This is a genomic window from Bacillus sp. RC252, assembly GCF_044909215.1.
GTDB classification, from domain to species: Bacteria; Bacillota; Bacilli; order Bacillales; family Bacillaceae_G; genus Bacillus_A; species Bacillus_A mycoides.
Genome location: NZ_JBIYDV010000017.1, coordinates 1 through 57671 on the forward strand (window position 1 = coordinate 1; position 57671 = coordinate 57671).

Annotated in this window: 66 protein-coding genes, 3 pseudogenes and 1 riboswitch (1 of these 70 running past the window's edge); of the genes and pseudogenes, 24 read left to right on the plus strand and 45 right to left on the minus strand. The window is 34.4% G+C overall.

Annotation, left to right across the window (positions count from 1 at the left end; translation table 11 throughout):
• Positions 1–893: collagen-like protein (locus ABH960_RS29565; RefSeq protein WP_483862330.1), on the plus strand; the 893-nt coding region annotated here is incomplete at its 5' end.
• A 146-nt stretch (positions 894–1039) separates the two neighbouring features.
• Here the strand turns inward: ABH960_RS29565 and ABH960_RS21520 are convergent.
• Positions 1040–2257, minus strand: a complete 1218-nt coding sequence (locus tag ABH960_RS21520; RefSeq protein ID WP_404448353.1) for an ATP-binding protein — start codon at positions 2255–2257, stop codon at positions 1040–1042.
• Between the two features lie 25 nt (positions 2258–2282).
• Positions 2283–3512 (minus strand): ATP-binding protein, encoded by a 1230-nt coding sequence (locus ABH960_RS21525; RefSeq protein WP_404448355.1) that lies wholly within the window; start codon positions 3510–3512, stop codon positions 2283–2285.
• A gap of 172 nt (positions 3513–3684) precedes the next feature.
• On the opposite strand from ABH960_RS21525, the gene ABH960_RS21530 reads away from it, so the two are divergent.
• Positions 3685–5712 carry a catalase gene (locus tag ABH960_RS21530; RefSeq protein WP_404448357.1) on the plus strand — a complete coding sequence of 676 codons (2028 nt, stop codon included), beginning with the start codon at positions 3685–3687 and terminating at the stop codon, positions 5710–5712.
• A gap of 21 nt (positions 5713–5733) precedes the next feature.
• Positions 5734–6543, plus strand: coding sequence for an alpha/beta fold hydrolase (locus ABH960_RS21535; RefSeq protein WP_404448359.1), 810 nt, complete (start codon positions 5734–5736; stop codon positions 6541–6543).
• 49 nt (positions 6544–6592) lie between these two features.
• Here the strand turns inward: ABH960_RS21535 and ABH960_RS21540 are convergent, their stop codons facing one another.
• The 5 genes from ABH960_RS21540 to ABH960_RS21560 form a co-directional block, all read right to left on the minus strand.
• A complete protein-coding gene (locus ABH960_RS21540) occupies positions 6593–6877 on the minus strand; it encodes an ABC transporter permease subunit (RefSeq protein ID WP_313897559.1) in 285 nt (94 codons plus the stop codon).
• Between the two features lie 152 nt (positions 6878–7029).
• Complete coding sequence (locus tag ABH960_RS21545) at positions 7030–9096, minus strand: LTA synthase family protein (RefSeq protein WP_404448361.1); 2067 nt, start codon at positions 9094–9096, stop codon at positions 7030–7032.
• Between the two features lie 184 nt (positions 9097–9280).
• Positions 9281–9805, minus strand: coding sequence for a YwbE family protein (locus ABH960_RS21550; RefSeq protein ID WP_404448363.1), 525 nt, complete (start codon positions 9803–9805; stop codon positions 9281–9283).
• A gap of 193 nt (positions 9806–9998) precedes the next feature.
• Positions 9999–10229, minus strand: coding sequence for a hypothetical protein (locus ABH960_RS21555; protein ID WP_404448365.1), 231 nt, complete (start codon positions 10227–10229; stop codon positions 9999–10001).
• Between the two features lie 11 nt (positions 10230–10240).
• Complete coding sequence (locus ABH960_RS21560; RefSeq protein WP_002034469.1) at positions 10241–10537, minus strand: DUF3986 family protein; 297 nt, start codon at positions 10535–10537, stop codon at positions 10241–10243.
• A 120-nt stretch (positions 10538–10657) separates the two neighbouring features.
• Between ABH960_RS21560 and ABH960_RS21565 the strand changes: the two genes are divergently transcribed.
• Genes ABH960_RS21565 through ABH960_RS21575 form a run of 3 tightly spaced genes read left to right on the plus strand, consistent with a single transcriptional unit; the run spans position 10658 to position 13240 of the window.
• Positions 10658–11665, plus strand: a complete 1008-nt coding sequence (locus tag ABH960_RS21565) for an ABC transporter substrate-binding protein (protein ID WP_002089139.1) — start codon at positions 10658–10660, stop codon at positions 11663–11665.
• A gap of 11 nt (positions 11666–11676) precedes the next feature.
• Positions 11677–12441: an ABC transporter ATP-binding protein gene (locus ABH960_RS21570; RefSeq protein WP_002034467.1), complete on the plus strand. Its 765-nt coding sequence runs from the start codon at positions 11677–11679 to the stop codon at positions 12439–12441.
• Positions 12434–13240 (plus strand): ABC transporter permease, encoded by an 807-nt coding sequence (locus tag ABH960_RS21575; RefSeq protein WP_002089141.1) that lies wholly within the window; start codon positions 12434–12436, stop codon positions 13238–13240. Before ABH960_RS21570 ends, ABH960_RS21575 begins: the two co-directional genes overlap by 8 nt.
• A 34-nt stretch (positions 13241–13274) precedes the next feature.
• Here the strand turns inward: ABH960_RS21575 and ABH960_RS21580 are convergent, their stop codons facing one another.
• Both ABH960_RS21580 and ABH960_RS21585 read right to left on the minus strand, forming a co-directional pair.
• Positions 13275–13502: a hypothetical protein gene (locus ABH960_RS21580; protein WP_002089142.1), complete on the minus strand. Its 228-nt coding sequence runs from the start codon at positions 13500–13502 to the stop codon at positions 13275–13277.
• A 225-nt stretch (positions 13503–13727) separates the two neighbouring features.
• On the minus strand, positions 13728–14846 hold the full coding sequence (locus ABH960_RS21585; protein ID WP_404448368.1) for a recombinase family protein: 1119 nt from the start codon (positions 14844–14846) through the stop codon (positions 13728–13730).
• A gap of 93 nt (positions 14847–14939) precedes the next feature.
• Between ABH960_RS21585 and ABH960_RS21590 the strand changes: the two genes are divergently transcribed.
• Positions 14940–15614, plus strand: a complete 675-nt coding sequence (locus ABH960_RS21590; protein ID WP_404448370.1) for an HAD family hydrolase — start codon at positions 14940–14942, stop codon at positions 15612–15614.
• A 107-nt stretch (positions 15615–15721) separates the two neighbouring features.
• Here ABH960_RS21590 and ABH960_RS21595 read toward each other — a convergent pair whose 3' ends face one another.
• The 3 genes from ABH960_RS21595 to ABH960_RS21605 form a co-directional block, all read right to left on the minus strand.
• The gene (locus ABH960_RS21595; protein WP_113938165.1) at positions 15722–16258 is read right to left on the minus strand and encodes a DUF3267 domain-containing protein; all 537 of its coding nucleotides are present in this window, start codon (positions 16256–16258) and stop codon (positions 15722–15724) included.
• Between the two features lie 113 nt (positions 16259–16371).
• Complete coding sequence (gene mutTA / locus ABH960_RS21600; RefSeq protein WP_002015736.1) at positions 16372–16851, minus strand: antimutator 8-oxo-(dGTP/GTP)ase; 480 nt, start codon at positions 16849–16851, stop codon at positions 16372–16374.
• Positions 16852–16935: 84 nt separating this feature from the next.
• Positions 16936–17253 (minus strand): hypothetical protein, encoded by a 318-nt coding sequence (locus tag ABH960_RS21605; protein WP_002089150.1) that lies wholly within the window; start codon positions 17251–17253, stop codon positions 16936–16938.
• An 83-nt stretch (positions 17254–17336) separates the two neighbouring features.
• Here ABH960_RS21605 and ytzI point away from each other — a divergent pair, with 83 nt between their 5' ends.
• The 6 genes and pseudogenes from ytzI to ABH960_RS21635 all read left to right on the plus strand — a co-directional run bounded on the left by ytzI (position 17337) and on the right by ABH960_RS21635 (position 19021).
• The gene (ytzI, locus tag ABH960_RS21610; RefSeq protein ID WP_404448373.1) at positions 17337–17486 is read left to right on the plus strand and encodes a YtzI protein; all 150 of its coding nucleotides are present in this window, start codon (positions 17337–17339) and stop codon (positions 17484–17486) included.
• Positions 17479–17709 (plus strand): DUF3953 domain-containing protein, encoded by a 231-nt coding sequence (locus tag ABH960_RS21615; protein ID WP_404448453.1) that lies wholly within the window; start codon positions 17479–17481, stop codon positions 17707–17709. Before ytzI ends, ABH960_RS21615 begins: the two co-directional genes overlap by 8 nt.
• A gap of 13 nt (positions 17710–17722) precedes the next feature.
• Positions 17723–17953: a DUF3953 domain-containing protein gene (locus tag ABH960_RS21620; protein WP_002089156.1), complete on the plus strand. Its 231-nt coding sequence runs from the start codon at positions 17723–17725 to the stop codon at positions 17951–17953.
• 340 nt (positions 17954–18293) lie between these two features.
• Positions 18294–18527, plus strand: a complete 234-nt coding sequence (locus ABH960_RS21625; protein ID WP_404448375.1) for a hypothetical protein — start codon at positions 18294–18296, stop codon at positions 18525–18527.
• 29 nt (positions 18528–18556) lie between these two features.
• Positions 18557–18779: pseudogene (locus tag ABH960_RS21630) on the plus strand (hypothetical protein).
• An 11-nt stretch (positions 18780–18790) separates the two neighbouring features.
• Positions 18791–19021 (plus strand): YczI family protein, encoded by a 231-nt coding sequence (locus ABH960_RS21635; RefSeq protein WP_404448377.1) that lies wholly within the window; start codon positions 18791–18793, stop codon positions 19019–19021.
• A 64-nt stretch (positions 19022–19085) separates the two neighbouring features.
• Here ABH960_RS21635 and luxS read toward each other — a convergent pair whose 3' ends face one another.
• Positions 19086–19559 carry an S-ribosylhomocysteine lyase LuxS gene (gene luxS / locus ABH960_RS21640; RefSeq protein WP_001141371.1) on the minus strand — a complete coding sequence of 158 codons (474 nt, stop codon included), beginning with the start codon at positions 19557–19559 and terminating at the stop codon, positions 19086–19088.
• 128 nt (positions 19560–19687) lie between these two features.
• Between luxS and yidD the strand changes: the two genes are divergently transcribed.
• Positions 19688–19924 carry a membrane protein insertion efficiency factor YidD gene (gene yidD / locus ABH960_RS21645; RefSeq protein ID WP_002112460.1) on the plus strand — a complete coding sequence of 79 codons (237 nt, stop codon included), beginning with the start codon at positions 19688–19690 and terminating at the stop codon, positions 19922–19924.
• Here yidD and ABH960_RS21650 read toward each other — a convergent pair.
• Entirely contained in the window at positions 19921–20484 is a 564-nt protein-coding gene (locus tag ABH960_RS21650) for a beta-class carbonic anhydrase (protein WP_002089163.1), read from the minus strand. The two genes, yidD and ABH960_RS21650, sit on opposite strands and share 4 nt — an antisense overlap.
• Positions 20485–20708: 224 nt before the next feature.
• On the opposite strand from ABH960_RS21650, the gene cydA reads away from it, so the two are divergent.
• Both cydA and cydB read left to right on the plus strand, forming a co-directional pair.
• Positions 20709–22058 (plus strand): cytochrome ubiquinol oxidase subunit I, encoded by a 1350-nt coding sequence (gene cydA / locus ABH960_RS21655; protein ID WP_404448381.1) that lies wholly within the window; start codon positions 20709–20711, stop codon positions 22056–22058.
• Positions 22048–23076, plus strand: coding sequence for a cytochrome d ubiquinol oxidase subunit II (cydB, locus tag ABH960_RS21660; RefSeq protein WP_404448383.1), 1029 nt, complete (start codon positions 22048–22050; stop codon positions 23074–23076). The genes cydA and cydB overlap by 11 nt, the downstream gene beginning before the upstream one ends.
• Before the next feature lie 169 nt (positions 23077–23245).
• Here cydB and ABH960_RS21665 read toward each other — a convergent pair whose 3' ends face one another.
• Together ABH960_RS21665 and ABH960_RS21670 are read right to left on the minus strand one after the other, a co-directional pair.
• Positions 23246–23479 carry a spore germination protein gene (locus ABH960_RS21665; protein WP_088040298.1) on the minus strand — a complete coding sequence of 78 codons (234 nt, stop codon included), beginning with the start codon at positions 23477–23479 and terminating at the stop codon, positions 23246–23248.
• An 84-nt stretch (positions 23480–23563) separates the two neighbouring features.
• Complete coding sequence (locus ABH960_RS21670) at positions 23564–24376, minus strand: S-layer homology domain-containing protein (protein WP_003192053.1); 813 nt, start codon at positions 24374–24376, stop codon at positions 23564–23566.
• A 745-nt stretch (positions 24377–25121) separates the two neighbouring features.
• Between ABH960_RS21670 and ABH960_RS21675 the strand changes: the two genes are divergently transcribed.
• Both ABH960_RS21675 and ABH960_RS21680 read left to right on the plus strand, forming a co-directional pair.
• The gene (locus tag ABH960_RS21675) at positions 25122–26156 is read left to right on the plus strand and encodes a YdcF family protein (RefSeq protein ID WP_404448385.1); all 1035 of its coding nucleotides are present in this window, start codon (positions 25122–25124) and stop codon (positions 26154–26156) included.
• A gap of 202 nt (positions 26157–26358) precedes the next feature.
• Positions 26359–27231, plus strand: a complete 873-nt coding sequence (locus tag ABH960_RS21680; protein ID WP_000738210.1) for a YitT family protein — start codon at positions 26359–26361, stop codon at positions 27229–27231.
• Positions 27232–27369: 138 nt separating this feature from the next.
• Here ABH960_RS21680 and ABH960_RS21685 read toward each other — a convergent pair whose 3' ends face one another.
• From ABH960_RS21685 to ABH960_RS21705, 5 genes are all read right to left on the minus strand, one after another.
• Positions 27370–27588 carry a hypothetical protein gene (locus ABH960_RS21685; protein WP_002167505.1) on the minus strand — a complete coding sequence of 73 codons (219 nt, stop codon included), beginning with the start codon at positions 27586–27588 and terminating at the stop codon, positions 27370–27372.
• 97 nt (positions 27589–27685) lie between these two features.
• On the minus strand, positions 27686–28504 hold the full coding sequence (locus ABH960_RS21690; RefSeq protein WP_002129590.1) for a DUF4247 domain-containing protein: 819 nt from the start codon (positions 28502–28504) through the stop codon (positions 27686–27688).
• Between the two features lie 13 nt (positions 28505–28517).
• Positions 28518–29024: a DUF4178 domain-containing protein gene (locus ABH960_RS21695; RefSeq protein ID WP_113938174.1), complete on the minus strand. Its 507-nt coding sequence runs from the start codon at positions 29022–29024 to the stop codon at positions 28518–28520.
• 21 nt (positions 29025–29045) lie between these two features.
• Positions 29046–29450 carry a DUF350 domain-containing protein gene (locus ABH960_RS21700; RefSeq protein ID WP_002089172.1) on the minus strand — a complete coding sequence of 135 codons (405 nt, stop codon included), beginning with the start codon at positions 29448–29450 and terminating at the stop codon, positions 29046–29048.
• 80 nt (positions 29451–29530) lie between these two features.
• Positions 29531–30196, minus strand: a complete 666-nt coding sequence (locus ABH960_RS21705; RefSeq protein WP_002015754.1) for a PspA/IM30 family protein — start codon at positions 30194–30196, stop codon at positions 29531–29533.
• Positions 30197–30599: 403 nt separating this feature from the next.
• Here ABH960_RS21705 and ABH960_RS21710 point away from each other — a divergent pair, with 403 nt between their 5' ends.
• The gene (locus tag ABH960_RS21710) at positions 30600–31178 is read left to right on the plus strand and encodes a lipoprotein BA_5634 family protein (protein WP_002129594.1); all 579 of its coding nucleotides are present in this window, start codon (positions 30600–30602) and stop codon (positions 31176–31178) included.
• A 35-nt stretch (positions 31179–31213) separates the two neighbouring features.
• Here ABH960_RS21710 and ABH960_RS21715 read toward each other — a convergent pair whose 3' ends face one another.
• The 3 genes from ABH960_RS21715 to ABH960_RS21725 are packed head-to-tail and all read right to left on the minus strand — an operon-like array spanning position 31214 to position 33610.
• Positions 31214–31381: a FeoB-associated Cys-rich membrane protein gene (locus ABH960_RS21715; protein ID WP_000989601.1), complete on the minus strand. Its 168-nt coding sequence runs from the start codon at positions 31379–31381 to the stop codon at positions 31214–31216.
• 16 nt (positions 31382–31397) lie between these two features.
• A complete protein-coding gene (gene feoB / locus ABH960_RS21720; RefSeq protein ID WP_404448390.1) occupies positions 31398–33386 on the minus strand; it encodes a ferrous iron transport protein B in 1989 nt (662 codons plus the stop codon).
• Positions 33383–33610, minus strand: coding sequence for a FeoA family protein (locus tag ABH960_RS21725; protein ID WP_000060512.1), 228 nt, complete (start codon positions 33608–33610; stop codon positions 33383–33385). The genes feoB and ABH960_RS21725 overlap by 4 nt, the downstream gene beginning before the upstream one ends.
• Positions 33611–33801: 191 nt before the next feature.
• Positions 33802–33903, plus strand: a riboswitch (TPP riboswitch).
• Positions 33904–33989: 86 nt separating this feature from the next.
• Here ABH960_RS21725 and thiT point away from each other — a divergent pair.
• Positions 33990–34649 (plus strand): energy-coupled thiamine transporter ThiT, encoded by a 660-nt coding sequence (gene thiT / locus ABH960_RS21730; protein WP_044443876.1) that lies wholly within the window; start codon positions 33990–33992, stop codon positions 34647–34649.
• 219 nt (positions 34650–34868) lie between these two features.
• On the opposite strand, the gene ABH960_RS21735 is transcribed toward thiT, so the two are convergent.
• From ABH960_RS21735 to ABH960_RS21765, 7 genes are all read right to left on the minus strand, one after another.
• A complete protein-coding gene (locus ABH960_RS21735) occupies positions 34869–36722 on the minus strand; it encodes a sensor histidine kinase (RefSeq protein ID WP_113938176.1) in 1854 nt (617 codons plus the stop codon).
• A complete protein-coding gene (locus tag ABH960_RS21740; RefSeq protein WP_113938177.1) occupies positions 36719–37408 on the minus strand; it encodes a response regulator transcription factor in 690 nt (229 codons plus the stop codon). Before ABH960_RS21740 ends, ABH960_RS21735 begins: the two co-directional genes overlap by 4 nt.
• A gap of 54 nt (positions 37409–37462) precedes the next feature.
• Positions 37463–38083, minus strand: a complete 621-nt coding sequence (locus ABH960_RS21745) for a class D sortase (RefSeq protein ID WP_404448394.1) — start codon at positions 38081–38083, stop codon at positions 37463–37465.
• An 89-nt stretch (positions 38084–38172) separates the two neighbouring features.
• Positions 38173–38667, minus strand: a complete 495-nt coding sequence (locus ABH960_RS21750) for an LPXTG cell wall anchor domain-containing protein (RefSeq protein ID WP_404448396.1) — start codon at positions 38665–38667, stop codon at positions 38173–38175.
• Between the two features lie 172 nt (positions 38668–38839).
• Positions 38840–41581: an S-layer homology domain-containing protein gene (locus ABH960_RS21755; protein WP_404448455.1), complete on the minus strand. Its 2742-nt coding sequence runs from the start codon at positions 41579–41581 to the stop codon at positions 38840–38842.
• 160 nt (positions 41582–41741) lie between these two features.
• Positions 41742–42074 carry a hypothetical protein gene (locus ABH960_RS21760; RefSeq protein WP_000410947.1) on the minus strand — a complete coding sequence of 111 codons (333 nt, stop codon included), beginning with the start codon at positions 42072–42074 and terminating at the stop codon, positions 41742–41744.
• A 184-nt stretch (positions 42075–42258) separates the two neighbouring features.
• Positions 42259–42474, minus strand: coding sequence for a hypothetical protein (locus ABH960_RS21765; RefSeq protein WP_002034478.1), 216 nt, complete (start codon positions 42472–42474; stop codon positions 42259–42261).
• A gap of 161 nt (positions 42475–42635) precedes the next feature.
• Here ABH960_RS21765 and hpt point away from each other — a divergent pair, with 161 nt between their 5' ends.
• Both hpt and ABH960_RS21775 read left to right on the plus strand, forming a co-directional pair.
• Complete coding sequence (gene hpt, locus ABH960_RS21770) at positions 42636–43163, plus strand: hypoxanthine phosphoribosyltransferase (protein WP_000687586.1); 528 nt, start codon at positions 42636–42638, stop codon at positions 43161–43163.
• A 150-nt stretch (positions 43164–43313) separates the two neighbouring features.
• Entirely contained in the window at positions 43314–44216 is a 903-nt protein-coding gene (locus ABH960_RS21775; protein WP_404448399.1) for a diacylglycerol/lipid kinase family protein, read from the plus strand.
• A 79-nt stretch (positions 44217–44295) separates the two neighbouring features.
• Here the strand turns inward: ABH960_RS21775 and ABH960_RS21780 are convergent, their stop codons facing one another.
• Positions 44296–44985 carry a DUF7003 family protein gene (locus ABH960_RS21780; protein WP_404448401.1) on the minus strand — a complete coding sequence of 230 codons (690 nt, stop codon included), beginning with the start codon at positions 44983–44985 and terminating at the stop codon, positions 44296–44298.
• 66 nt (positions 44986–45051) lie between these two features.
• Between ABH960_RS21780 and ABH960_RS21785 the strand changes: the two genes are divergently transcribed.
• Positions 45052–45975, plus strand: a complete 924-nt coding sequence (locus ABH960_RS21785) for an Rpn family recombination-promoting nuclease/putative transposase (protein ID WP_404448403.1) — start codon at positions 45052–45054, stop codon at positions 45973–45975.
• A 39-nt stretch (positions 45976–46014) separates the two neighbouring features.
• Here the strand turns inward: ABH960_RS21785 and ABH960_RS21790 are convergent, their stop codons facing one another.
• The 3 genes and pseudogenes from ABH960_RS21790 to ABH960_RS21800 all read right to left on the minus strand — a co-directional run.
• Entirely contained in the window at positions 46015–46779 is a 765-nt protein-coding gene (locus ABH960_RS21790) for a hypothetical protein (RefSeq protein ID WP_113938183.1), read from the minus strand.
• A 52-nt stretch (positions 46780–46831) separates the two neighbouring features.
• Positions 46832–47086 carry a hypothetical protein gene (locus tag ABH960_RS21795; protein WP_002164894.1) on the minus strand — a complete coding sequence of 85 codons (255 nt, stop codon included), beginning with the start codon at positions 47084–47086 and terminating at the stop codon, positions 46832–46834.
• Between the two features lie 121 nt (positions 47087–47207).
• Positions 47208–47378, minus strand: a pseudogene (locus tag ABH960_RS21800) (FtsX-like permease family protein); the annotation flags it as partial.
• A 373-nt stretch (positions 47379–47751) separates the two neighbouring features.
• On the opposite strand from ABH960_RS21800, the gene ABH960_RS21805 reads away from it, so the two are divergent.
• Entirely contained in the window at positions 47752–47931 is a 180-nt protein-coding gene (locus ABH960_RS21805; protein ID WP_002015777.1) for a cold-inducible protein YdjO-related protein, read from the plus strand.
• A gap of 217 nt (positions 47932–48148) precedes the next feature.
• On the opposite strand, the gene ABH960_RS21810 is transcribed toward ABH960_RS21805, so the two are convergent.
• The 10 genes and pseudogenes from ABH960_RS21810 to ABH960_RS21855 form a co-directional block, all read right to left on the minus strand.
• Positions 48149–49996, minus strand: a complete 1848-nt coding sequence (locus ABH960_RS21810) for an FtsX-like permease family protein (RefSeq protein ID WP_404448406.1) — start codon at positions 49994–49996, stop codon at positions 48149–48151.
• A gap of 15 nt (positions 49997–50011) precedes the next feature.
• A complete protein-coding gene (locus ABH960_RS21815; protein WP_003192015.1) occupies positions 50012–50773 on the minus strand; it encodes an ABC transporter ATP-binding protein in 762 nt (253 codons plus the stop codon).
• A 210-nt stretch (positions 50774–50983) separates the two neighbouring features.
• A complete protein-coding gene (locus tag ABH960_RS21820) occupies positions 50984–51643 on the minus strand; it encodes a YkyA family protein (RefSeq protein WP_404448457.1) in 660 nt (219 codons plus the stop codon).
• 14 nt (positions 51644–51657) lie between these two features.
• Positions 51658–52479 carry a peptidoglycan-N-acetylglucosamine deacetylase gene (locus tag ABH960_RS21825; protein WP_002143531.1) on the minus strand — a complete coding sequence of 274 codons (822 nt, stop codon included), beginning with the start codon at positions 52477–52479 and terminating at the stop codon, positions 51658–51660.
• Positions 52480–52556: 77 nt separating this feature from the next.
• Positions 52557–53369, minus strand: a pseudogene (locus ABH960_RS21830) (ABC transporter permease); the annotation flags it as partial.
• Between the two features lie 517 nt (positions 53370–53886).
• A complete protein-coding gene (gene mreC / locus ABH960_RS21835) occupies positions 53887–54648 on the minus strand; it encodes a rod shape-determining protein MreC (RefSeq protein ID WP_003192006.1) in 762 nt (253 codons plus the stop codon).
• Between the two features lie 200 nt (positions 54649–54848).
• Entirely contained in the window at positions 54849–55214 is a 366-nt protein-coding gene (locus tag ABH960_RS21840) for a YxeA family protein (protein ID WP_003192005.1), read from the minus strand.
• A 112-nt stretch (positions 55215–55326) separates the two neighbouring features.
• Entirely contained in the window at positions 55327–56835 is a 1509-nt protein-coding gene (locus ABH960_RS21845; protein WP_404448409.1) for a sensor histidine kinase, read from the minus strand.
• Positions 56819–57520: a response regulator transcription factor gene (locus ABH960_RS21850; protein WP_000033680.1), complete on the minus strand. Its 702-nt coding sequence runs from the start codon at positions 57518–57520 to the stop codon at positions 56819–56821. Before ABH960_RS21850 ends, ABH960_RS21845 begins: the two co-directional genes overlap by 17 nt.
• A gap of 28 nt (positions 57521–57548) precedes the next feature.
• On the minus strand, positions 57549–57671 hold the 3' end of the coding sequence (locus tag ABH960_RS21855) for a DedA family protein (RefSeq protein WP_000418950.1). 492 nt of this gene lie beyond the right edge of the window; the window shows 123 of its 615 coding nt (coding positions 493–615); its start codon lies beyond the right edge, outside the window; it ends in the stop codon at positions 57549–57551.

Below are 57671 nucleotides of genomic sequence, written 5' to 3' on the forward strand. Positions count from 1 at the left end.
CTGGTTCTACTGGTTCTACTGGTTCTACTGGTTCTACTGGTTCTACTGGTTCTACTGGTTCTACTGGTTCTACTGGTTCTACTGGTTCTACTGGTTCTACTGGTTCTACTGGTTCTACTGGTTCTACTGGTTCTACTGGTTCTACTGGTTCTACTGGTTCTACTGGTTCTACTGGTTCTACTGGTTCTACTGGTTCTACTGGTTCTACTGGTTCTACTGGTTCTACTGGTCCTACTGGTTCTACCGGAAACACCGGTTCTACCGGAGCTACTGGTTCTACCGGAGCTACTGGTCCTACTGGTTCTATCGGAAACACTGGTTCTACTGGTTCCATCGGAAACACCGGTCCTACTGGCAGCATTGGACCGACTGGTATTACTGGACCTACCGGAATCACTGGGCACACCGGTAGCAGTTCAGCAAAAAGCATCCTTTTCCAAGGAACTAACGCTGAGTTTCAACGTATAGCAGGTGCTCCAGCAGTTGATTCCAATATTATTCCTTATGTAATTGCTGGATCTGGAAATATAGCTGGTTTTTCTGCATCTATAAATGTAAATAATTTGCCTATAGAAGTTTATACAATTCAAATCTGCACTAATATCCCAACAAACCTTTCCGCCCCTACCTCTAATCACGTTATATCTACTATTACTTTTACCACTACGGCTAAAATCACTGGAACAATCACATTTACTATTACTCCTTCAGACGTTGGATCACAGCTAGTTCAAGTGTATGACCCTACCCCTTTACCAGGACCTGCCACTGTTATTTGGACTAGTACAACAACTGGAAATCCAGTTTCAAGAGGAGACGCATTATGCCTTTATATTAGCCCTGGGATTACTGACAGTGCTATATACTCTATTTTTCTAATTACCTCTATTTAAACTGTACTCTATAGAAAAAGCTTTAATCAGTAGGGGATCCCTTCCCTACTGATTATTGGTTGAACCAATTGGATCTTAACGCAAGATAAATTAAAAAACATCACTTTTGATTAAGTGATGTTTTCTATTTATCTCTTACACTATCATTAAATCGGCAACATAATCTCAACAGTCGTTCCAACTCCAACTTCACTTTCAAAGTTCAATTTACCGTGGTGATCTTTAATAATTTTTTCCGTAACTACTAATCCTAAGCCTGTTCCAGTTTCTTTCGTTGTGTAAAAGGCTTCATTTAGCTTCGGAATTTTATCTTTCGGAATGCCGCATCCCTCATCTATAATTTGAACAATGATCACATCTTCCACTATAACTTTTACAGTAATAGTTCCGCCAACTGACATTGCTTCAATCGCATTTTTTATTAAATTAAAAAATACTTGTTTCAATCGTTTTTCATCACATGTAATTGAAGGTATATCTTTACTATAAATAGCATGCATTTTTATCCCTTGTTCTAAAGCTGGCTTTTCCATAACCCTGATAACATAAGAGATGATTTCTTTAATATTATGCGTTTCAGATTCTACCGATTTAGATTTCTCAAACCCATTTAGTTCTGTAGCAATTGTATGAATTCGCTCTACTTCCTGTCTCATAATTTCACTATAAATTTTATCTTCTGGATATTTTTTCGCTTGCTTATTCACAAGTTTTTTCAATTTTTCTAACGGTCTTCTAATCTTATCGCCAATTACTGTCGCCATTTTCCCAACCATTGCTAATTTTTCTACATTTCGTATTTCTTTATCCATCATTTCAAGTGTACGAACGTAAGATTGGAATCTTAAAAATATAATCCAACATATAATAACAAACACGCTATATAATGCTATGGGGATAAGAACAATAAAGGATTGAACAACGAATCCCATAAGTGCATATTTTCCAACAATAGTTCCGGCAACTAACCAAAAGTACCTCTTATTCACAAATATCGGTGCAAATAAAATAAAGAATCCTTCTACTATATTCCCGCCATCAAATTCCGCATCACCTCCATAATAAATAATGAAGTTATTAATAAAATCCAATATATTATAGCCAATTAAAATAATATACTTCACAATATACGGCTTTTTCCATTTCATAAAATAAAGTCCTATAAAGAATAATCCAACCATCAAACTATATAGCCATAAACCTAATCCTTCTCCAAAAGCATCTGCTAGTTTTTGATTTTTATCTGATAAAAGGACAATAGCTTTTTCAGCAAAATCATACGCAAAAAATATAACGAAGAATAAGCTTAAAAATATTATTAATGCCTTTATCTCTTCTTTTTCAAATATATTGCCTTTTTCCATATGATAACTCCTTTAACAACACCTCTTAATCTTGTGTCACATTGCGCTCACATTTTTTCGGGAGCAGTATTTCTACTCTCGTTCCTTTCTTTACTTCACTAGAAATGTGTAATTCTCCAAGATGCTCTGTCACAATTCGCTCTGCTACCGTAAGACCTAATCCAATTCTATCTTGCTTCGTTGTATAAAAAGCATCCTTAACTCGTCCTAAATTATCCTTTTTTATCCCAAAACCACTATCTACTATACTTACTATTACATAATCTCTTTTTTTATTTTCAACTTGTATTTTTAATATTCCGCCATGTTCCATTGCCTCTAAAGCATTTTTAATAACATACAAAAATACTCCTTTTAATTTGCGTTTATCACATTCAATTTCACTTCTATTTTGCTCTTCATTAAAGGTGTAATTTATATTTAACTCGTTCATTTTTCCGCGCATGTTTTCTACCGCTTGTACTAAAACATCACTTACAATGTGTTTTTCATAAACAGAAGGTTTACATGTAGCAACCTCCATTAATTCACTAATCATATTATTCATATTTTCGATTTCGAGAATCATTTGTTCATATGTTGCATCTTTTTCGTGTTTCTCTTTTTGTAATTGTGTAAACCCTTTTAATGAAGCAAGTGGGTTTTTAATTTCATGTCCGACTGTCGCTGCCATTTTTCCGATAACCGCCAATTTTTGTGACTGACTTGCCTCTGCAATACGTCCCTTTACTGCTGAAAGATATTGTAAAAATCGATTTAAAATAATAAATGACACGAAAAGTAACACCATATTTATAACAAGAGACATAAACAGGTTAAGTTCTCCAAATACAAATAGGTATATCATATATTTCCCTATAAGGAATGGCGCTAGGACAAATAAATATCTTTTACTCAAAAAGATCGGCACGAAGAAAATGAAAATATATTCAATTACATTCCCTTCATCAAATGCTATTGTATTATGAAAAGCATACCATCCAATATTAAAAGTCTCTGCGATCATGTATGCAAATAAATATGTATATTTAACTAAATATGCTTTTTCTCTCTCAAATAAGTAAACACTAATACCTAATATAGCCATAATATATGCAAGCTTCCATATCCCTTTATGCCAATTTCCTAAAGGCATTGTATCTTCTAATATAATCGCGTATGCAACCTCGTATACAATTAAAATAACATGTATTACCCATAAGAAAATCTTAGCGTTTTTCTTTTCTTCTTTAGCTGATAGAAAACTCTCTTCCACTTCAACACCCCTTCAAAAGAATACCATTTATTATAATAAATGATTTCCATAGACAAACAAAGATAAATTGAACAAATGAGGAAAATAAATCCATAGATAATATACTTCCCCACACCATATGTAAGCATAAAAACCATGAACAATAATACGTATAATATGGGAGGTGCTTTATATGGACGGTCGTGAAAATAAGAAGATAGAACAGTTACAATCCTTTACGAAAAACAATGAAGGAAAAGAGATGACAACGAATACGGGTGTCAAAATTTCAAATGATGAAAACTCTTTAACCGCCGGCGATCGTGGTCCTACACTTTTAGAAGATTTCCTGATGCGAGAAAAGCTCGCTCATTTTGACCGTGAACGAATTCCTGAAAGAGTCGTTCATGCCCGCGGTTACGGAGCACATGGTGTTTTTGAGCTATATGATTCTTTAGAAGACTTAACAATGGCTCATTTTTTACAAGACCCATCTAAAAAGACACCTATTTTTATTCGTTTTTCTGAAGTTGCTGGATCAAAAGGTGCAAATGAAACGAACCGAGATGTACGAGGATTCGCTGTTAAGTTTTATACAGAGGAAGGAAATTTCGATTTAGTGGGTAATAACATTCCGATTTTCTTCATTCAAGATGGTATTAAATTTCCGGATCTTATTCATGCCCTTAAACCAGAGCCACATAATGAGATTCCCCAAGGACAAACAGCACACGATACTTTTTGGGACTTTATCGCCAATAATCAAGAATCAGCTGCGATGATGATGTGGATTATGTCGGATCGCGCAATTCCGAGAAGTTTTCGAATGATGCAAGGGTTCGGCGTTCATACATTTCGTTTAGTTAATAAACATGGAAAGTCACGATTCGTAAAATTCCACTGGAAGCCAAAGCTTGGCGTTCACTCGTTAATTTGGGATGAAGCTCAAAAACTAGGCGGCGCTGATCCAGATTATCATCGCCGTGATTTATGGGAAAATATTAATGCTGGAAACTACCCTGAGTACGAACTTGGCGTGCAAATTTTAGAAGAAGAGGACGAATTTAAATACGATTTCGATATATTAGATGCAACGAAAATTTGGCCGGAAGAAGACTTCCCTGTTAAAATCATCGGAAAAATGACGTTAAATCGGAACGTTGATAACGTATTTGCGGAAACAGAACAAGTCGCACTGCACCCTGGAAGCATCGTCCGCGGTATCGATTTTACAAATGATCCTCTCTTACAAGGTAGACTATTTTCTTATACAGATACACAATTAGCACGCGTCGGTACAAACTATCAAGAGTTACCGATTAATCGTCCAGTATGTCCTTTTCATAACAATCAAAGAGATGGTGCGTCTAAATATATAATTGATAAAGGAAAAGTCGCTTACCATAATAACTCTTTAGCTAATAACTCTCCCTTTACTGTACCTGGTACGAAAGGCGGTTTCGTTACATATCCTTCTACTGTTTCTGGACATAAAACAAGAGAAACAGCCGCTAGTTTTAAAGACCATTTCTCACAAGCCCGTTTATTTTGGAATAGTATGAGCCACGTCGAAAAAATCCATATTATGCAGGCCTTTTCCTTTGAATTAGGAAAAGTAAAAAGTAAATCAGTTCGCCAACAAGTCGTAGGTATGATTGGTCATATAAGTACAGAATTAGCTACTTTAGTAGCTGAAGCAGTCGGGGCAACAGTGCCAAATGTTCAAGAATCAAATGTTACAAAATCCTCACCAGCACTAAGTATGGAACATACAACATTCAGCCCAAATACATTACGAGTAGGCGTCATTGTCGCAAACGGATATGACGGTCAAAACGCACAATATATTATAAATCAATTCAAACAAGCCGGTCTTCAGCCCGTTATTATTTCCGAACAATTAGGTTTTGTGCAAGGCTCTCAAAATGGACAGTGGGAAGTGAATGATACTTTCTTAACAGGGTCACCACTTCTTTATGATGGGCTACTTCTTATTGGCGGAAATATTAATGATCATTTTCTTAACAAGGCAAGTTCATTCGTCGTAGAATCGTATAATCACTTTAAGCCAATTGGCGCTTTCCAAAATGGAACTACTATTGTTCAATCTTTAAACATCGAAGGAAAACCTGGCGTTATAACAGAACAAAACCCTACCTTACTTGCAAATGAATTTATTCAGGCAATGACAAAACAGCGATTTTGGGAAAGAGCCTATTAAAATGCATGAGGAGGATACATCATGTTCGTTACAGTTGAAAAAGATGTACACATTTTTGTTGAGGATATTAACCCAGGCCCTGGAAGTAAACCTGTCTTCTTCATTCATGGCTGGCCTTTAAATCATCAAATGTACCAATATCAATTTAATATCTTACCACAACATGGTTTCCGCTGCATCGCCATGGATATACGAGGAAACGGACAGTCTGATAAACCATGGACTGGTTACACTTATGATCGTTTAGCTGATGATATCGCAATTGTATTAGAAGCACTTCAAATAGAAAATGCTACGTTAGTCGGCTTCTCAGTCGGTGGCGCTCTCTCTATTCGGTATATGTCACGATATGATGGGCGTCGTATTTCCAAACTTGCATTAGTGGATGCTGTCTCTCCTTCTTTCGTGAAAAACCAAGAATCCCCTTACGGCGTACCGAAAGAACAAGCAGATGCTCTTATTAATCAAATGTATGTAAATTTACCTAAGTTTCTAAGTGATGTATCTTTATCATTTTTTAATAGAAACTTAGGAGCGGCTACACTAGAATGGTTTTCTTATCTCGGTATGCAATCCGCTTCATACGCTCTCATCAAAATTTTGCAAGCAGCCGCGAACGAAGACGTAACGAAAGATTTAAGTAAAATTAACGTTCCAACAAAAATATTCCACGGCGTGCACGACCAACTCATCCCTTATAAAAGTGCTGAGCTAACAAAAGAGCGAATTAAAAATTCTGAACTATATCCTCTTACAAATAGTGGCCACGGCTCTCCAATCGATCAAGCGGATGAATTAAATAAGGAACTGATAAAATTTTTAAATTCATAGTTCCTTTACAGTAAAAAAAGAATTTGCCCTTACGGCAAATTCTTTTTTCTTAACTACCTTTTGCACGAGCAAATTCCACATATGGCTTATTCTTCTCTTCCATTAAAAATAAAACGATAATGCGGAAAAAATGAAGAGTTGGAACAATCGTCATACAAAGAATCGGTAAGACATATGCACGTTCATCATTAAACGCATAAATAGTAACGAAGCGATATCCTGTCTGTTTATAAATCCATACAACAAATAATTGCAAACTAAAAATTAATAACAAATCTGGAACTGATTCTATTAAAATTAAACAAATTGTCCAATTATATACTAGATGAAAAATTCACACACTTCTCACAAATCAATTATTAAAACGACTCTATTTTAATTTATACTAAATGTACAAGTAATACTCCCTAAACCTAGCTTGTCTGGTTATCCCGTTAAATACTATGAAAAAAGAACTTGTATCGTATACAAGTTCTTTTTTGTCGCCTATTTAAATAATATATCCTTACTATATTGCTTTCCGATGAGTAAGTCATATTGAATAAACTCATATTGCTTTAACATTTCTTTTTGTTTTTCTGTTAAACTTTTTATTGCTTCTCCGTCTTTTCCTATCTTCAATTCATCACGAAGTACGGGAATTTCTCCATATAACTTCGATAAAAATTGATAGAACGGTACCTTATTTAATCCAGCATAATCAAAGACAAGATTTGAAAAATAGATTGGACTTACTAAACCTAAATTGTCATTTGGCATATCAAAATTTGCATACATTAATAACGGCGTTTGCGCCATCGCTAATCGTTCACTTGGCGTTTTTTCATTCGTTATATAACCAGTCTCTTTATAAAGAGATTTATTTGTTCCTAGTGATGGGAGATGGTCCCCAAAGAATACTAATAATGTAGGTCTATCTAAATTATCTAGCTCCTCTATTAAATATTGAAGAGCTTCATCTGAACGTCTTAAACCTTCTGTATAAGTCTCTAATTCAGCCTTCGATTCTTCATTCTCTAAACCACTAATCTCTATTTGATTTTCGCCAAATCTTCCTTCTGTAAATGGAAAATGATTTTGCATTGTAACCGCATGAATAAAAGTAGGTTTCTTTTGCTTCTCTAATTCAGCTATTATCTCTTTACTCATAGATAAATCGCTAATATAATCTCCATCAACTTCTACATTTTCCATCGTATCTTGTGCATTAAACTTATCAAACCCTAACACTTTATATACGTCATCCCGTTTAAAGAATGAGCGACCGAACGAATGAATTGCACTTGTATAATACCCTTCTTTTTTCAAAGCTCGAGGAATTGATGGAATTTCTTTCTTATTTGTAACAACTTGCTGATACGGTATAGATCCTGGTTTTAACAAACTCATTGAATAACTCGTTAATACCTCAAATTCAACGTTTGCAGTATTTCCTCCAAATGCAGGAGAAATAGTTTGTCCACCCGGAAAACTTTCTATATAATGATGTAAATTCGGTAAAGGATCTTCACTAAAGGACAGGTTCGTTAACTTCGTTGGATCCCAAAACGATTCACTCATTACAAAAATAATATTCGGTTTCTCTTTTTGCTTCTGCGTCCCTATATTGCTACTATATTGTTTCTTTATATCGTTTGCTATTTGAAGCATACTTTCTTTTGAATACTCTTTCGGCTTTTCAATAACTGTTGTATCTAGATTACTTATAAAGCCTAACACAAAACCGTTCGAAGCATAATTTTCATTTTGATTCCACAAAACGAACTCTATACCTGACTTTTGAAACCATTTATTCATAAACGTATTCGTAAAATTACCATACACATATAAAATAAAAACGGATCCTATTATAAATAGTACTCGTACGCCTGCATGAACTTTTACATTTTGAATATACTTCCTCACATACATACCCGCCAAAATACAGACAACAACACTTACAATAACGAGAAGAATATAACCCCAACTAAAATAATCCATCACCATTGGTATAACAGATTGCATATGTCCAATCTGTGTAAAATCAGAAGGATATAGTGGGTCTCCCCTAAAAACAATTTTGAAGTGATTTACAATAGCCAAAATGATTAGCAAAATGCTTGTCAAAATAGTACTCAAAAAAACTTTCCCAAGTACGTTATACACCAAAACATATATCGCATAAATTACAATTAAACTAAATATAAACTGTGCGTTATAATTGTAAATCCAATTCAGTGTATTTACGAGATTCATATTATTTTGCATAAAAATAAAAAGCAAAGTAACCACATGCGCTACTAAAAACATTCTAATATAAATCCTAATAATCCGTTTAAATTTATTAACAATATCTTTATTCAAATGCGCAACATACAATAGTACAATCCACATCAAAATTGTCATTATACTTAAGACAATTTTTTGATTTAACATATCTTTCATCGTATCTAAACTAAAATATTTTAAAATCAAGAAAAGTGTGGGTATTACATATAGGGTTACTAGGCCACTTAACATCGCTGAAATTAATATACTTCTTCTTGGCTGATGAAATGAAAAATTACACCTCAATTCATTCCCTCTTTTCTGTTTATTAATTTCACCCCGCACCGTAATAAAATATTACTTATATAAACATAACATATTATGTACACAACGTCTTCTCATGTACACCCTCCGTATAATGTCATCTGTTACCTCTTGTACATACCGAATAGAAAAAAGAGATTTCCTAAGAAAGGAAATCTCTTTTTCACTACCCAACACTTTGAACACGGCCAATTTGTCCATCTTGTAATCGAACTTTAATTCCGTACGTGTGTGTTTCTGTGTTTGTTAAAATATCTTTCACAACACCACTCACTGTTTTACTATAATCTTTATCCAATTGAATAACTACATGTGAACCAACCGAAATTTGTGATCTTGTCGGTTTCCCACCTGTTGCTTGTGTTGTTTTTTCTTGTTTTGCAGACTGTTGTTGCTGTGCTTTCTGTTGCTCTTGTATCTTTCTTTGTTCCTCTTGCTTATGCTTCTCTTCTTCTATTCTTTGTTGCTCTTCTTGCTTACGTTTTTCTTCCTCTACTTTTTGCTGCTCTTCTTGCTTACGTTTTTCTTCCTCTGCTTTTTGCTGCTCTTCTATCTTCTTACCTTCTTCAACTTTCTTCTCATCTATTTTCTGTTCTTCCGCTGCTTTCAGCTTTTCCTCTTCATCTTTACAAGCTGTTAAAACAACTACACATAAGCCCGTAAGTAAAAATAATAATAATTTTTTTAACATTAAAAAATCCTCCTATATATACATTACAAATAATGACCTTTAATAGAATAACAAATGTGTATGAATCCCCTTGTCGTAATTTGTCGTATACATTGGATTTTCCATGTAACACTACATGCTCCAAATAGAGAAGAACCTGTCATGTGACAGGTTCTTCTCGTTATTTATTAGGATACGATGATTAGCATGTTTACTATACAAGAGGAAGCATCCATAGTTTCCATATGATACACACGATTACTATAAAGATAAAATCAAAAAAATCTAATCTCGGACCCTTTTTCATAGTCATATCTAACCACATATGAACCAATTTCAATCTTTTGTATTTATGAATATTTTTCTTTGCAAATCGGTAAATGAGCACTTGCATAATAAGAGATCCGACTACAAAAATAAACAATAAGATGAGAAATTCAACCACGAAATTCTTCCCTATTTTTGAAGCGTTCTTTCTACTATATGGTTCTTCAAAACCCACTCTTCAAACTGAGCACTTCCAAATTCCCAGCTCAAATCACGAGCATGTACAGAAAAAACGTAATAACCAGCATATTCGTCCATAAACCGACCTGTCTCTATCTCCTCTTTCTGAAGACCGTATACTCCAAAATTAAAATACACATCCCACACGTCTTCATGCTTCCTCTTATAAGCAATCGATTCCATATCACATTCAGTTCCGAAATAATCAAGATGTAAATGTACGCTATCATCGTATTCGTAATCCATTTTATCACCCCTTATATTTGTACTTCTTTACTACCCAAAAAATTCCTGCTATATATACTCACATATGGGCACTTACCTACATATTATGCTTGTAGATTGACTTCTAGGAGGTGTCATATAGTGAAAAAATTAATAACCGTTTTTTGCATCATGTTACTAGCTGTTTTCACATTCGCTGCTTGTAGTAGTACAAAGGAAAGTACGAAAGAACAAGCTCAAAAAATTCGCGTTGGCGAAGTTACACACTCTCTTTTCTACGCACCATTATATGTTGGAATTGAAAAAGGATTTTTTAAAGATGAAGGCTTAAATATTGACTTACAAACAACAGCTGGCGGAGATAAAACGATGACCACCCTTTTATCTGGTGGAATTGATATTGCTCTCGTTGGTTCAGAAACGTCTATTTATGTTCATCAACAAGGAGCAAAAGATCCTGTCATTAATTTTGCGCAGCTTACACAAACAGATGGCACATTTTTAGTTTCCCGTAAAAAATTAGACTCTTTTAATTGGAACGACGTAAAAGGCGTTACGTTTTTAGGACAGCGTAAAGGCGGCATGCCGCAAATGGTTGGTGAATACGTTTTAAAGAAAAATGGCATTGACCCTCGCAAAGATACGAACTTAATTCAAAATATCGAGTTTGCTAATATTGCAAATGCCTTTGCATCTGGTACGGGAGAATTTGTACAGCTCTTTGAACCGACTGCAAGTATACTTGAAAAGGAAGGAAAAGGTTATATCGTCGCGTCTTTCGGAGCTGAATCTGGTACTGTTCCTTATACAACGTTTATGGCAAAAGAAAGTTTCTTAAAGAAAGATAAAGCTGCTGCAGAAAAATTCACGCGCGCACTATATAAAGCGCAGCAATGGGTTGATACACATAGTCCAGAAGAGATTGCCGATGCCGTTTCACCACTATTTAAAGACACTTCAAAAGACATTTCAGTAAAAGTAATTGAGCGCTACAAAAAACAACATTCTTATGCGACAAATCCATTATTAGATGATGCAGAATGGAAACAACTCCAAACGATTATGAAAGAATCTGGTGAATTACAAAAAGAAGTTCCACATGAAGCGCTCGTCAATACAAAAATTGCCGAAAGCGTTATTAAGAAATAGAGGCGAAGTGTATGAGCTTTTTACAAATACGTAACGTTTCTCACTGCTTTTTTGCAAAAGAAAATGCCAAACTTATTCTTGAAGATATGAGTTTGCAAGTAGAAGAAGGCGAATTTATTTCAATCCTTGGTCCAAGTGGTTGCGGAAAAACAACGCTCCTCTCCATCATCGCAGGTCTACTCGATCCAATTGAAGGTATCGTATTTTTAGATGGTGAACCGATTACAACTAAGACCCCCTCTATGGGCTATATGCTCCAGCAAGATTACTTGTTTCCGTGGAAAACAATTGAAGAAAATATTATGCTCGGACTTCATATTCGGAAGGTTTATGATGAAAATACGAAAGAACATACATTAAAGCTTTTAAAACAAGTCGGCCTATATGATATAGAACAGCAATACCCTCGTGAACTATCCGGTGGTATGCGCCAACGTGCTGCACTCGTTCGAACATTAGCGACCGACCCAAAAATTTTATTGTTAGATGAACCATTTTCCGCTCTTGATTATCAAACAAAATTAAAACTAGAAGATCTCGTCTTCACATTACTACGTAACTATAAGAAAACATCCCTACTTGTGACACATGATATTGAAGAAGCAATTGCGATGAGTGATCGTATTTATTTGCTGCAGGCGAACCCTGGAAAAATTGCAAAAACATTCATCGTCCCAGAAAGTATCCGTTCCTTATCGCCGTTAGAAGCACGCCACCACCATGACTTCCCATCCCTCTTCCAAGAAATATGGAAGGAGCTGGAACGACTTGGATAATATAAAACAACTACATGAACAGTTTCGAAAAAAAGAAAGACAACATGCATGGTTAGCTCGCTCTTTACAACTTGTACTTCTTGTTCTTTTCTTTGCACTATGGGAAATAGCTAGTAAAAAAGAATGGATTGATCCTTTACTCTTTAGCTCTCCTTCAAGTATTTGGGATCTCTTTTTAACGAAATGGATTGACGGTTCACTTTGGGTCCACATATGGACGACATTACTTGAAACAGGAGTAGGCTTCATTCTCGGAACTATACTCGGAGCTATTATTGCTACTCTCCTTTGGTGGATGCCACTTTTGGCCCGCGTACTTGATCCTTATCTCGTCGTCCTAAATGCAATGCCAAAAGTTGCACTCGGTCCAATCATCATTGTTATTTTCGGTCCAAATATTTCATCCTCTATCGCAATGGGGGTAATCATCTCCATCATCATTACCATTCTCGTTATTTACAGCGCATTTCAAGAAGTCGATTCCAACTATATTAAGGTCATGGACACATTTGGCGCAAATAAATGGCAATGCTATAAGCACGTTATTCTCCCTTCATCTTTCCCTGCAATTATTTCAACGTTAAAAGTGAATGTTGGCTTATCATGGGTCGGTGTTATTTTCGGGGAACTCCTCGTTTCTAAACAAGGGCTCGGCTATTTAATTAGCTACGGATTCCAAGTCTTTAACTTCACACTCGTCTTACTCAGTGTATTGCTCACTTGTGTCCTCGCAACTCTTATGTATGTATTTGTCGAGGCATTTGAAAAACTCCTTATTGGAAAACGAAAAAAAAGCTGACTTAGAGCGATACGCTAGAGTCAGCTTCTTTCTTCTACCTTTTATCACACATTTTCGAATCATCTGTAACATTCCCATTAGCAACCGTAACTGTATGGAAACAATCTTTCACACGCACCGTAACGACATTATCTTTTCGATCAATAATATGATAATCATTAAACTCTTTATTTAATGCACTACGAATTTGCTCCCCTTCAAAAATCGGAAAACCGTGAGACATTACCCAAATGAGACCAGCAACAGCAAGAATCGTTTTCATACGTTTCATTACCTCCTCGAGAGTAAACTTATAGCCCCTATACTATGCGCATTATAATTGTGTCTAATTTGTGACGTTTTTATACTAATTCTATTTTAATGATTCAGTTCCTTCTTCTTTTTAAAAAAAGACAGAATTTTCAATTTTATAAACGTAAAGAAACGCAAAGAACTATAATTCTTCACGTTTTCCCTTGGCTAAAATATATCGAACACATAATTCGCATTAATGTCCACTTGGTTGTTCCATCGTTTTCGAAACATCATATAATCCCACTAACACTTCCGCTCTCATTTTTACAAGCTCGGGGAATTGATAGAAGAAGGCAATTTTTTTATATTTTAATTCTGTTCCTTCTTTCACCTTTTTTGAATCTTGTAAAATAAACGCTGTAAATGTATCCGCGATATCTTCCGCTACATTTGTCGTTCCATACAGTGAAACAAACTCACCATGCTTTTCCTTAAAAAATTCAATTTGAGCTTCTTCGCTTTCTTCCACTTTCTTTTCTGTCCACTCCTGGTCAATTGGTTTCCAGAAAGAATTATAAAATTGATTTATATAAGAGCTCTCCTTCGCACATCCTTCTTGTAAGAAAAGAGATTTACATTTATTTTGGTATGATGAAATATCTTTATCTTCTTCAAAAGCCTTTAAGTACTTTTCATTTACTGGTATTTGTTTATGTCCCAGTGTCAATACGTGAGCCGTCTCATGTATTAATGTTTTCATCACTTGATCGATATTTACTGCAGAATCAAGCGTATCTAAACTAATGGTCCACTCTTTCGGATACTCCATACTCGGCATAACATGAGCCACAATTCCATCGTATCCATCTGTTACCATATCAAACTCTTTTATGTCAGTGCGATACTTAGCAGGAATAAGCGTGCTATACATCTCCCATAACGATTCATGATAATCCCTATCTTGACGTTGCTTTAATACTTCTTCTTTCGCGTCCTTATCCTCCGCAAAAGCCTTATTCAATCGTTTGCGATCTAGTTTATCGAAATAAGGATCTACAATTTCATCACCATCAATATAATAAGAAGCTAAAAAGAAATAATTTTCATCATCCTTTTTTTTCATTTCTGCTTCTTTCATATCGTTACTTGAATGTCCTTCTAAATCATAATCCTCTAGTACTTCAAGTTCTGAAAGTCCATCTATCTTTTTATATACTTTTTGAAGTGTTTTATCACCTATTTGTGTGCATTCTTCTGTCGTTTCGCACACATCTTTTTTCTCTCTTTTCGAAGTTTGCTCCGACATATCACATCCAGCTACTAAGCCCGTTGAAATCATAAAACACACTAACTTGCCATACAGTTTCTTCATACGCACCTCCATTATTCCATTCTACAAAAATATCATAATCATTTTTTAACGAATATGCGATAATTAATTATAAAAACTGTATGGAGGTTTCCCATGATTCGAGCAATCTTATTTGACTTAGATGGAACACTATTAGATCGTCGCCAATCTCTAGAGCAATTTATTCGTGATCAATATAATCGCTTCGCCTTTCATTTGATAAACATAGAAAAATTCGAGTACTGCTCTCGTTTTCTCGAACTCGACAATAATGGTTACACATGGAAAGATAAGGTATATTCCACTCTCCTTTGCGAATACAACATTACCACTTTAACGCAAGAGCAACTGCTGCACGACTACATTACAAACTTCCAACATCATTGTATTCCTTTCCAAAACATGCATGAATTACTTCAACAACTAACTCAGCAAAACATTAAAATCGGTATTATTACAAACGGCTTTACTGATTTTCAAATGAACAACCTTCGAGCACTAAACATACATACGTATACAAACACGATTCTTGTTTCAGAAGCGGAAGGAATTAAAAAGCCTCACCCTGAGATTTTCGAACGTGCTTTACAAAAGCTAAACGTAAAAGCAGAAGAATGCCTTTACGTTGGAGACCATCCAGAAAATGATGTGCTTGGTTCTGAACAAGTAGGGATTCTTGGCGTTTGGAAGAGAGATTTATTTTGGGGTGACTTTGAACATTCACGTGTGGTGGATGATTTGTTAGAAGTGCTTTCGTTTTTAGGAGCGGAGAGAAAAACAAGACGATAGTAAATGAAATTTCACTTTATCAGCGATTCGCCAAGGAACATCGGCTTACCGACAAAAGCTGACAAACAAAAAGAGGCCATTTTTCAAAAACGCCTCCTCTTCCTTTATTATTCATATACTGTAAACTGCGGTTTACTCGGATGATCTTTAACTAGCGCATCATCTGGAAACTTTGAAACTTTTTTATATAAAGCAATGTCACCGATACAACCTGCTGTTAGTAGAATCCCTAAAAATGAGAGTGGCTCCAGATTCATAGCTAATCCCAATACAATTGGTAAAATTCCAGTTGGTAAAAACGGAAGCATTAACACTGTCTTCATTTGCTTTACTGTAATCACCTGTTTAGAATGAGCATATGCAGCACCTAATTTCCAATTGACGCCCCATTTTAGTTCACTCCACGGAACACCTCCGATATAGCGAAATCCAATTAAATGTATTGCCTCATGAATACAAACGAGAATAATCATTCCAATAATCAAAAGAAACATAATCGGCAATGTAATTTCAATTTGAAACTCGCCTGAAAAAAGCGCATGTAAAAAACTAATTCCAAATGCCAAAACAAATATTATAAGAAATGCATAGAAATTTAATTTAACCATCGAAACCGCAACAGTCGTTTCTTTTCTTTTATCCATCTTTCCCCCTCCTAAAACGTAAATACACCTTTACAAAATTGTATAATATACCCAAAATAAATGTAAAGATATATTTACATTTATTTTGAACACAAAAAAAGAAACCGGCCACTTTACTTCGTAAAACAGCCGATTTCTTCTATATGTTTCATCGTACGCGCTAATACATCATCGCGCATAATAAAGCTAAATTTTCTATCAGTTTTAATATTATCAGGAATGTCTTTTAATAACACAGACCCTTTCGTTTCTTCGTAATGCGTATGTTGCTCTACCGCACTAATTGTTGCAAAATAAATGTTTTTAATGATTATTTTGTCTTTTCCGGATACTTTGTATTGCCCTAAGTAAGTTAAATCAGAAACTATGCCGCCGGTTTCCTCATGAACTTCTCGAACTGCCGCTTCTTCCGGTGTTTCCCCGAGTTCTACTTTACCACCTGGAAATTCAAGACCACGGCGTAAATGATGCGTTAATAACCATTGATCCCCGTACCGGCATACAACCCAAACATGCTTTGGCTCAGGAGAAAATGGGTAACGTTCAAACGATAATTGTACAGTGTTGTGGTAATAATCTTTAAATTTGTACATGCCATTACTCCCCTATTGATGATTACAAGTTTTTCCTACCACAAATTGTAGCATATTCTCGCTTTTCTGCATAATATTATCCAATTACAATCCATTGATTATTCCCATTTGTGCGACTAATTCTTTCGTTTCATGATTCCCTAGATCATAAATCATTTTATATGCTTTTTGTAGTTGTTCATCATATCGATCATTATTCGAATCGTGATGATACTCAACGAATGGAACGTGGGAGCGTACATACGAACCTAAGTCCTCTTCATACGCTTGATCAAAATACTCTCTTAACTCCGTAATCTCTTCGTCATTTGCATAAATTTCAAAATTATACGTATCCGCCGTCTTCACTTGCGAAATTTGACCATTTCCAACTGATATATAATATGTTTTTTTATTCTCCATGTAACACCCTTCTTTCATCCTTTTAATTTCTATTGTTTTCATCAATTACAAAATTATGTAAAATAAAGAAAAGGAGGGATTTCATGCTCAAAATATTAATTATCGGCATTATAATCGTACTGATCGTATTAGTACTCTCCGTTATGACGATTAATAAAGGCTATTCTTACAAACATTCGATTGATAAACCAGAAAATAACCCTTATACAAAAAACAGTAAAGAGCATTCATAATATACTACGCATTTTAATCGCACTCAGTGTCATCATCATATCCGCTATTAGTTTACTGACAGGTCAAAATAACTTTCTACCACTTTCACAATTTCTATTAGGAGCTTTAATGTTTCTCATCTCAATTGAGCAAATAAAAAAGAAGGATTCAGGAACCGGATTTATTTGCATTGTTGCTGGAGCTTTCATTTGGCTTGTTTTTATCATTACCTACATAAAATAGAGGAGGGTCTTTTATGCTGAAAGGATTACGGATTACTTTATCACTTATTGCTTTATCTATAGCAATCTATAGCTTTTTTACTGGTAATAGGGAAATCATGCCTTATATGTTCATCTTTTTAGGGGGGATGGCTTTCATTATTAGTATAGAGGAAATCTTAAAACAGCAAAAAGGTGGTAGCATACTTGCTCTGTTAGCAGGAGCTGTTGCTTTATTTCTTGGCTTCTCAGAAATATTTCGATAAATAGTCTCTTTAAAGGAGGAATTCGATGCTAACTGGAATACGCTATTTTTTCATGCTTCTCACAATCTCTCTTTGCACTTATTGTCTTGCTACCAATAATTTCACACTTCTCCCATACATGCAATTTGCTCTCAGTTGTTTCTTTATTCTTCTAGGAATTAATGAACTGAAATCCGGAAGAAAATCAATGGGTATCTCGCATTTTTTCGTTTCTATTCTTATGCTCTTCATTGTAATATCGAACTACCTTCGTTACATGTAGAATGAAACTTTAAATACCAACTACGAACTGTTATTACATTGAAGGCTAATTTAAAACTACAAGAAGATAGGTGGTATTATGCTAAAAACATTTCGCATCATATCCGCTCTTATTGTCATCTCTCTCGCTCTATATGGAATATCTACAAACCCGCTTGTTACGATGCCCTATATTCTTATTGCCTTATCTATTATGACTTTCATCATGAGCGCAGAAGAAAAACAGAAAGGAAAGAAAGTACATAGTACACTCTCCTTCTTTTCTGGCGTATTTACTTTAATCGTCGCTATTATAATTATTATCTCCAGGTAACTAACTCTTTCTACTTAAAAGGGGCTAAAATGCACATAAAACAAATACAACTAATCATCGTTTTTATTACTTTGATTCTATGTTTATACAGTACATTTACAATGCCATACAAATCTTTTCACCTACCATTTGTATGGCATTTTAGTAGGAATTGAGATGATTCAAAAGCAGTAAAAGCAAATTGGAGCTATTAGCATCGGTTTAAGTATGTTTACCATTATTTTTGTCATTCCATTTATACTGTTCTTCTAAAGGAGGATTTCATGTTAAAAAACTTTCGAATTATAATAGCTACTATTACCCTCATTCTCGCTCTACTTAACCTCTTTGCAAATCTCCCTATGCTTTTACCATTCGTATTTATCCTTTTAAGTATTATGTTTATCCTTTTTGGAATTGATGAAATAAAAGAGCAGCAAAAAGCAAAAGCATTTGTTTATTTTCTCGGTTCTGTCTTTATTTTATATGTTGGAGTGTCTAGTATACTTTCATAAAAGAAGAGCAAGTTTTCTCTTAACAAAATAAAAAAACTGCCCTTTCACAGGCAGTTTTTCATTCTTATCCAAATACTTTCTCAAGTTCATCTTTATCTTGGCTTAACCAGAAGTTCATTAAGCGTTGTGCTCCTTCTAAGTCGTGAAGCTTCGCTTGGCCACATTGTGTTTCATTTGCAGCTGGAATTTCTGTAATTTGAACCGCATCTTTTAATGTTAGTTCTAATAAATCAATGATTTCTCGAACCGTCGGTGTTCCGCTTACCACAAGATAATATCCTGTTTGGCAACCCATTGGTGAAATATCGATAATATCAAAATGCGGATAACGATCAATATATTTACGTAAATTAAATGCTAATAAATGTTCTAACGTATGAATAACATCTGGTTTCATTGCTTGTTTATTCGGTTGGCAGAAACGAATATCAAATTTATTTACAATACCGTCGCTACCTACGTTGTGAACTCCGCAATGTCTTACATAAGGTGCCTTTACAATCGTATGGTCTAATTCAAAGCTTTCTACTGATGGCATACAACATCTCTCCCGCTTTTAATTTAATTCCGTTATATCCAATATGATATAACGGAAATCAACATTAGTAAAGAATTATGTACTGTCGTGCTATAATACTTTAAGACTATGCTGAAAAGGAGACCATTATGAAACAGATTTTTATCGGTATTATACGCTTTTATCAAAAGTTCATTTCTCCGATGACACCGCCAACGTGCCGCTTTCATCCGACTTGCTCTCATTATGGATTAGAGGCGTTTCAAAAACACGGTGCCTTCAAAGGATTTTGGCTTACATGTAAGCGTATATTAAAATGTCACCCTTTCCATCCAGGAGGATTTGATCCTGTCCCAGATAAAAAGGATGACAAAGTAAATTCTTAATTTTCGTAACCATTTACAACTAAATCTAATTTTCCTGTGTCAGGATCTATAACAAGACCGTGAACAGGTACTTCTTCCGGAAGTAACGGATGGTTGCGGAGTATTGACACACTATGTTCTACACTTTCTTCTACACTAGAGAACCCTTGTAAGAATCTTTCTAAATCGATTCCAGAATAACGAAGTGTATCTAATTTCTCTTCTGTTACGCCGCGCTCTTTCATTTTTTCAATTGTACTGCTTGCTTGAATTTTTGCCATACCACAATCATGATGACCGACAACACATACTTCATCAGCTCCAAGCTCATATACAGCGACTAAAATACTACGCATAATACTTCCGAATGGATGTGAAATAACAGCGCCTGCTACTTTAATAATTTTCACATCACCGTTACGCATATTCATTGCTTTCGGTAATAATTCAACAAGACGAGTATCCATACAAGAGATAATTACCATTTTTTTATTTGGAAATTTTCCTGTTTCATACTCTTCGTATTTTTTCTCTTCAACGAATTTTTCATTGTATTGTAAAATCTCTTCTAATGACTTCATAGTAAAGAACCCTCTTTTCTCTCATTTACATTACATATGTAGTGTACCAAAATTTGAAAAACTCAAAAAGGATATTGCTTTATAGTAAAAATAGGATATTTTCAGATAATCGACATAATTCTTTCAAAATATACACACACCTTTGTAACAAGTCTCACATACTTTAAACATTTTTTCACTATAAACTGATTGTAGATAATGTAAAAAAGGAGTGAATATTTATTATGTCCGACGTTCTGTTACTAAGTCGTTTTCAATTTGCAATTACTATTTTTTATCACTTTTTATTTGTACCTTTGACAATCGGACTTGTTATTTTAGTAGCATGTATGGAAACTCAATACGCCCGCACATTGAATCCAACATACCGCAAAATGGCAAATTTCTGGGGAAAACTTTTTACAATTAACTTCGTAATGGGGATTATAACTGGGATTACGATGGAATTCCAATTTGGAACAAACTGGTCTGAGTACTCCAAATATATGGGGGATATTTTCGGATCACCTCTCGCAATCGAAGCACTCGTTGCCTTCTTCTTAGAATCTACTTTCATGGGAATATGGTTATTCGGTAAAGACAAAATCTCACCAAAATTCCGTGCTTTCTGTATGTGGATGGTTGCACTTGGAACAAATATTTCTGCCCTTTGGATTATTACAGCAAATGGCTTTATGCAAAAACCCGTTGGCTATGTAGTACGTAATGGCCGCGCTGAATTAAATGACTTCTGGGCTCTTGTTACAAATCCATACGCTTGGAACATGTTCTTCCATACTGTAATTGGTTGTTATATTGTCGGTGCTTTCTTCGTTATGGCAATTAGTGCATATCACTTACTACGTAAAAACGAAGTGGAATTCTTCAAAAAATCATTTAAATTTGGTTTAATGTTAGGTTTATTCGCCGCAACAATTACACCATTTATGGGCCATCAATCCGGTGTATCAGCTGCTAAATATCAACCAGCAAAAGGAGCTGCGATGGAAGCAGTTTGGGAAACTGGAAAAGGACAAGGATTCTCGATTGTTCAAATTCCTGATGTAAAAAACGAAAAAAACTTTGAATTCCTTACTATTCCGAAACTAGGAAGCTTCTTCTACACAAACTCATTTGATGGCGAAATTGTTGGTTTAAAAGATATTCCGAAAGATGAACGTCCAAATGTTAACCTCGTGTACTATAGCTTCCGCTTAATGGTTGCACTTGGTATGTTCTTTATGGCATTAACTTGGTACGGTTTCTACTTAAACCGAAAAGGAAAACTAGAAAACTCAAAACGTTATTTAAAAATCACAATGTGGTCTGTTTTACTACCATATATCGCAATTAACGCTGGGTGGATTGTTGCCGAAGTAGGTCGTCAACCATGGACAGTATATAAACTGATGCGTACAGCGGAATCTGTATCACCTATATCTGTTCCACAAATTTGGTTCTCCTTAATTAGTTTAATCTTGTTCTACACATTACTTTTAATCGCAGATGCATACTTAATGCTAAAGTTCGCGAAAAAAGGACCTGCTGCATTAGAAGAGCCTGCTACTGAAGGAGGTACAGCTCATGTCTCATGATATGCTTGCAATTATCTGGTTCGGTTTATGGGGCGTAATTTGGACAGTTTACTTCATTCTTGATGGCTACGCACTCGGTAACGGGATGATTTTCCCATTCGTTGCGAAAGACCGACAAGAACAAAATCAATTACAAGAAGCAATTGGTCCATTCTGGGGTGGTAATGAAGTATGGTTAATTACAGCTGGTGGTGCAACATTTGCTGCCTTCCCAATCACATATGCAAATATGTTTAGTTACCTATATACACCACTGTTTTTAGTATTACTTGCACTATTTGCTCGTGCCGCTGGACTTGAATTTATGCATAAAGACGATTCATCAATTTGGCAAAAAACTTGTAAATGGGCATTTACAATTGGTAGTTTCCTAATCGCCTTCTTATTCGGCGTTACATTCGCTAACCTGTATTACGGGCTGCAAATCGGAAAAGATGGTTATGAAGGAACTTTACTTAGCTTACTAAACCATTATGGTATTTTAGGTGGTCTTTTCTTCACTGCTATATTCGTCGTATCTGGTGCCCTTTGGATTATGATTAAAACAACTGGCGAAGTATCTGATCGTGCTTATAAAATCGCAAGACCATTTTCAATGGCAGCTGCTATCATTTTAGCTATTTTCTATGTCGCAACTGCAAATCGTACAAATTTATTCCAAAACTTCACGGAATATCCTGTACTATTCATTCTTCCAGTACTTGCAATGTTAATGAGTGTACTCACACTTATTATGGTGTACAAACATAAAATCGGCCTTGCATTCACATTCGTTTGCTTAACAATCGCAATGTTTATGACAACTGGTTTTGCAGGTATGTTCCCAAGAATGTTACCATCTCGTATTAACGACGCTTATAGTACAACGTTATACAACGCAGCTGGTAGTCAATTAAACTTAAAAATTATGTTCTTCGTTGCAATCGTCATGGTACCAATCGTTATTGGATATCAGCTTTGGAGCTACAGCATATTTAAAAATAAAATTCATAAAGACTCTGCTAAAGGATATCACTAAAATAAAAAAGACACTTCGAGCGAAGTGTCTTTTTTATTTTACGTATGATTTTCGATAAGATGTTACATTGCTAATCTAACAACTATGATAAAGAAGAATCACTAACAGCTCACAACTAAATTGTATCACAGGGCACGCACATCATTTTATGCAATTTTACATATAAAAATTATAACGTAGATTGAATTACTTGGTCATACACATCGTTATCCGTTACATCTGCCGTACTAATACCACTGAATGTCCTCACATTTAATCCGGTATTTGAAGATCCCGATCCATTATAAGCTTTCGTTTTTTCAATCGGATGCACATTATATTTATCACCTAAATTAATTGTTCCGTTACAGTTTTCAATAATAACACCTTCAACGACTGCCGGCATTTTTTCACCTACTTTCATTTCGTTACTCCCATTCTATGAGAATCGCCTAAAAAAATAGCATGTGTAAATAAGAAAAAAGCACTCAGGCTGAGTGCTTTTTTCTTATTTACCGCTCTTCTTTCTCTCACAAGCAATTCCATCGCCATCACGATCTAAATGCTTACCGTAATACGGACTATCTCTTGTAATATCGTAAACTCCAGCATCATTTGCTTCTTTACAGTTAGCAAAGCGTTTTGGTTCTGGCTTTTGTTCCGGCTTCACCTCTGGTTGTGGTTGTTCTTGTCTTGCTCCTGGTCTTTCTTCAAGTGGTAATGTCGCGTTATATAAGAACTGAACATATTGCTCACGACTTACATGCATTCTAGGTGCGAATTTACCATCACCAGTTCCAGCTGTAATATGATTTGATTTAACTGCAGTAATCGCAGGATTCGCCCATCCATTTCTATCTACATCCGGGAAATTATGATCCCCTCTAATTTGCAATTGAAACCCTTTTGTTAAAATTTGTGCCATTTCATCGCGAGTTAACGAATCTTTCGGCCTAAAGTTCCCTGTGTCATCTCCAGCAAATACACCTATCTCTGTTAAAGCAAGAATCTCTTTTTTAAACTGAGTCGAACGATCAGTAACATCTTTATAAGGATTATTATACTGTTCTTTTACTGCTGGCTTTAATTGACGGAACATAAGGGCTGCAACTTGCTCACGAGTTACATCATCACCAAATCCAAAAATCCCATTTCCATATCCAGCAACAATATTTTTATTTGCTAAATCCATAATTGCCTTATAAGCCCAATGATTGTTTGGAACATCTTTAAACTGAGTACTTGCCTGCGCTGTCCCGATTGAAGTAAATGCTGTAGTTGCAACAATTGCACCTGTTAAAAGTAATTTTTTAAATCCCATACTTAAGTCTCCTTCTCTTTTCCATAATAACCATTTAACAATATAATAAATTATATAAATTCATTTTGTCATATTCTGTCGAATACAAAAAAAGAACCCCGAAGGATTCTTTTTTTGCTAAGCACAAATGGCAATTTTGGAGACAGTTGACTCTTTCAAAATTTATTAGGGGTAATATTTTGAAAAAGAAAGCCTTTCATATGTAGCTTAACACCACTGGAATATATAGTAAATTGATAATCTTTATACGGAAGATTGCTAATGTTTAGTATAGATAGTTTGCACTACGTTAATAGTGGAAATTATCTATACTAAGAAACAAAAAGACGCCTTTCAAGAAGACGTCCTTTCCCCTGTTTATATATACCCCATCCCGCTTTTTGTAAACACACACTAGAAAACAGAATCATGAATTGTTACAAGATTGTTAGGTACAAAAAGAGTAGAGGTAAATATTAATATAAAATTCTGCTTTATAGCGTGTATCCACAACTTATATTTTAATCCTCTTCCCTTGAAAATAAACATAATATGCATAATTACATACCAAAAAGAAAAAGACACTTCACAGAGTGCCTCTTCAACCATTTTACTTTTAATATATCACTTTGAATACATTTTACCATATTTAACTATATCGATTGTTGAGAAAATTCGAAATCGTTATTTTTTTATCAACATCTTCAAAATCATGTAATATTAAGGATGCAATAAAACATTATACAAATTGAGGTGTACTATATTTATGTTTTTCGGAATCATTCCTCTTATATTGTTTATTATTTTTCTTATCTCTTACTTAAAAGATCCACGAAAAATAATAAATGGCTTTTTATTTAATGCCTTTTTCTGTTCATTTCTATTATTTTGTGCAATCGCCTCGTTTGCATCTGGTAGTAACACTTTACATTTCATCGTTATTCTACCCATGTTAGCTCTACTTTTCATGATACCTTTTGGCATCGTTGCTCTAATGTTTGGACTATTTCTTAATGCGAGAATCTTGATGAGGCGTGAAGGAAGACGCTTTACAAACTCTTTAACTTTAATTGCTGCTTTAGGGATTTTATTCTGTATACTAATCCCTATCATAAATCCAGCAAGTTTATTCTCAGAGCATTTTCAATTTATTTTTGCTGCTATTTCTCTTGTAACTATGTATTTCTTTATACATTTATCTAACTTCTTAAGCGCTTATTTTCTATACCAATTCAATAGACCGAGACGTAATCAAGATTTCATCATCGTTCTTGGTAGCGGCTTAATTAATGACAAAGTGCCACCCTTACTTGCAAGTCGCATTAATAAAGCAATCGACTTTTATTGGAAGCAAGCCGCTGTGAATACACCACCAACAATCATTTTCTCTGGTGGGCAAGGGCCTGATGAAGGTCTTCCGGAAGCAGAAGCGATGCAAAATTATGCTGTTGAAAAAGGCATTCCGCTTGAATATACGGTACAAGAAAATCGTTCTGTAAACACATATCAAAACATGTCGTTCTCTAAAGAAATTATGGATTCTTTAAAACCAGAAGGTAAGTATAAAAGTATTTTTACAACGAATAATTTCCATCTTTTCCGTGCTGGCATATATGCAAGACAAGCTGGCCTTAATAGCCAAGGAATCGGATCAAAAACAGCCTTTTATTACTGGCCTAATGCAATGATTCGCGAATATGTCGCAATTGTCGTTATGGGGCGTAAGCGCCATATGAAAATATGTGGAACTATTTTAGGTTTCGCTTTATTCCTAACAGTCGTTAGTTTTATACTTTCTTAACAACATCCCATCCTTTAAAAGGGTGGGATTTCTTATACGAATTTCAAAAATATTTTAATGGTACTATGGTGATAATATTCCCTGCATACATCCATTAAAGGAGAATTTTTTCAAATATAATGTTAAAATGGTTGTTAGGCATGAATCGAACTGATTAGCAAACATGTAAGAAAAAGAAACTAGTTTGAAACGAGGAAATTATATGAAAAAAATGATCAAGAGTAAGCCCAATAAGCTGAAAATTGCTTCAAAAGCTTTGATGATTATTATTGGGGCATTTATCACAGCGTACGGATTAGAAGCTGTCTTAATTCCAAATAACGTATCCGACGGTGGTGTGACTGGTTTAAGTATCGTTAGTTCAAGATTATTTGGATTGCCATTAGGAGCTCTAATCGCAGTTATTAACATTCCTTTCGTTTGGTTAGGATATAAACAAATCGGTAAAAGCTTTGCAATTTATTCCATCATCGGGATTGCTTCATTAGCAATAGGTACCGTTGTCATGCACGGAATACCAACTATTATTGAAGGCGATACACTACTCGTTACAGTTGTTGGTGGTATTATTATCGGTTTCGGTATGGGACTAGCCTTACGTAACGGCGGCGCATTAGATGGAATCGATATGCTAGCTGTATTACTTTCTCGTAAGTTACCTTTTGGAACAAGTGACCTTATTTTATTCTTAAATATGTTTGTCTTTATTTTTGTTTCAACAGTATTTGGTCTTCAAGGGGCTATCCTTTCGGCAATTGCTTACTTTATCGCTTCGAAAGTGATTCATATCGTTGAAGTTGGTTTAAGTGGTTCGAAAACATTTAAAATCATCACGAAAGAGCCTGAATTAATGGTAGAAACAATTCGCGATCGTTTAGGCCGAAGCGCAACGTATAACGAAGTATATGGTGGTTATTCAAGAGAGAAATTCAAAGAAATTTCTTGTGTAATTAACCGTTTAGAAGAAAGTAAAATGAAGGACCTGATTAATGAAATCGATCCTAATGCCTTTATTACAGTTTATGACGTAGCTGAAGTAAAAGGCGGTAACTTTAAGAAACGTGATATTCATTAATCATTATGAAAAAAGAGGGTGTGCCAAAATATTGGTGCAGCCTCTTTTTATTATGAAGTTGGTAAATCGATATTCCTTTTCGAATCGTTGATATATTTTGAGCTACGATAGATATAATCGAAAAACCGTTGATATATTTTACTCCCCCCATCTTCCCCCGCTTTTAATCCAATCGACGTACTTTTGAAAGGCGGGCACTTCATGCTGAAAGCGAAGCGGAACATATAGAAAGAGAGTACATGTACACAGTATCCATAGAATACCTACTATAAAGTGAAATTTCATCGTTGTGCTAATAAACAAACTGAGAAATAAGACGAGGAACATAATCAAACTAAACCTTTTATATATACTCATAATAATCTCCTCCTTATAACTTAATTGTACCAGCTATAAGGAATTAATTCCCATAATAAAAAGACCGAAAAGAAAATTCCACTTTTCGGTCTCTACACTATCTTCTCTTCATAATTTTCCCTGAACCGCCAACCCTTGTTTTCGGGGGCGACGTATTCTTTGGTGGGGTTTTAATGGATGATTTCGGCTTCACATCAGATCCACTCGAGCCACCCGGGTTTTTCGTAATTTTCCCTTTGCTTCCGGTAGAAGGCGGTGGCGTCGTTTTACTTCCTTTTTCCGTAATACTTCCTTTATCACCTACAGATGATTTCGGATCTACATTATCGCCTCGCTTAATAATAGATCCTTTCCCTTCCTTCGTAATTGGAGGCGGGGTTTTCTTTTCCTCTTTCGTAGGTGGTCTTTCCGGGATCACCGGTTTATGATTTTGTCTGTCATTATATCCGCGATAATCACCGTATGATGATTTGCGTGAACCGAATATATCGTTTAATATACTCCCCATTATATATCCTTGTAAGAAGGATGGTTGGTAATTTTGACGGACAAATTCTTCATTGCTTATTTCAATTAACGTATCAGATGGTTTCTCTTTATCCTTTTGTAAATTATACATTTTATCAGAATAAACGAGGAACATTTGATTTTCGTCTTCTTTAGATGCTTGCTTCGGTTTCCTTTCGGCTATAAGTTCCTTTGCAACTTCAGGAACTGACCGATTGGCGGCCCTATACACGTAAGATTCTTGTTTACCATCCTTTGCGACAGACTCTAGTGGGTAACGGTCCTGAATTGACTTCGCCTGACCACTTTGACAGCCCGATAAAGCATAACCGGCAATAACAAGTAATGTAACGATAGCAAGTATAGGGATCACGAACGATTTAATCATGGTAAACAATCGGTTTGACATGATTACGCCCCCCTTATGTTGCTCTTATGATTTGTACATCAGCAGGAATAATTACTTCTCCCTCATACATCATTGTGCGACCATTTTGCCATTCAACACGTAATAATTTGCGGTTATCAGATTGGAATTCCCATACGTACTGTTCTTCTGAAGCAGCGAATGGTGTTTTCCCCATAACAACAACACGTCCATTATATTGTTCTTCCATATGATACTCTATATCATCCATTTCAATCGTCGTCGGAATTTCATCGATTGAATCTAAACGACCATCAATCGGTGTATACAATTTGTAATACGTATTTTCACGGTCTTCAATTTTCAAATAACGAATATCTTTCCCGTCCTGCAAAGTTAAAACAATCTCTTTGCGAGAATGCATGCTCGTTTTCCCAGTTAATTCGTACATGACTAACGAGACTTCAATCATATCGCCAGGAGCCAACGTTAAAAGACTCTTTTCTGGCCTCGGCGGCTCTGGGCTTTTCATTATATTTTTAATACGTTTAAATAAGCTCACAATCTACCCCTCCTTTTCTCTTTATAAACAAGCACCTAAAATAAGTGCACCAACGATATGTAATGAACCAGCTAACAACGCATGTGCTACGCTGCCTTCTTTCGTTCCTTCTTCTAAATCTAAACCAGACATTTTCTTTAACACAAACTCAATGAACATTTCTACAATTAATAAAATAACGAATGAAACTGCTGAGGCAAGAAGCGCTTGCCATAAGTCATTCGCTTTCGTAATCGATTGTGACAAAATGTATCCTTGAGCGAATAATTTCATAACGAAACGCGTTGTCACTGCTGTATTTCCATTTTTCATCTCTTTTAAATCATTGTATTTTGTAAAAATCGAATCAACCCACATAATTGCAAATAAAAGTACTGCACTCGCCCCAGTCCATACAAGCATAGCTAAAACATTCATCCACGTCATTACAAAACCTCCTCTAAAAAAGTAATAGAAAACCGACATGAATTCTCTTCAGACATGTCGGTTTCTTTGTCTATTCTATATTATTTCTCATACTGCTTCATAATACGAGCTAATTCATCGTCAACAACAGAATTTTTGTTTAAGCTTGCGAATTCATCATCTAACGACTTTTCTTTCTTGTAAATTTCACCGCTTGCTTCTGCTTCAGCCTCTAATTGAAGTGCTTTCTCTTCCATACGGCTTAAACCAGCTTTTGCTGAATTTGAATCAAATCCAGACATCGCCTGATTAATATTCTTTTGTGCTTTCGCTGCATTTACACGTGCAACAAGTGTTTCACGTTTATTTTTCAGCTCTGTTAATTGCTTACGCATTTCTTCTAGCTTCAGACGAAGGTTATCAGCAGCTGCTTTGTTTTGCTCATAGCTCGCTTTATACTCATTCATCTTTTGCTCTGCATTTTGTTTTTCTTCAAGAGCACGACGCGCAAGGTCAAGATTGCTTGCTTGAACAGCCATATGAGCTTGCTCTTCACGTTTTTTCACAAGTGCTTCTTGCTCTTCAAATAATATTTTGAATTTCTTCTCAAGTGCAATTTGAGCTGCTACACTTTTCTCAGCTTCTTGTACATCCGCTTGCATATCGCGTAAATATTGATCCGTCATCTTAACTGGATCTTCCGCTTTTTCAATTAATGAATATACATTCGACATTGTTAAATCTCGTAATCGTTTAAATACAGACATTCTAATTCCTCCTATGACTTACCTCATATTTCAAATTCACTACTTGGAAAACTGAAAAATCTCCCTTAACAGTAAAGAATATTCATTTTTACAGCCTATGTGTTTATTATAACAAAACTAATATGTCCTTACATGTTATTTCCAAAATACAGCCAATATAATATGACATTCTAGATAAAACATTGTATTCCTAATATATTCTCATTAATCCTCTTCAGAATTGACATATTTTTATGCACTTTCACTAAATTACATTATTGTAATGTTACTGTAAGCTAACTCGATAGTTACGTTTCAATATTTCTTATACACTAATACCAGAAGCAACAAACAAGCTTCTCATAATTTCAGGACTAATACAAAAAATGTATTTACTATAAAACATATAAAAGGAGCAATCATCATGAAAAAATTAGTAGGAATCGGATTAGCAGCAGCAATTTCATTCGGAGCATTATCAGGTTGTTCTTTATTAGGAGAAAAAGCGAACGGCTTTGTACTATACGGAACAGATGAGCAAATTCAACAAGTTACAGATAAAAATAAAAAAGAAGTGAAAGAAAAAGACTTCTATAAAATGAAAATGACAACATTAGAGGGTAAAAAAGTTCTTGTAATGGATAAGAAAACTGGTGAAGAACTGGTGAAAAAAGAATTACTTAGCAAAGTTGATAAAAACGATGATACAAAACCACTTGATAAATTACCAGCTGTAACAACAGAAGAAGGCGTGTTATTTGCAAAAGAGAAAGTAGAAAATGCTACACTTGATGGGGCAAAATTAAAATACGAAGGCAACACAATTATCGGAAGTGGCCGTGCATATGCAGACATGTTCGCAATTGTTGACGATGCAACTTATGGAAATGTAAAAGGTGATGAAAAATCTGTTGGTGTATTAAAATTCGATAAAGACCCTAGTAAAGAATTCCCTGGTTACAACGGAGTAGAAGCTTCTCAGCTTGTAAAAATTAAAAAGTAAACAAAAAAGCTTTGCGAAATTCGCAAAGCTTTTTTCTATTTATGAGCAATTTGCTCCATATCTGGACTACAAGTTTGCGACTGACATGACTTACTTAAAGAGCATGCTGCGCATTTGCCTTTTTTACTTCTCTTTACAAAATTAACTAACGTATATGCTGCATAACCAAAAATGATAGCTCCAATTATAATATTGACCATCACCGCGATACATCTCCTTCTAGAATCCGAGTAAGGACCCAACTTGGTATATAATGAGCGTTAATACATAAGCAACAACGAGCGGATAAACGACAGAGAAAACTGTCCATTTCATCGATCCAGTTTCACGTTTAATAACAGCTACTGTCGCTAAGCACGGAACATATAATAAAATAAAGAACATAAATGCATAGGCTGATAGCGCAGTATAATGTGCTCCCATTACATTTCCTAGCACATCTTCTTTAACCGCATAAATAATTGCCATCGTAGAAACGACAACTTCTTTCGCTAAAAATCCTGTTAAAAGGGATGCCGCAGCTTGCCACGTTCCAAAACCGAGCGGTGCAAAAAGTGGTGCAATAAATCCACCAATCATCGCTAAGAAACTGTCTCCCATATCAACACCAAATCCTGATGGACCTGCATAGTTTAATAACCAAATGACAACAGAACCACCGAAGATGAATGTACCCGCTTTACGAACAAATCCTTTACCTTTCTCCCACGTGCTCAGCCATAACGTTTTCGCTTGCGGCACACGGTAAGGTGGTAGTTCAATTACAAAAATAGATTTTTCTGCTTTTAAAATAGTAAGAGACATAATTTTTGTAACGAGTAATGCAAGAACAATACCTGCAATGTATAAAGAGAACACAACAGTCGCCTGACTATTAGGGAAGAAAACTCCCGCAAATAGTGCATATACAGGTAAACGTGCCGAACAAGACATAAACGGTGTTACAAGAACTGTAAGTAACCTTTCTTTTTCTTGTTCAATCGTTCTCGCTGCCATAATACCTGGAACGTTACATCCAAAGCCGATAATCATCGGAATAAATGCTTTTCCGTTTAAACCGAAAAACTCCATAATTCTATCCATAACAACTGCAATTCGTGCCATATATCCCGAGTCTTCTAATAATGAAATGAAGAAGAATAGTGCAAAGATTTGTGGAACGAATACTAATACCGCACCAACACCAGCAATAATACCTTCTGTAACGAGTGCTTGAATAAAGTCAGAAGCCCCAACACTTGTGAGCCCAGCTGTAACCCAATCAGTAAGTTGTCCGCCAAAAAATCCATCAAGTATATCAGATAAAGGTGTACCAATCCACGTAAACGTAACCTGAAAAATAAAAAACATGACTGCTAAAAAGATTGGAAGTCCTAAAATTTTATGTGTAATTAACCTATCAATTTTTTCTGAAAAAGGAATTTTCCCTTCTTTCTCATGTTGCATAACATTTGTTTTTAACTTTTCAATATACGCTTCACGAGTCTTGTAAATGTGCTCTTCCAACGTACAATCAAGTTTTCCATCTAAACGAGATCGAATGGCTATAAGTTCCTTATAAATTGGTAATGCTTTCATTTCTTTTTCTACTACTTCGTTATTGCTTAAAAATTGAAGGGCTAACCATCTCGGATGCTCATAATTCGCTGTCTCTAAAAGAGCGATTACCTCTCCAATTCCTTCATCCATTTGTACACCATATGAAATAATGAATGGCTTTTTCTCTTTTTGTTTCTCTTCATGAAGAGTAGTAAGTAATTCTTCACAGCCTTTTCCGGTTCTTGCGATGACAGGAACGACTGTTACACCTAATATTTCTGATAGCCGTTTTACATTAATAACAATTCCTCTTTGCTTTGCCACATCAATCATATTTAAACCAATTGAAACGGGCTTACCAAATTCAAGTAATTGCAATGTTAAATGCATATTTCGCTCAAATTGAGAAGAATCCACTATATTTAACATATGATGAAATTCATCTGTTAGTAGAAAATTCGTAACGACACCTTCATCACGTGAAACTGGATTCAAATCATAAACGCCTGGTAAATCAATTAATGTTCCTTGCTTATCTTTTAATTTACCAACCTTCTTTTCTACTGTTACACCACTCCAGTTTCCTACATATTCATAAGAACCGGTAAGTGCATTAAATAATGATGTTTTCCCTGTATTCGGATTCCCTAGCAAAGCAACCTTATTCACGCTAATTCCACCTTTATCATTTTCGCGTCACAATGACGAATACTAATTAACTGTCCACGACACTCCAATGTACAAGGACCTTTAAACATCGCTTTCTGTTTCAAGCGAAGTTCGCTTCCTTCCGCGAGACCGAAAGCAGCTAGTCTACGCTTTAATAACTGATCTAAAGACTGAATACTTTTTACTAACACTTTCTCGCCAATTTTAATATCTACTAAGCTCATAACCTTCCCCCTCAGAAGAGAATGATAATTATTTTCAAAAAAATTATATCATACTCTATTTCACTTGGACTATATCTTTTTGCTTCATATTTATTAACATTTCAATACAATTATATTTCAATAATTGTCATACAAAGTATGTTTGCCATTCTCATCCATTTCACTTACAATAAACAATAACAAAAGAATCTCGTTATCACAGGGGGAGCCTTACCGCTGAGAGGGAACAATTCGTTCCGACCCTTTGAACCTGTTAGTTAATGCTAACGCAGGAATTGTGCAAACGTCCGAAATACACACCTCTTTTTTTATTTACGTATTTCGTATCCTCCTATGATAATGTTCTTTTTTGTGAAACTTGGATTTAGGGGGAGACAACATGCGTAACACCAATTTACAAGCGATGATCGAATCTGCAATTCTTGCAGCCTTCGCCTTGATTATCGACATTCTACCATTATCAATTAAACTTCCAACAGGCGGTTCCATATCATTTGCTATGATTCCTATTTTTATTATCGCATACCGCTGGGGCTTCAAAAGGGCTTTCTTAGGAGGCTTAATTTGGGGGCTTTTACAAATTGTCGTAGGCGATGCTTACATTCTAACACCAGTTCAAGCATTCATTGAGTACTTCATTGCCTTTGCCTTTATCGGCTTTGCTGGTTTATTCTATCGTCCAATTCAAAAAGCACTTGCCTCAGACAACAGTAATGCAGAGCATTCAAGTTTTGGTAGTCGCAAAGATAAACCAAAACAAAACAAAGGAAAAAAAGCACTCGTTTACATTATCCTTGCCACATTTGTCGGCAGCTTTGCACGCTATTTCTGTCACTTTATTGCTGGTATTATTTTCTTTGGTCAATATGCACCTAAAGGACAATCAGCTGTGCTATATTCATTAATTGTAAACGGCAGTACCATGATCGGTTCTTTCATACTATGTACTGTATTACTAATTCTTTTATTTACAACTTCACCACGCTTATTCAAAAGCATCGGTGCTTATCAAATGAATACACAAAAAAAGGGCGCTTAATTAGCGCTCTTTTTTTATCAAAGCTCTCAATGAGTAATATCAATAATAAATACAATAAATGCACAAAGAAAAATAAATACCATCACGCCTAGTAAATCGCTATTCACGGCTAATCTACTCCTTACATAACCTCATTTTCTATCCAAATTATACTTCTTAAAAATAAAGATTAGGTAAAGATAATATGAAGTTAAATTAAAAAAACGTAGATTGTATTATCTACGCTTTTTTCGGTAAATAGAAGTAAAATAAAACACCATCTTCGGTATTCTTCACCCCATATTCAGCATTGTGCAGTTCTAAAATATTTTTTGAAATCGCAAGGCCAAGCCCTGTTCCACCTTGTGAACGTTTCCTTGCCGCATCCACGCGATAAAAACGATCCCAAATTTTATCTAATTGTTCTTCTTCAATGTGAGCACCTTTATTTTCAATACATACTTTTATATGATCCTTCCCGTCTATTGTGGAAATAATAATATCTTCTTTTTCTGGTGTATAACGTATTGCATTCGTAATAAAATTCACAATTACTTGTTCAATTCTATTTTGATTCCCAATCACTTCTGCTGGACATATATGTTTGTGCACACTCAGTTCTTTTTTCTCTATCTCCGCTGAAAGCTGTTCACATATTTCTTCAATCACTCCATCTATATAGAAAGAATCCATCTTCATGTTATATGTGCCAGACTCAAATTTAGCTAATTCAAGCATATCCAAAATTAGTATATCCATCTTGTCTACTTCTTTTTCCATCGCCTGAAAATAGTAGTCTTTCTTATGTTCAGCTACCCCATCTTTTAAAATGGAAATACAGCTTTTCATAATACTCAGCGGCGTTTTTAGTTCATGCGATACACCCGCAATAAATTCTTTCCTTGTGTTTTCTAACTTTCTTTCTTTTTCAATATCTTGTTCTAACTGTCCAATATGTGAATGTAGTTTATTAGATAATGTATTAATATTTTGCGATAAATCACCAATTTCATCTTTTGAAGTAATCGGAATTTTTTCTGTGAAATCCAAATGAGCTATTTTCTTCGTTGTATCATTTATTTTTAGTAACGGTTTTGCAATTTGTTTTGAGTAATAAAACGAAGCTAGAAAAATTAGAACGACTACAAATGCTACAATATAGATGTAATAATCTTGCACCATTTGTACAGCCTCATCTACAGGCTGTAAAGAAGCCATCGCATATATATATGTTACCGATCCGTCTTTTTCTTTTTTTGGTTTAATTAATAATTTATATTTTATATCATTTTTTTCATAGTCCATTATTTGTGTTGAATACTGTATATGATTATTCTCTTTTAATAATAACTCAGTTTGAAATTCCTTTATGCTATCTAAGAATAAACTATTTTTATAAATTGGATTCACAGGACCTTTTACATCGGGGAACTGTACTTTCGTAACACGTCCTACTATGAAAGCATCTAATTCCTGAGCAGCTTGCTCCTGAACGGCCGGCTTCTTTTCCTTAACAACTTGTTCCTCAGCTGCTTTCTTTTTCTCCTGATCTAATTTAATCATTTTCTCATTAAATGCTTTTTCTAACGGTTTATTAGATCCACTTAAATTTTGTTTACCTAACGAGAAAGAGAATGGAATAAAACTTTCTTCTTTTCTCACTCCAGAAAAATAAATTTCTTGTCCTAAAAACTTCTCTGATAATTTATTATCAATCTCCTCTATATTGACGAGATTACCTAAGGGAATCTTGAATATTTGTTGTCCAAAGCTCTTTTGTTGCCTACGGTCTATCGTTACTTCAAAATAAAAATCATCCACATGTTTTAAATTCCCATTCTGATCTAACGTCGTAATCCACGTATTATTTTCTCTTAAAAAATCTTGCTCCAGTTTCTGAACTTCTTCTGCACTTCCTGCATAATTCAAATAATTCTTCTCAAAGGAATTTAAATTCACTTTAATATCTTCTACTTTTCGGTTCGCATAATATTGTTTGAAAAATATTGTTTGCCCAATAAATATCGTCGCTAAAATCAACATACATAGGGCTGTTGTAAGTGTAAATAATTTAAGTACAATCCCATTTCTCATATGTTCCCCTCGAATTTATAACCGGTTCGCACTACAGTTGTAATGTGCTTTGATTTCTCTCCTAATTTATTTCGTAAATTACGAATATGGCTATTAACCGTTCGATCATCACCAGCAAACTCATATCCCCAAATTCTTGAAATTAATTGCTCTCTTGTTAGTACAATTCCTTGGTTTTTCATGAAATACACTAATATTTCAAATTCTGTATGTGTTAAAGTAATGTCTGCCTCATCAACAGTAACAGTACGTGACGGAAAATGGACGTGAATGCCATGAATTGATAACGTATCATCTTCATTTTCTAAAGGTTTCTTTGATGCTTGTCTACTTTCTAATAATCGTTTCGCTCTCGCTAATAAAATAGGCGGACTATACGGTTTCGCAACATAATCATCTGCCCCAAGCTCAAATCCAAGTAACGTATCATCTTCATCTACACGTGCCGTCAGCATAATAATTGGGACCCCGGACGTCTTACGGATCCTTCGGCAAACAGACCATCCATCTAGTTCTGGTAACATAATATCAAGTATAACTAAATCGACCTCTTCTTCTTCAAATAAAACTAAAGCCTCTTTCCCGTCTCTCGCTTCAAGCACTTTATATTGTTCACTCAAAAAGTAATCCTTTAATATTTCGCGTAAAATATCTTCATCTTCAACAATCAAAATGTTTTTTGACATAATCTATGTCTCCCCCTCTCATTTTAAGTAGCTAGCATTTTGTACTTGATAATTTTATTTTGAATTGCTCGTAATTAACTTTGCCTCGATAATATATCGATCCGGTGCATCCCCTATATAATCAAATGGATAACAAGTCGTCAGTGTTAATGTCGGTTCTTCTTTTTTTACAATAACAGTGCGATCATCCGCGTGTGTAATCCACATCTTTTGAATTTCATATGTGTACATTGTATTGTCATATTCTACAATGAGATTGTCTTTTTCTTTAAGCTCCCCTAATTCTGTAAATACAGTATCCCTATGCCCGCTCAGTACAGTATGCCCTCCTCCAGATGATGTTGTCGTTAAATCACTAACAAACATACCGACTCCTTTTTTCAATGTAGCATCATTTGCTCCCCAATATATAGAAAACTTCTTCTTTATTTTCGGTATATTTAACATAGCTATCTTTTCTCCTTCTTTATGTTGTATTTGAGAAGAAGGTACTTGGGAAGTTACAGGTGTTTCATGTGAAAGTTGATTATCTTGTATATTTTTAAAGCTCTTTATTTCTTCTTTCGTTAATTCTCGAGCAGAGCTTTTTCCTTTATACCATTCCACAGCGTAATACGATCCCATGAATAGCCCTATGGCCATCAATATGATACCGATATAATTGAGTAACTTCATGTTCCATCCCTCCATGCAAAAAATGGTAGGAATAACCTACCATTTTTAATATATGAAATTATCCCATTCTTTATAGAAAAATATTTTATTTACGCCTTAACTTTATTGCGACGATTCAAACCAAATAATGTCCCTATCCCTACAAGGCATGCGCTTAGTGCCATCATTGCTACATTGTTTGATGCTGTGTTTGGTAATTTTTCACCTTGTACAACTGGCTTTGCTGCTTCTTTTTTTACTGCATCATTTTTTTGCCCTGCCTTAATTGCTTCTTCTTTTTTTGCAAGAGCTTCCTTTTCTTGAACTTGTGGTGTTACTTCTTTTTTCGCTGTATCATTCTTTTGCCCTGCTTTTATTGCTTCCTCTTTTTTAGCCATATCACTTTTTTCTTGTACTTGTGCCGCTTGCTTTTTCTCTACATCATTTTTTTGCTGTTCCTTAATTGCTTCTTCTTTTTTAGCTGCATCTTGCTGTACTTGCGCCGTTTCTTCTTTTGTTAATGTTCCAGTAGAAGCGCTTGCTACTGAAGAATATCCTACTGTTAAAAGTGCCATCGCACAAATTGGTAATAGTTTTTTTTTCATTTTATTTCTCTCCTTTTATACTTTATTCTAGTAATACATTACGTCGCACCGGATGTATTACTAGAATAAACAAGAGATGTAAATATAAGATGCAGATGAAATGGAGTTCTTTTAAAGATTTCATTATAAAAAAAGGTTATCCAAAAATAATCTTTTGGATAACCTTTTTTATTTAATCTACACTTAAAGCTTTCTTCCCCATTTGGTTATAAATACTTGCAAACCAACTCTTACTCACTTTCACATTTTTCGTTCCATAAAATGGATCATTATAATACACGTAATTATCATCGACACCTGTTAAAACGACCGCATGAGTATTCATTCGTCCATAAATTGTTTTTCCGCTTGGTGTTTTCCACGTTGTAATTGGTCTTGGATTATTTAGTGCTACAGTTACCCAAGTAACAACTGGTTTCCCATTTCGTACATAATCTTCTAGGACTGAGAAATCATTTCCTGTTAAATTCGTTCCTCTTGCATATTTATCTAACAATCTTTTTAATGGTTCTGGATTAATAGAATATCCTGGCGTATTTCCTGTCACATCACCTACAAACCCTACATCTGGATCTCCCCAAATTTGTGATGATGTTTTATAGTTCTTTAATTTTGTTTGATCAAAAGGCATTTCAAACGCAAATGCTACTTTATTTAATGAACGACCAATTTGATGTTCCACAAGCATTTGTAAAGAAACTACTTCACAGCCATTGTGTAATTCTGGGAATTGGTAAATTGATGGTACGTTCAATATCACTTGACTACGATTAACATTGCCTTCATTCACCCATTTCAAACCATTATTAGTTTGTATTTGAATCCAACCGCCTGCTCTTTCGCCATACACTTCTACTGTTTGCGGAGAATATTTCCCTGATACGCGCGATACAAAACTAGGGCTGTCATATGCGAAAAATACTTTAGATAAATACTTTGTCTCCTTTTTCGTGTCCAACCATTGGTATCCTGCATATGTACTTATACGAAGCCACGTTCCTCTTTCTTCTACAACAGTTACTGTTTGTGGTCCATAATACGCTAAAACATTCGCAGACCGTGACGGAGCATCATAAGTAGTAAAGTCTCTATCAATCTGTACTTTCTTTTCAGTTAGACATACCCACTTATAGCCTACACTAGTACGAATTTTAATCCAATCGCCTTCTCTTTCTTCAACAACCGTCACTTCTTGCGGAGTATACTCGCCTGAAATACCAGATGATAATGACGATTCATTATATGTAACGAAGTTTTTCGTTATCTTTACTTTCTTCTCAGTTAAGCACACCCACTTAAAACCCAAATCCGTATAAATTTTTATCCATCCACCATCTCTTTCTTCATATACCCTTACTTCTTGTGATGCATATTCATTTGAAATACCTGATGATAATGATGGACTATTATAAGTAAAGAAATTTTTCGTTATATTTTCCTTTTTCACTTTTACTTCGCTATCTTTAGATTGATCTGTCACCGCAACAAGTCGAGCTGCCTCAGCACGTGATATCGATTTATCAGGTTGCCACTGTGTTCCATCAATACCACTTGATATACCTAATTCTACTAAAATATTAATGAATTTCTCGCCCCAATGATCTTTCACATCATTAAATAATGTCGGTAATTCTCCATTAACTTTCGAATCTAATTGATATGCTTGTACAAGCATTGTTGCCATTGCCGCTCTTGTCATTTGACCGTACGGATTAAATTTCCCGTTTCCTTCACCTTTAATAACGCCTGCTTTTTCCACCGCTGCAATGTAAGAAGATGCCCAATTATCTTTCGAATCTATAAAGGTCGGCTTGTCTCCTTCTTTAACTTCTAATCCTAAAACTTTAGCCATAATTGTAGCCGCTTCAGCCCTACTTAATACGCTATGCGGTGAAAATGTTCCATCCGGCATTCCTGTAATTACTTTTTTATTCACTAAATAAGTAACAGACTCTTCCGCCCACCCTGGAACATCAGGGAATGATTGTGGTGCTGCTTGTAAATTACTTACTGCCCTCTTTAATTCTACTTCTCTTTTTTCCTGTTCTTCCTTTTGCTTTAATTCAAGCTCTTGTTTTTCTTGCTCTTCTTTTTGCTTTAATTCAATTTCTTGTTTTGTTTGTTCTTCTTTTTGCTTTAATTCAAGCTCTTGTTTTGTTTGTTCTTCTTTTTGCTTTAATTCAAGCTCTTGTTTTGTTTGTTCTTCTTTTTGCTTTAATTCAAGTTCTTGTTTTGTTTGTTCTTCTTTTTGCTTTAATTCAAGTTCTTGTTTTTCCTGCTCTTCTTTCTGCTTTAACTCTATTTGCTGCTTCTCCAATTGTTGCTGCTTTATTCGTAATTCTTCTTGCTGTTTCTTTAATTCTTCTCTCTTTTGCTTCTCTTTTAATTCATGATTTGTCCCTTCTTGTTTATTCTTTTCGTCTACTTCTAATCGATCCTTCTCTTCAAGCTCTTCCTTCTTTTTTTGTTCCTCTAATTCATTCGAGTTTGTTTCTTCTTGGTTATTCTTTTCATCAATCTTCTTTTCTTTTAGTTCTAACGGATTCTTCTTTTCAAGTTTTTCTTGTTGTTTCTTTAATTCATCTAATTTTTGCTGAACTTCTTCTAATTGTCCTTTATCTTCGCTACCTTGTTTTAGTAACTCTTCTTTTTTCCGTTTTAATTCGTCAACCTTAATAAATAACTCTGCCTGCTGTTTCAAAATATCTTTTCTTTTTTCTAATTCCATTTGTTGCTCTTGTATAACTTCCAATTGTTTTTGCAATTCACTTTGTCTATCACTATGTATACTCTGTAAAGCTTCTATATTATTTCTTGTTTTATTTTCAATTTCCGCTAGCGAACTAGAAGGAAATGTTAATAGATTTGTTGCCAATAAACTCGCTACTGCAATTACACTATATTTTTTCATCATACACACCTTTTCTAATTTTACTTCCATCATATTTCCTACCATATGCAAAATGTAAGATTCCTTTATAATCATAACAAATCTTTCATACACTAAGGGACTTTTTATGGACAGGAAAGAAGCACCGTATAAATACGATGCTTCTTTCGATGTGTCTCGATATTTATTTGTTACTTTCGCGTGATTGAGAAGTAGGAAGGGCCGGAGTGATAACTAATTGTCTCGGCTCAGTTTTCTTGAAGTGATTTTTGACGTTACACTTACGACATTGAACGACCCATGCTTTAATAGGATTTGTTAAAATAATTTTTTGCCTTTCGTTAGGGGCCTCTTCTTCCAATTTACAACTATCGCTCCACTTACTCCATTTCATTGTAAATTTAGAAGAAGAATGATCGTCTTCTCGATCAAACGTATGCAAAAAATCCATTTCTCCAGCTAGCATTACGGTGTTACTAGTTGCTAAAAAAGAAAAGGTCGTCCAATGTTTCTCCATGCCCTCCTACTCCTTTTTCACATATAGAGTGCCTAAAACTTAATTTACCTAAAATATGCTTACCTTTTACCTTACACTTATAGTTTATCCAAAACACTACTATGCAACTATCGATTTGTCTTACAAATCACCTTACATTTTTGTAAGAAACGAAAAACCTTCACTCTATATACGTGAAGGTTTCTCATTTCTTATCTATAGAATCTTTCATATCATCAAGTCTAGCCTCTTGCAGCTGCGACATCATACCGTGGGAAATTGCGCCTAATACTAAAGTCATTCCAATTAGTGAAATGCGAATTGCAGGTACATCAATTATGTAAGCCAACATACCAAGAACAATTGTTAAAAGCAATGCTTTTATAAATGTTACACTTGTATACTGTTTCTTTTTCATCATAACCACCCTTTTTGGAAGCGTTTTCTTAATGTTATCAGTATATCATATCATCTGACTATTTTGTGGGGATTTCTGTAAAAACCTTATATCTTCTTTGACTTTTTTCTTTCTATCCTTTACAGTCGAAATGTTCACAAGTTTTACACTGTAGGAGGATTCAAATGAAAATTGAAATAAAAGACACTTTAATTTCTGAAGAACAATTACAAGAAAAAGTAAAAGAACTAGCGCTTCAAATCGAACGTGATTTTGAAGGAGAAGAAATCGTTGTAATCGCTGTATTAAAAGGATCTTTCGTATTCGCTGCTGATTTAATTCGTCATATTAAAAACGAAGTAACTATCGACTTTATCTCTGCATCTAGCTACGGAAATCAAACAGAAACAACTGGAAAAGTAAAACTATTAAAAGATATCGATGTAAACATTACTGGAAAAAACGTAATTGTCGTAGAAGACATTATCGATTCTGGTTTAACACTTCACTTCTTAAAAGATCACTTCTTCATGCATAAACCAAAAGCATTGAAGTTCTGTACGTTACTTGATAAACCTGAACGCCGTAAAGTGGACTTAAAAGCTGAGTATGTTGGCTTCCAAATTCCAGACGAATTTATCGTTGGCTACGGTATCGACTGCGCAGAAAAATATCGTAACTTACCATTTATCGCTTCAGTTGTAACGGAATAATATAATAAAATGAAACCTTAATCATTGGGATTTTTGTCCATTCCCAATGATTATTGGCCCGCGAATAGCGGGATCAAATAAGCTTCCATGCATTATTGGTGGAAGTTTTATTTCTACCGTAATTTATAAAAACAAAGGGAGAGATGAAGAATGACAAAGACAAAATTTAAAAAAGTACTCCTCATCGTAAATCCAAAAGCTGGACAAGGCGATTTACATACAAACTTAACGAAAATCGTACCACCACTTGCCGCAGCTTTTCCTGACTTACATATCCTTCATACGAAAAAGCAAGGTGATGCAACAAAATATTGTCAGGAGTTTGCTAGTAAAGTAGATTTAATTATCGTCTTTGGTGGTGATGGAACTGTATTTGAATGCACAAACGGCTTAGCACCTCTTGAAACTAGACCTACACTTGCAATCATTCCAGGCGGAACTTGCAACGACTTCTCTCGCACACTTGGTGTTCCGCAAAATATTGCAGAAGCAGCGAAACTCATTACAAAAGAACATGTAAAACCAATTGATGTCGCAAAAGCAAACGGACAACACTTCTTAAACTTCTGGGGCATTGGACTCGTATCTGAAGTATCAAACAATATTGATGCAGAAGAGAAAGCAAAGCTTGGTAAAATCGGTTACTACTTAAGTACCATTCGAACTGTCAAAAACGCTGAAACATTCCCAGTAAAAATTACTTACGACGGACAAGTATATGAAGACGAAGCTGTCCTTGTTATGGTTGGAAACGGTGAATATCTTGGTGGTATCCCGTCCTTTATTCCGAACGTGAAATGCGATGACGGAACACTTGATATTTTCGTCGTAAAATCCACAGGCATCCAAGCATTTAAAGATTATATCGGAAAGAAATTATTTGAAGACACAAATGAAAATGATATCTTCCACGTAAAAGCAAAATCCATTCATATTGAAACAGAAGAAGAAAAAGAAGTAGATACAGATGGAGAAAGTTCGCTTCATACACCTTGTCATATTGAACTATTACAAGGGCACTTTACGATGATTTATAATCCTGCGGTTGTGTAATGCAAAAAGACGAGCTAAAGTTTCAACACTTTGGCCCGTCTTTTTTATTAGCAAGGCATTTTGATCTACTCTTTAATTTTTAATATAAATTTTCGTAATCAAACTCCACCCAATTTTTCCAGTGCGTATTAGCATCCTTATCTACAATAACACTTGGATCTTGCTTCTCTATCGCTGCAGCTACTGATTGGAAGAATTCATTTTCACTTACTTTCTCTTCTTCAACATGTTGCCACTCTTCCGTTTCATAAGCTACTTCCCAATCACCTTTTAAACCCAACTCTTCTAAAATTTCTTCTTTATCCCACCATAATAACTTTCTAGCTTCTTCATTAGTAGCAAGCATACGCAGGAAATATGTTGGATAAGACTCTTTCGTTTTCACTTCTATTCCATTATTCGCATAATCTTCTTCTGTAAATTGATATTCAAAATGATGATCGCGAATTTTTAAACTACCGTTATGAATATCCGGTATAAATTCACCTTTATTATCAAATAATTCATAATCTCCATCTTTTACTTGCAAAATACCGTCATCACCAATTAAATGATTCATTCTATTGCCATATACTTGAATATCATTAAATACACCTAATGAACCTACACCGACAATTTGAAACACCATTAACCAATCCTTAGTATCTTTAAAGAAAAGAGAAAATTTCACTTGCGAAATATCCATATATTCATTATCAAAGGCAGGAAATTCATAGTTACTTTGCTTTCTATCTAATAGCTTCAAAATAGCAGAAGGGTCTGTTTGCATGGCCTAGTTCTTTTTAGGTACAATGAGGGAAAGAGGCAACCTGATATACAAGGGAGAGGAAAAGCTGTGTTCAACCAACAGTTAGTTAATTTACGCATTGATTTTGCATTTAAACAATTGTTTGGTACGAATGGTAGTGAAGATATTCTAATTGCATTTTTAAATGCCATGTTACAAGATTCTTTAGAATCACCCATCGCTTCTCTACAACTAGAAGATCCGCATTTACACCGGGAACACGCAAATGATAAATTATCAATTCTAGACATTTCAGCTACGTTAAACACAGGGACAAAAGTAAATGTCGAAATACAGCTCAATAATAATCACGATATGATGAAACGCAGTTTATATTATTGGGGAAAATTATACACATCTCAATTACAAAAAGGCATGCCATACAGTGCACTTCGTAAAACCATCACCATTAATTTATTGAACTTCATAATGTTTTTAGATCACAAAGAATTTCATACAATGGGCACATTATGGAATACACAACAACAGAAACTACTAAGTGATGACATAGAAATTCACATTGTAGAAATCCCAAAGTTAACAGAACAATGGCATGAAGAAAAAGTAAATCCATGGAAAGATCCATTTGTTCGTTGGCTTTTATTACTTTCAGCAAATGAGGATGAACACTTAACTAAAACATTGGAGGATATTGCTATGAACCAAGATCCTATTTTACAAAAAGCGATAAATAAATGGGAACGTATGAGTCAAGATTCTTCTTTTCGCCAAGCCTATGAAGCGAGGGAAAAGGTTTTAATGGATGAGGCTGCAAAATTTGCCCACGCAGAGAAAGAAGGAATGAAAAGAGGCATAGAAAAGGGGATGGAAAAAGGGATGAAAAAAGGGATTCAACAAGGAAAAATACAAATGATTAAAGGTATGTATGAACTTGGTATCCCTCTTGAAACGATTTCTCAAGCAAGCAAATTAAGTGTACATGAAGTTGAACGCATGTTAAGACATAAATAATAATGAAAAAGAGCTTGAATGGTTTCAAGCTCTTTTTCATTAACTTTCCTCAATTCTTTCAATCTTCCAAACTAAATTAGCTGGCTCATTTTTCTCTAAAAAGGTTAACATCCATATATTTTTCCCTTTGTCGTTCATCAACATCACTTTATGGTTTAACTTCCAAGCCACGTCACTAACATGATTAAACATTTTATACATGTCTTCTTCTCTAATAAGTTTGTCTTTTCTAATTAACCTTCTAGTTCTATACTCCCTTATTTCTAAGTAAATATCAGCATAAGCCACTTCATGCTGACAAATTATACTACATACATATTTTTTATTTGGACTACTCTTCTTTATATATGCAAGTTCATTTTTATAATCCAAATCCAGTATCTGATTGTATGCTTTTTCTAACGCCTCTATATCCCAATCATATTTCACAGCTAAATTCTTCATTTCAGAGTGTACAATACGAAGAGCTAATTCTTTTTTCTCTCGCTCTAATAAATACGAAAAATCCTTTTCACTCCCATACTCTACAAAAGCATTCATATATTCAGGGAAAATTCGATATTTCTTCTCCCACTGATTTAATAATGAAATATCATCCACACAGTAAATCAAAATACCTTTTTCATAGTCTGTTCTTAGCTTTGGCATATGTCGCTCGTATAAAGAAGTAATACAGCTCGTTTCTTGTAAAAAAGATATCTCTTCCTCATAATTGCTTGAGGATGTTAATTGTAATACTTCTAGGCTACTTATATTCTCTTTTCTTTTTAGAAAACTTAATTGGATATCTCTTATAATTGGCATTTACTCTCTCCTTCTTAACGCTACGACTATATAATTAATTCTCTAGTACCAACTAATTAATTTCAACCCAGCCCATTCCCATAGAGAGAAATAAAAGCCCCACTACAAAAAAGAGCGCACCAATTAAAAAGTAGAACGGTGCTCCGTGCAGCGGATCACTAAATAGCTCTAGAATATTTTGTGCCACTACTGTCCATTTATCTTTCTTTGAATCTTTTTCTTTTATTTCTTTTACAAATCTATAAATGCTTAGGCCAATCAAAATGATGCCTATTAATAGGCATCCTACTATAATTAAAATCCCCAATTATAACACTCCATTTAAATACCATTGTCATACACACTTCATTTTAACTAATAAAAAAGCGAAAGAGAACATAATCCCCACTATGTTTCCTTTCGTTTCACGAGAAATTTCATCACCATTTTTATTCCTTAACAATCCGAAAATAAGAACGAACCGTTAAGAAATAATAGCCAATATACATGGTGCTATACAGACCAATACTAATTAATAACGGGACTGCAATTTCATATGGAAGTACTGCCGATAAGCCTTTTAGCACAAATAAACTATGTGAAACTCTAACTACTAATGGATATATTCCTCAATTACTCATATTAAATCTATTTTAATTCAGTTCTCTTAAAATTTTTTTTGATAGTATACTCATTTTTCTTTATAGTTCTTTAGGCTTATCTGAATTGAAATAAGAGAAGAAAAAGAGGTAGAAACATGCGGAGAAGGTTGACGGCATACACCGTGTCAAATTGAATTATTACTAAGGCGTTCAACGATGATTTATAATCCTGAGCTTGTATAATCGCTATTTCGCTATACTTTAACAATTACTAACCTTCGCATTTTTTAAAAAATACAGTATAATGAATAAATAAAAGGTTGTTAACAAAAAACGTTAACAACCTTTTTTGTTTTTTCCGAAAAACTTTTCAAATTAAAGAAGCGATCACATGTATTGGAGAAAAAATGATAAACCTGTAGAAGAACCAGAAGCAATTGCTGTGTGGGAATGCGAAGCAGACGACTGCCTTGGATGGATGCGTAAAAACTTTTCTTTAGAAGATAAGCCACAATGCCCGTTGTGTAAAGGCGACATGAAAAGCGGCGAACGATTACTACAGAAGTTATAATACCTTTCCCTCTTTATCTTTTATATACTGAAAAAATAGAGGATTTTGTTTCTCCTTATCTACAGTACAAGTTGCTTCCTAATTACAAATAATGAAAAAAGCAGCTATTACGTAGAATAGCTGCTTTTTTGAATTTATAACTTCTTCATCACTATAAATTCCATATAATATTCCCCTAAATTTAGCTCGATTCATCATCCCCCTTATTCACTACACACTACACTTCTTTCGGAAGAACAATTTTTTTATACAATTGAACTGTAATGAAATAATAAAACACATAAATGACTAAGAAAATAATAATCGGCAGCCAAATACGGAAATATGGATTATCTATTAAGAACGAGAACATGTTCATTCCGACTAATACGTGCGTTATACCTACGATCGCTGGGAATAAGAAAATGAAAAATAACTCTTTATAAATTGATTTCGTTAATAGCTCATAACGTACACCAATTTTACGAAGCATTTGATAGCGAATAATATCTTTTGAAGCACCAGAAAGAATTTTAAACATTAAACAACTTGCCAACATCGCTAAGAAAGCTATGCCTAAGAAAAAACCCATAAATACTGTTCCACTGTAAGTACTGTAATATCCTTCATACAGCATATATTTACTCAAAAGATGTACTTCTTTCATATCTTTATATTTAGCTAGCTCTAATTCATCAATTTTTTTCCATTCTTCTTTATACGTTATAAAATTGTCCGTTTTCCCCAGTATTATAATTTCTTCTTTACCTTGTATCCCATCATACATCTTTTGATCTACAATTTTTATCTTTTGACTAGGATTCATATATGTCTTTTGAAGAGACCGTAAAACATTTCCCCATTCTTCTGGAATTACATTGGTATTATTCTCATTTTTTTCTTGGCTATGACTTAAAACGGATCCCGCAATTAGTTCCCTCGAAACAGGAATGAATCGGCTACTATTCTCGTCATTTCCAGTACGTGTTAGCGGACGCTTTCTTTCCAAATCTTCTTTCAATTGATAAATAAACTGCTCATCTACTTTGTATCGATATTCATTCTTTTCTTTAAATGTAATACTATCTAGTATTTTCTTTTCTTCTGCTGTGGGATTTTTAATTTCGACATCATAGTATTCTGCACTCTCCACTATATTTGTAACATTATTTTTTAACGCCATACCACTGGAGATTGTACCCGCACCAAGAGCAACTAACATCGTCACTGTTGCTAATACTTTCGTTAAGCTATTAATAGAAAAACTTAACTGAGCAAACGTAAACACATTGATTCCTTTTTCACTACGATTTTTATTCGCTCTTAGTTTATTAATAATAATGGGAAGGAATGATGCAAATAGCATGTAAGTTCCTAATGTTACTGTAATTGTTGCAATGATAAATCCTGATTCCTTTAGCTCCTTCATATAAATCATCGAAACATAGCCAACTGCTAATAAAATAATTGATAAAAGTGCTACTATACTTGTTAGTTTCCCTTTAATAAACGTACGCTCTGTTTGACTATTGGAGTGAACGAGTTGTAATGGCGAATTACGCACTAGTTTCATACCATTCATAATTGCGGACAACATAAATAATGCAATGAAAAAGATGAAAGTAACAACGATTGATGGTACATAAAATGCATGATAAACACCGCCAGTAAATTCCAGCTCCTTCATCAGTAAATGTCCCACACCTTGTGCCAAGATTATACCGACTATCACACCTACTATAAGAGATACTATTCCTAATACAATTGTTTCAATAAACATGAGCAATGTAATTTTATGCTTTTTTGCCCCTAATACCATATACATACCAAATTCTTTTTGCCGAAGTGATAATAAAAATGAATTGGCGTATAAAATATAAAATAATGTAATAAATCCTAATAAAAATGAGCCCGTTTGAAAGACGGAAAAAATCCCATCCATAGAATTCCCTTCAATAAACGTTTTATTTAACGCTAACGTTTGAAACATATAAAAAATTGAAATAGACATAATAAGCCCAACTAATAAGACCATATAGTCTTTTCGTTTACTTTTTATTCCCGACATGGAAAGTTTGAATAACATGTTGAACCTTCTTTCTTATGCTTTTTGTGTGCCTAAATCCGCAAGCACATCTAAAATTTCTTTATAAAACTCATCACGCGTACCTCTGCGATGAATTTCTTTATACAGTTCTCCGTCTTGGATGAATAAAATACGTCGGCAGTAACTCGCACTAAATGGATCATGTGTAACCATCATAATCGAAACATCCTGTTCTTCATTTAAGTTGGTCATCGACTCTAATAAACTTTTCGCATTTTTAGAATCAAGCGCTCCTGTTGGCTCATCTCCTAAAATAATGGCTGGCTCATGTACAAGTGCACGGGCCGCTGCCGAACGTTGTTTTTGTCCACCAGATACTTCGGACGGATATTTTTGAAGAATCTCTGAAATCCCTAACATTTCTGCTACCTTTTTCACCTTTGATTCAATTCTTTTCGAATGAACGCCTTGCAGAGAAAGCGGTAATGCAATGTTTTCATAGATTAATAAATTTTCAAGTAAGTTAAAATCTTGAAAGATAAACCCTAGTGTCTCTGAGCGAAAATCAGATAATTCTCCCTGCTTCATTTTCGTAATATCTATTCCAGCAATTTCAACAATTCCACCTGTTGCCTTATCTAATGTAGAAATTACATTCAATAATGTTGTTTTTCCTGAACCAGATGGTCCCATAATTCCAACGAATTCACCCTCTTGAATTGAGAACGATACATTCTTTAGTGCATGTGATTGACTCTCATCTTTTTTACCGTATACCTTTTGTACATTCTTTACCTCTACAACTGATGCTTTCATATATATCCTCCTACACTTCTTTTTCCTATCTTTTATTTTCCCTACATATTTTCCGAGCACTTCTTAACCCATTTCTAAGTATAGATAGCATTTCTTAATAAATAGCAGCGGATATTCTTAACATTTCTTTAAGAATATGAAAAAGCCCCAAGGCTAGTAGCTTGGGACTTTTGATTTCTCTATTCTATTTTGGAGTAAGAAATAAAGTATTTATTTCTCCTCTTTCATCTTAATTTTCGCTTGTTTATAAAAATCTAATTTCTCTTTGTTATATTCTTGTGTATATCTATTAAATTTCTCTTTTTCTCGTCGAATGTCCTCATTCATTTGATTTACACCTTTAATCTTTTCACTAACCTTTTTTAAGTTCGTTTCTTTTTCACCTAAGCTTTTATATAATTCTCTTTCAGATTTCATTAACTTTTGATACGAATCATTTATCTTACTAAAAGATGCATAACGCTTTTTATAAATATCCTGTATGTTTTTTGCTTGTTTCTGAAGAGCTGCATCTTCTATTTTATCTATAGTTTTATGAACTGATTTTACTTCTTCTTGTGCTTTTCCAAAAGCTTCTTTTTCTTTGTTCCATACTTTTTCACGTTCATCAATACTTTTTGTAGCTTGCTCTAGCTTCGGCATAATTGCTTGGTTACTATCTTTACCATCATTTATAATTTGATTGTATAACTCTTGACCTTGTTTTTCTAAGACCTCTAGTTTTTTCGCATCTTCAGAAACCATCTTTTCTTGCTTCATCGCGTTTTCAAATGCGACGTACAATTCTGCTTCTGGCTTTGCGCCAAAACACCCTGTCAATAAGCTTATAGATATAATTCCCGTAATCGTTAACGCTTTATAAATCAATATCAGTTCCTCCTATGTCACATACGTTTATCATGCATAAAGTTCAATGGGAAATGATCATCTTCATGATACGCTTCCAATTCATACCCTTTTTCTTTTAACCCTTTAATAATAGCAGGTACTGCTGCAACGGATTGCGGATGAATGTCATGCATCAAAATCACTTCTTTTTGATCTGTCGCACCAGCCAGTACATTTTGAACAATTTTTGCTGTTGCTGTATTTATTGGCATTCCACTGTATTCCCAATCTAATGAATCAATTGTCCAATCCCATACTTTAAGACCATTTTCTACAACTTTATTACGAAGTTCTTCGTGTAACCCAGGCTTCGAACCATATGGCGGACGTGTTAGTTTTGGAGCATGTCCAAGAATACTAGCAATTAAACTTTGATCCTCTTTCATTTCATCTACATAGCCACCCTGGGCATATAATTTCTTGTTATTATGCGTCATACTATGCATTCCCACATAGTGTCCTTCTACTTCTTCTCGTTTTACTAAATCAGGATATGATTTTACATTTTGACCGATTAGAAAAAATGTTGCTTTCGCATCATTTTCCTTTAATATATCTAGTAACTGTGCCGTATACTTTCCTGGACCATCATCAAAAGTAAGATAGGCAATTTTCCTAGTTTGACCATTAAATTGCGTTGGTGCTACCTTATTCATTTCCACTTTTATTTGTTCATTTGCATACTGAACTGAATTTTCTTGATTTGCTATCGCTTTTGCAGGTGAGGTTATCGATTGAAATACGAAAAAAGCTCCTCCCACTACAACTGTAGCTACTGTCATTACAACTATGTTTTTTACCTTTAACAATTTCCCCATTCTATTAATTCCTTTCTACATCCCTTACTTATTAATGAAATATTAATCTAGCTTTTCAAGTCTTCCTCGTTATATATTTATCTTTCCTTCGGAAGAACAATCCTCTTATATAATTGTACAGTGATTAAATAGTAGACTATATAAATTCCTAGGAATATACAAATCGGCATCCATATGTTCACATATGGATTCACAAAAAATTTAACAAATGTAAATATGTTCATTCCTACCAAAACATGAATGAGACCCAATATTGCTGGAAATAGAAATACGATACCTAATTCTTTATACATAGATTTTATAAGTAATTCTTTACGCACCCCAATTTTTCGAAGCATCTCATACCGCCCTATATCTTTCGTAGCCCCAGAAAGGATTTTAAACATTAAACAACTTGCCATCATAGCTAAAAAAGCAAGACCTAAAAAGAATCCCATAAAGGAAGTTCCTTTTGAAAAGGCGAGCATAGATTCATAATCACCATAGTTCGTTGGTAAATATACATCTGCTTTAGGCCTATTAGTGGCAGCAGCTATTTTTTCAATTTGACGATTATCCATCTCTTTTAACTCTGTTTTATACTGTAAAATATTATCTACTTTAGCAATAAAAAACGTATGCTCATTCCCTTGAATTGTTTCATAACGGTTTTTATCGACAATATAGACAGGCTTACGATCATATACAGTAATATTCGACCTAAAATCACTATCCACAATCTTGTCCCAGTTCATCGGTAACGTAGAACTAGATGGATCAACTTCCTCTCCCTTAAACATCCTATAGCTCGAAGATGGAAGTTGTTCAGAAATATGTGTTGTCTCTTTCTTTCTGAATAGAAGTGGAGGATTCTCTAATAATTCCTCTTTTAAATAGTAAACAGCCTCATTCATTTTATCTTTTCTTTACAAACAGCAATATTGATTCCCCTTACATTATCCTTACATTTTTGTAATGTATATTTCTAATTAAATTATAATATACGAATTAAATGTTTTATAACCCAATTCATATACCATTACTTTGTTCTCACGAAGATGGCGTCAATAACGTTTTCGAAGAGCCATTATTCTCGCGCTCAAATAATGCATTTACAAATATAAATTCGAAGGATATTGTATAGGTTTTCTAGCCTACTGGAGAGGTTATATAAATAATTAATATTAAAAATGGACAAAAAAAGACCCACTGTAATACTTAATAACTTTGCACTTATCATCAGTTTACCTCTTCATTATAATTGTCCGAGATAAAGATAAGATAAAGATAAAATAAAAACGATATAAAGATATAACTACATATTATTAAATTTAGTACCATTTTATTTTCCCTTATCCCTCTTACTCTTTACTTTACATTAATTCTCTTCGTTTCTAATTCACCTCTCATAGACACTATATAAAACTATTATTTAGGTTCTATTAAAATTACATCTTCTAAATCATATAGATTTGCCTTTGGTTTTGCATAAATAATATAAGCAAGACCATATTGATCTGGTTCTTGCTCTATCACCTCTGCTACTTCAAGACCGGGTGGTATTTTCTGACTTAATTCAGAGGTAATAACGCTATCACCTATTTTTATTTCTTTCGCTTTATCTGATGGAATATTATCAATTCGAAGGGCTTGTTTTTTCTTATCGTACCCTGTAACAAATCCTAAAATAGATGAATCATTTTGGAAGGTGATTGCTAAACGATTTGTTCGTTCATCTTTCGTAATTAATTTCACAACAGATGTATATTGATCTACACTCTCTACCTTTCCGATAAAACCGTTCACTGTAATAACAGCCATATCAGCCTTTACACCATGTTGTGAACCTCTATCGAGAGTAATTTCTCTATACCACTCTTCTGCTACACGGGTTACTACTGTAGCTTGAATGAAATTATATTTTCCCTGTTCCTTTAATTCTTTCGTTTTGTTGATAATTTTAGTAAGGCTTTCTTTCTCCTCACTTAACATTTGCACTTTACTCTTTAACGATTCTTGATGTTCAATTTTCCCTTTCAATACCTGATTCTCTTTATATACTTTATAGATGTCTTCTATATTATGAACAATATTTTGGACATGCTTATTATTTGTACATACATACACCATCAATAAAGCCAAAAGAATAATTGAAAGAAATAATAATATTTTCTTCTTAGAAACCTGCATAATTATCCTGCTACTCCTTACTATTTTTTATCTACATACTATAGAATACTAGTCATTGTACACAGAAGAAATGCAGTTTGGATAAAGTTCAGATAAACTTTATCTTCTTTATAAAAAATTTAGAAATTATCATATACTGCCACTATATTCGAAGCTTGATCGTTACTTTATCCATGGAATGCAACTTATAATTTCTATAACTAATTATGTTTTATTTGTACTTTCTCTTTTACTTTATTAGGTATTTCATCTACTTGTACTTCCTCCCATTTCATACCATAACTTCCTTTAGATCTAATCTTTAAATATGACCCTATTCTTAAATGTTTTGAAGCAGTCATCGCGATCTTTTGCTCTTGACCGGATTCATTATATCCTTTGAATTTATATTGCCATCTACCAAAACCATCTTTCTTAGCCTCAAATTTACCATCATTGTCTACAACAGCATAATAAACATCTTCTTTAATAAATGGATTGAGTTGATCTACAATCGGTCCACCTTTCCCGATAAGTAATGTAACTCCAACTATAATCAATACGATAAACACACTTATTTTTTTCATGAAACTTTCTATTCTCCTCTTCTCAGATACTTCCCCTTAAAGGACTTCCTCTAAATCAATCGCGGCGCTATTACTTATTAAAATGTAACCAAATTTCCTAATGCTCTTCTAATTAAATTGGCAATAAGATAATAAATTGAATAACCCCATTTTCATATTCTGCTCGAATTTCTCCTTTGTGCAATTCAACAATGCTTTTTGCAATTGCAAGCCCCAAACCTGAACCTTCTACAGCTCTACTTCTTGATTGATCTTTTTTATAAAAACGCTCAAACAAATTCTCTAATTCTTTTTTTGTAAATTCTTCACTATGATTCGCTATAGAAATTTTGATATGCTGTTCTTCTCTTTGAAGTAAAACTCGAATTTCTGCTTTATCTATACTGTATTTAATTGCATTTATTAAAAGATTTTCAAACACACGTACCATTTTTTCTGAGTCCACAACAGCATATATACGATCTTCCTGAAATTCTTTCTCAAAAGAAAGATTATGCTCCTCCGCTTGTGGTACTAGCTCTTCTATTAACTGATCAAGTAGTTCATTCATACACACTTCTTGCGAATCTAACGCCATATTTTCATCTGTTAGTTTTGTATACTCAAACAAATCCTCTATTAACATCTTCAACTGCTCTGATTTTGAGAAAGCAATTTTTATATACTCATCATGCTGTTCTTTATTTTCATATTTCGCATCACCTAGTAAACGTAAATACCCCATAATAGAAGTAAGTGGTGTTCTTAAATCATGTGATACATTTGTAATCAATTCACTTTTTTGCTTCTCTATTTGTTTTTCCTTTTCTATATTAGCCAAAAGCTTTTCTGCCATTTGATTAATATTAGAAGTTAATAAACCTATTTCATCTTGACCTGCCTGTTTGATTTTATATTGTAAATTACCTTTCGAAAATTCCCTTACTCCTTCTGCCATCGCTTCAATCTGATTCATCTTCCTTTTCGTTATATAAAAGAAAGACAGTATAAAAGTGATAAAACCTAGTAAAGATGGAAATGGGCTACTCTCATTCACTATATACTTCACATTTCCTTGTGGTATACCACTTGCAATGATATACATATTTTTCGTATTAACAGTAACCGGATAAAAGGTTGTAAACTCCTTACGCTTTTGTTCAGTTCCATCTTGAATTAAATTTTGCGCCTCTACATATCGTACTTGATCCATTTTAAAATCCATCACATTACGCATCGTCTCATGAAGATTGATTTGTTCTTCCGGCGCTCCCTTTGTTTTATAAACGACTTTCCCATTCTCATCTATTATTAAAATTTTCAGTTGATTTTGATGATTCGATTGATCAAGCAGTTCTTGTATATTAATTTCCTTACCTTCCTCTGTTATACTTCCAACAAGCCATTGTGTCTGTCCATCAATGGCTTCCATACCTGATGCATAATCAATGATAGAAATTTTATTCGCATCCTCGAAAAAGGAAGATGAAGACCATCCTACTAATACACCGAGTAACGTACAGAAAGTAAATGTAGCAATTAGCTGTATCCGTATACTTTTTTCCAAATAACTCACTGTTTTACCTATCATTTTTTTAAAAATTTGATTCATCCATATTATCGGTTCAAATATCTTTCTCAATCTTGTAGCCAACTCCCCATACTGTTTTAATATAACGAGGCTTTCTTGGAATCGCCTCTATCTTTTCGCGTATTTTCCGAATATGTACCATCACGGTATTATCGGATTGGAAAGCTTGTTCTTTCCATACTCTTTCATAAATTTGCGCTGCATTTAATACCATTCCTTGATTTCGTGCGAGCAATTCTAATACCTCAAACTCTCTCGGTGTCAATTTCACTTCTTCATTTGCAATAATGACCTGACGCGTTACTATATTTATCTTTATATCTCCAACTTCAAATACACTTTCATCTTTTACGCTTGTCCCGCTCATTTTCATATATCTCCGAAGTTGTGATTTAATCCGAGCAATGAGTTCCAGCGGATTAAATGGTTTTGCTACGTAATCATCTGCCCCAGTTGTTAACCCTAAAATCTTGTCCATATCTTGCGTTTTTGCCGACAGCATAATAATAGGCATTTCCGCTATTTCTCTCACCTTCATACACATATGAATGCCATCTATTTTCGGCATCATAATATCAAGTACAATTAGATGCACGTCTCTTTTCTTTACTATTTCTAACCCCTCTTCACCATCTACAGCTTGTAATACTTCGTATCCTTCATTCTTTAAATAGATAGCGATAAGTTTTCTAATTTCCTTCTCATCGTCCACGATTAGTATCGTTCCTTTACTCACAAAATCTCCTCCAGCATCATTTACCAAACTAAGAATGTTGCTTTATTTCACTCACTACTGCATTCTTCTTATGCATATACACATAAGAAATACTACAAACTACAATAACGATGCCACCAAAATATATACCGTACTCGGTCGCAAGGGTTAC

Coding starts and splice junctions, on each gene's coding strand:
- ABH960_RS21520 (WP_404448353.1), bottom strand. CDS start 2,257: ATGGAAAAAGGCAATATATTTGAAAAAGAAGAGATAAAGGCATTAATA.
- ABH960_RS21530 (WP_404448357.1), top strand. CDS start 3,685: ATGGACGGTCGTGAAAATAAGAAGATAGAACAGTTACAATCCTTTACG.
- ABH960_RS21535 (WP_404448359.1), top strand. CDS start 5,734: ATGTTCGTTACAGTTGAAAAAGATGTACACATTTTTGTTGAGGATATT.
- ABH960_RS21550 (WP_404448363.1), bottom strand. CDS start 9,805: ATGTTAAAAAAATTATTATTATTTTTACTTACGGGCTTATGTGTAGTT.
- ABH960_RS21560 (WP_002034469.1), bottom strand. CDS start 10,537: ATGGATTACGAATACGATGATAGCGTACATTTACATCTTGATTATTTC.
- ABH960_RS21570 (WP_002034467.1), top strand. CDS start 11,677: ATGAGCTTTTTACAAATACGTAACGTTTCTCACTGCTTTTTTGCAAAA.
- ABH960_RS21580 (WP_002089142.1), bottom strand. CDS start 13,502: ATGAAAACGATTCTTGCTGTTGCTGGTCTCATTTGGGTAATGTCTCAC.
- ABH960_RS21585 (WP_404448368.1), bottom strand. CDS start 14,846: ATGAAGAAACTGTATGGCAAGTTAGTGTGTTTTATGATTTCAACGGGC.
- ABH960_RS21590 (WP_404448370.1), top strand. CDS start 14,940: ATGATTCGAGCAATCTTATTTGACTTAGATGGAACACTATTAGATCGT.
- ABH960_RS21595 (WP_113938165.1), bottom strand. CDS start 16,258: ATGGATAAAAGAAAAGAAACGACTGTTGCGGTTTCGATGGTTAAATTA.
- mutTA (WP_002015736.1), bottom strand. CDS start 16,851: ATGTACAAATTTAAAGATTATTACCACAACACTGTACAATTATCGTTT.
- ABH960_RS21605 (WP_002089150.1), bottom strand. CDS start 17,253: ATGGAGAATAAAAAAACATATTATATATCAGTTGGAAATGGTCAAATT.
- ytzI (WP_404448373.1), top strand. CDS start 17,337: ATGCTCAAAATATTAATTATCGGCATTATAATCGTACTGATCGTATTA.
- ABH960_RS21620 (WP_002089156.1), top strand. CDS start 17,723: ATGCTGAAAGGATTACGGATTACTTTATCACTTATTGCTTTATCTATA.
- ABH960_RS21625 (WP_404448375.1), top strand. CDS start 18,294: ATGCTAAAAACATTTCGCATCATATCCGCTCTTATTGTCATCTCTCTC.
- ABH960_RS21635 (WP_404448377.1), top strand. CDS start 18,791: ATGTTAAAAAACTTTCGAATTATAATAGCTACTATTACCCTCATTCTC.
- luxS (WP_001141371.1), bottom strand. CDS start 19,559: ATGCCATCAGTAGAAAGCTTTGAATTAGACCATACGATTGTAAAGGCA.
- yidD (WP_002112460.1), top strand. CDS start 19,688: ATGAAACAGATTTTTATCGGTATTATACGCTTTTATCAAAAGTTCATT.
- ABH960_RS21650 (WP_002089163.1), bottom strand. CDS start 20,484: ATGAAGTCATTAGAAGAGATTTTACAATACAATGAAAAATTCGTTGAA.
- cydA (WP_404448381.1), top strand. CDS start 20,709: ATGTCCGACGTTCTGTTACTAAGTCGTTTTCAATTTGCAATTACTATT.
- cydB (WP_404448383.1), top strand. CDS start 22,048: ATGTCTCATGATATGCTTGCAATTATCTGGTTCGGTTTATGGGGCGTA.
- ABH960_RS21665 (WP_088040298.1), bottom strand. CDS start 23,479: ATGAAAGTAGGTGAAAAAATGCCGGCAGTCGTTGAAGGTGTTATTATT.
- ABH960_RS21670 (WP_003192053.1), bottom strand. CDS start 24,376: ATGGGATTTAAAAAATTACTTTTAACAGGTGCAATTGTTGCAACTACA.
- ABH960_RS21675 (WP_404448385.1), top strand. CDS start 25,122: ATGTTTTTCGGAATCATTCCTCTTATATTGTTTATTATTTTTCTTATC.
- ABH960_RS21680 (WP_000738210.1), top strand. CDS start 26,359: ATGAAAAAAATGATCAAGAGTAAGCCCAATAAGCTGAAAATTGCTTCA.
- ABH960_RS21685 (WP_002167505.1), bottom strand. CDS start 27,588: ATGAGTATATATAAAAGGTTTAGTTTGATTATGTTCCTCGTCTTATTT.
- ABH960_RS21690 (WP_002129590.1), bottom strand. CDS start 28,504: ATGTCAAACCGATTGTTTACCATGATTAAATCGTTCGTGATCCCTATA.
- ABH960_RS21700 (WP_002089172.1), bottom strand. CDS start 29,450: ATGACGTGGATGAATGTTTTAGCTATGCTTGTATGGACTGGGGCGAGT.
- ABH960_RS21705 (WP_002015754.1), bottom strand. CDS start 30,196: ATGTCTGTATTTAAACGATTACGAGATTTAACAATGTCGAATGTATAT.
- ABH960_RS21710 (WP_002129594.1), top strand. CDS start 30,600: ATGAAAAAATTAGTAGGAATCGGATTAGCAGCAGCAATTTCATTCGGA.
- ABH960_RS21725 (WP_000060512.1), bottom strand. CDS start 33,610: ATGAGCTTAGTAGATATTAAAATTGGCGAGAAAGTGTTAGTAAAAAGT.
- thiT (WP_044443876.1), top strand. CDS start 33,990: ATGCGTAACACCAATTTACAAGCGATGATCGAATCTGCAATTCTTGCA.
- ABH960_RS21735 (WP_113938176.1), bottom strand. CDS start 36,722: ATGAGAAATGGGATTGTACTTAAATTATTTACACTTACAACAGCCCTA.
- ABH960_RS21740 (WP_113938177.1), bottom strand. CDS start 37,408: ATGTCAAAAAACATTTTGATTGTTGAAGATGAAGATATTTTACGCGAA.
- ABH960_RS21745 (WP_404448394.1), bottom strand. CDS start 38,083: ATGAAGTTACTCAATTATATCGGTATCATATTGATGGCCATAGGGCTA.
- ABH960_RS21750 (WP_404448396.1), bottom strand. CDS start 38,667: ATGAAAAAAAAACTATTACCAATTTGTGCGATGGCACTTTTAACAGTA.
- ABH960_RS21755 (WP_404448455.1), bottom strand. CDS start 41,581: ATGATGAAAAAATATAGTGTAATTGCAGTAGCGAGTTTATTGGCAACA.
- ABH960_RS21760 (WP_000410947.1), bottom strand. CDS start 42,074: ATGGAGAAACATTGGACGACCTTTTCTTTTTTAGCAACTAGTAACACC.
- ABH960_RS21765 (WP_002034478.1), bottom strand. CDS start 42,474: ATGATGAAAAAGAAACAGTATACAAGTGTAACATTTATAAAAGCATTG.
- hpt (WP_000687586.1), top strand. CDS start 42,636: ATGAAAATTGAAATAAAAGACACTTTAATTTCTGAAGAACAATTACAA.
- ABH960_RS21775 (WP_404448399.1), top strand. CDS start 43,314: ATGACAAAGACAAAATTTAAAAAAGTACTCCTCATCGTAAATCCAAAA.
- ABH960_RS21780 (WP_404448401.1), bottom strand. CDS start 44,985: ATGCAAACAGACCCTTCTGCTATTTTGAAGCTATTAGATAGAAAGCAA.
- ABH960_RS21790 (WP_113938183.1), bottom strand. CDS start 46,779: ATGCCAATTATAAGAGATATCCAATTAAGTTTTCTAAAAAGAAAAGAG.
- ABH960_RS21805 (WP_002015777.1), top strand. CDS start 47,752: ATGTATTGGAGAAAAAATGATAAACCTGTAGAAGAACCAGAAGCAATT.
- ABH960_RS21810 (WP_404448406.1), bottom strand. CDS start 49,996: ATGTTATTCAAACTTTCCATGTCGGGAATAAAAAGTAAACGAAAAGAC.
- ABH960_RS21815 (WP_003192015.1), bottom strand. CDS start 50,773: ATGAAAGCATCAGTTGTAGAGGTAAAGAATGTACAAAAGGTATACGGT.
- ABH960_RS21825 (WP_002143531.1), bottom strand. CDS start 52,479: ATGGGGAAATTGTTAAAGGTAAAAAACATAGTTGTAATGACAGTAGCT.
- mreC (WP_003192006.1), bottom strand. CDS start 54,648: ATGCAGGTTTCTAAGAAGAAAATATTATTATTTCTTTCAATTATTCTT.
- ABH960_RS21840 (WP_003192005.1), bottom strand. CDS start 55,214: ATGAAAAAAATAAGTGTGTTTATCGTATTGATTATAGTTGGAGTTACA.